Below are 56,794 nucleotides of genomic sequence, written 5' to 3'. Positions count from 1 at the left end.
GGAACTGTGCCGCAAGCTCGACGGCAAGGCGATCAACATCCACCACTCGTTGCTGCCCGGTTTCAAGGGGGCCAAACCCTATCACCAGGCTTACAACAAGGGGGTGAAGCTGGTCGGCGCCACGGCGCACTACATCAACAACGACCTGGACGAAGGCCCGATCATTGCCCAGGGCGTGGAGGCGGTGGATCACAGCCATTACCCCGAAGACCTGATTGCCAAGGGGCGGGATATCGAAGGCCTGACCCTGGCCCGTGCGGTGGGTTATCACATTGAGCGGCGAGTGTTTTTGAACGCCAATCGCACGGTCGTTCTTTAGATCGTCATCGCGGGCTTGCCCGCGATGAGGCCCCTACAAGCAACACAGAAACAGCATCTGTACCCGAGCACTTAACGCGCTGCCTGTCTGGGCAACGCGGTTTCATAAAAACAACAGCGAGGTGAAAGCATGTCTGGCAATCGTGGTGTGGTGTATCTCGGCGCGGGCAAGGTCGAAGTACAGAAAATCGACTATCCGAAAATGCAGGACCCGCGCGGCCGCAAGATCGAGCACGGGGTGATCCTGCGCGTGGTCTCCACCAACATCTGTGGTTCCGACCAGCACATGGTGCGCGGTCGCACCACGGCCCAGACCGGGCTGGTGCTGGGGCACGAGATCACCGGGGAGGTGATCGAGAAGGGCAGCGACGTCGAGAACCTGAAAATCGGCGACCTGGTCTCGGTACCGTTCAACGTGGCTTGCGGGCGCTGCCGTTCCTGCAAGGAAATGCACACCGGCGTGTGCCTGAGCGTGAACCCGGCTCGCCCGGGCGGCGCCTACGGTTATGTCGACATGGGCGACTGGACCGGTGGCCAGGCCGAGTACGCCATGGTGCCGTACGCTGACTTCAACCTGCTGAAACTGCCGGATCGCGACCGGGCGATGGAAAAAATTCGCGACCTGACCTGCCTCTCCGACATCCTACCGACCGGTTATCACGGCGCCGTTACAGCCGGCGTTGGCCCGGGCAGCACTGTGTATGTGGCCGGCGCCGGCCCCGTCGGCCTGGCGGCTGCCGCTTCGGCGCGCTTACTGGGCGCCGCGGTGGTGATCATCGGTGACGTCAACCCGATCCGCCTGGCGCACGCCAAGGCCCAGGGTTTCGAAATCGCCGACCTGTCCCTCGATACCCCGCTGCACGAACAGATCGCTGCCTTGTTGGGCGAGCCGGAAGTGGATTGCGCCGTCGATGCCGTTGGCTTCGAAGCGCGCGGTCACGGCCATGCCGGGGTCAAGCACGAAGCCCCGGCCACCGTGCTCAACTCCTTGATGGGCGTGGTGCGGGTCGCCGGCAAGATCGGTATTCCGGGGCTGTACGTCACTGAAGATCCAGGGGCGGTGGATGCGGCGGCCAAGATGGGCAGCCTGAGCATTCGTTTTGGCCTGGGCTGGGCCAAATCCCACAGCTTCCACACCGGCCAGACCCCGGTGATGAAGTACAACCGCCAGTTGATGCAGGCGATCATGTGGGACCGTATCCACATTGCCGACATCGTCGGTGTGGAAGTGATCAGCCTGGATGACGCACCCCGTGGCTACGGCGAGTTCGATGCGGGCGTGCCGAAGAAGTTTGTGATCGATCCGCACAAGTTGTTCAGTGCGGCTTAAGGCCTGGCGCAGGGCAAAAGGACGACCTCGGGTCGTCCTTTTTTATGGGCGTTAAAGCGTCCTGAGAAGACCCGGCGCGGTCCTTGAGATGAAAGGAAAGGCAGTCACGGAACAATAACCGGTGGTTTTCAGTCAAAATGCCAGCTTTGCGCCCGCTTGAGGGCATTTTTGAAGGTTCAGGAGTTTTTCAATGAAGATTTCACGCGGTTTTGCTTTGGCTTCGCTCATGACATTGGCCGCCAGCCCGGTCTTCGCCGGTTTCAGCCTGAACGACGTGGCCGGTGCTGTGTCTGGCATGCAGGGTGGCGACAAGGCCGCTGCCGCCGCGCCGACTTCGCAGACCGCAGGTCTGTTGAGCGCCCTGAGTGCCCTGGACGTCAAGCCAGAACAAGCCATTGGCGGCACCAGCGCGATGCTGGGCCTGGCCAAGAACACGTTGAGCGCCAGCGACTATTCCGAGCTGGCCAAGAGCGTGCCGGGCATCGACAAGCTCTCCGGTGGCAGCGGTAACCTGGGCGCCCTGGCGGGCATGCTGGGTTCGTCCGGCAAGGCCGCGGGCCTGGAAAATGCCCTGGGTAACGTCAAGGACACCAACGACCTGAACACCGCGTTCAGCGCGCTGGGCATGGACAGCGGCATGGTCGGCCAGTTTGCCCCGATCCTGCTGCAGTACCTGGGCCAGCAAGGCGTTGGCGGCACCCTGCTCAAGAGCCTGGGCAGCATCTGGGGCGTCTGACCGCGTCTCACTCACGCCCGGCGCGCAAGGCGTCGATGCGTGCATCCTTGTCGATCCAGAGCTGGTTGACCCAGTTCTGGACGCTTTGGCGAAACAGCGGATCGTTTTCGTAGTCGCCCTGCCACAACGCCGGATCCAGTTCACGGGTCTGGATGTCGATGATCACCCGCGGCACCGCACCGCTGATCAAATCCCAGAACCCCGGAATCTTCTCCTGTGGATAGACCACGGTGACGTCGAGCATGGCGTCCAGTTGATCGCCCATGGCCGCCAGCACAAACGCCACGCCGCCGGCCTTGGGGTTGAGCAGGTGCCTGAAGGGGGATTGCTGGGCGTTGCGCTTGGCCGGGGTGAAACGGGTGCCTTCCAGGTAGTTGACCACTGTCACCGGCTGACGCTTGAACAGTTCGCACGCGGCCCGGGTAATCGCCAGGTCCTGGCCACGCCGTTCCGGGTGCCTGGCCAGGAAGGCCTTGCTGTAGCGCTTCATGAACGGGTAATCCAGCGCCCACCAGGCCAGACCCAGGAAAGGCACCCAGATCAGTTCCTTTTTCAGGAAGAACTTGAAGAACGGCGTGCGTCGGTTGAGGGTCTGGATCAGGGCCGGGATATCGACCCAGGATTGGTGGTTGCTGACCACCAGGTAAGAGGTGTCGACCCGCAGGCCTTCGCCCCCGCGAATGTCCCAGCGGGTGGGGATGCAGCAGGCGAAAATCAGCTTGTCGATTTGCGCCCAGGTCTCGGCGATCCACATCACCGCCCCGCTCGCGGCGTCACGGTAGCGGCCGGGCAGGACCCGTTTGAGCAGGGCGAACACCAGCAGGGGGCCGATCAGGACCAGGGTGTTGAGTAACAGCAGCAGGGTGACGAAACAGCCGGTGAGCAGGCGGCGCATAAGTAACTCTTGAAAGCATTTGGGCGGGCCATGATAAGCAGCTTCGAGGCGCAGGCCAAATCTGCGGGCTGACGAATGTTTCACCTTTGCGCGGGTATGCTGCGCCAGATGATCGGGTCTTAGGGGTGTTCTCGCTTGCCCGCGATGGTGTTTCGAAGAGCGAACGAATTGCTGACAGACTGTCTAAAATCCCGCGGCTCACTCCTCAAGGGAATCCACGACGTGAAATCTATCCTCGCACTGTTATCCCTCCTGGCCCTGCCGGTCATGGCCGCCGAGCCGACCCTGTATGGCCGTTACGAATACATCCAGCTGCCGGAGATCGGCGGTGAAGTGCTCAAGGCGAAGATGGACACTGGCGCGCTGACAGCCTCGCTGTCGGCCAAGGACATCGAAACCTTCACCCGCGATGGCGAGGAGTGGGTGCGTTTTCGCCTGGCCACCAAGGACGCCAGCAATAAGGTCTACGAGCACAAGGTCGCGCGCATCAGCAAGATCAAGAGCCGCGCTGAAGAAGACGAGGACGACCAGGAAGTGGCCGCGCCCACCAAGCGTCCGGTGGTCGACCTGGAACTGTGCCTGGGCGACGTCAAGCGCACCGTCGAGGTCAACCTCACCGACCGCAGCAGCTTCAACTACCCACTGCTGATCGGCGCCAAGGCGCTGCGCGAGTTTGGCGCGGCGGTGAACCCGGCACGCCGGTTCACGGCTGACAAGCCGGACTGTTGAGGCCACCGCTAGCGGCGACTTTTCAGCGGTTTCTTACAGGTAGGGCCGACAAGGTCCTACGGGTTTGAGCGCTGGGTAACACTTGTCAGATTGACGTCGATGACACCGTGGGGCACCGTTCGCCCACTTAACTGTCGGGCCCGGATGGCATGCCTCATATTCTGATTGTCGAAGACGAAGCGGCGATTGCCGATACCTTGGTGTTTGCCTTGCAAGGCGAGGGTTTCACCACCACTTGGGTGAGCCTGGGGGGCGCCGCCCTTGAGCATCAGCGGGCGACCCCCGCCGACCTGGTCATTCTCGACATCGGTCTGCCGGACATCAGCGGTTTTGAAACCTGCAGGCAGTTGCGCCGGTTCAGCGAAGTGCCGGTGATGTTCCTCAGCGCCCGCGACGGCGAGATCGATCGGGTGGTGGGCCTGGAGATCGGTGCCGACGACTATGTGGTCAAGCCGTTCAGCCCACGGGAAGTGGCGGCGCGGGTGCGGGCGATCCTCAAGCGCATGGCGCCACGGCCGGGGATCGAATCCACCCGTGCGTTGTTCCAGATGGACAGCGAACGCGTGCTGATCACCTATCGCGGCCAACCACTGAGCCTGACCCGGCATGAGTACCGCTTGTTGCAGTGTCTGCTGGAACAGCCGGAGCGGGTCTTCAGTCGCGAACAACTGCTCGACGCGCTGGGCATCGCCAGCGATGCCGGGTACGAGCGCAGCATCGACAGCCACATCAAGAGCGTGCGCGCCAAGCTGCGGCTGGTAGCGGCCAATGCCGAGCCGATCCAGACCCACCGTGGCCTCGGCTACAGCTACAGCCCAGGGACCAGTTGATGCCGTTGGCGATCCGGATCTTCCTGGTCTATGTGCTGTTTGTCGGCCTGACCGGTTACTTTGTGCTCAACACGGTGATGGAAGAAATCCGTCCTGGCGTGCGTCAGTCCACCGAAGAGACCCTGGTGGACACCGCCAACCTGATGGCCGAGATCCTGCGCGACGACTTCAAGGCCGGGACCCTCAATCAGAACCGTTGGCCCGAGCTGCTCAAGGCCTACGGCGAGCGGCAGCCGGGGGCGAGTATCTGGGGCCTGGCGAAGAACCAGGTCAACCATCGCATCTACGTGACCGACGCCAAAGGCGTGGTGGTGCTGGACTCCAGCGCCCGTGCCGTGGGCCAGGATTACTCGCGCTGGAACGATGTGTACCTGACCCTGCGCGGTGAATACGGCGCGCGCTCGACCCGCAGCGATCCCGACGACGCCAGTTCTTCGGTGATGCACGTGGGGGCGCCGATTCGCGACAACGGGCAGATCATTGGCGTGGTCACCGTGGCCAAGCCCAACAGCTCGCTGCAGCCTTACGTCGACCGCACCGAGCGCCGTTTGCTCGGCTACGGCGCGGGCTTGATCGGCCTCGGCCTGCTGTTCGGGGCGGCATTGTCGTGGTGGTTGAGTGTGGCGCTGCGGCGCTTGACTGCGTATGCCCAGGCGGTCAGCGAAGGGCGCCGGGCCGAGCTGCCGCACTACCGTGGCGGTGAGCTTGCGCAACTGGCCACGGCGGTCGAACACATGCGCACGCAACTGGAAGGCAAGGCGTATGTGGAGCGTTATGTGCACACCTTGACCCACGAATTGAAGAGCCCGCTGGCGGCGATTCGTGGCGCGGCCGAACTGTTGCAGGACGAGATGCCGGCCACCCAGCGCCAGCGTTTCGTCAGCAACATCGACACTGAAAGCGCGCGTATGCAGCAGTTGATCGAGCGCCTGTTGAACCTGGCCCAGGTCGAGCAGCGGCAAACCCTTGAGGAGCGGGTGCAGGTACCGTTGGCGGCCTTGGTCGATGAGTTGCTCGAAACCCAACAGGCGCGCATCGAGCGCAAACAGCTGCGCATCGAGACACAGATCGCCGCCGACCTGGCGCTGTCAGGCGAAGCCTTTCTGTTGCGCCAGGCGCTGGCTAACCTGCTGGAGAACGCCCTGGATTTCACCCCGTCCCACGGCGTCCTGCGTTTTAGCGCACAGCGGCGGGGAGAGCAGGTCGAGTTCAGTCTGTTCAACCAGGCCGACCCGATTCCCGATTACGCCCTGGGCCGCCTGAGCGAGCGTTTCTACTCACTGCCACGGCCTGACAGTGGACGTAAAAGCACCGGGCTGGGGCTCAATTTTGTGGAAGAGGTGGTGAAGTTGCATGGGGGAACACTGCGGGTTGGGAATGTACCCGATGGGGTTGAGGTGACGCTGCACCTACCGTAGCCGCTGCCGAACGCAGGCTGCGCCAGCGGCTACAGATACCGGTTCTCCACACACTCTGCATATTCGCTCCATAAAACCCACACACGGGCCTTGCAGACTCTCCCTCATTCGAACAGGGAGAACTTCCATGAACCGCTGTCTGGCCATAAAACTCGGGGCGATTGCCCTATTGATTCTGTTGTTGCTGATTCCCTTGCTGATGATCAGCGGCATGATCTTCGACCGTCAGCAACTGCGTGATGGCGTGCTCGACGACATCGCCCGCAGTTCCAGCTACCGCCAGCAACTGACCGGACCGCTGCTGGTGGTGCCGTACCGCAAGGCGGTGCGCACCTGGAAGCTCAACGAAAAAACCAACAAGCGTTACCAGGAAACCAGCCAGGAGCGCGGTCGTTTGTATTTCCTGCCGGAGCGTTTCGAACTCGATGGCCAGGTGCAAACCGAACGGCGGGCCCGCGGTATCTATGAGGCGCGGCTGTTTCACGCCAACAACCGCATCAGCGGGCAGTTTTCCCTTCCCGAGCGCCTGGGCATCAAGGAAGACTTCATCGACTACCAGTTCGACCAGCCGTACCTGGCAGTGGGCATCAGCGATATTCGCGGCATCGAAAACGCCTTGCAGTTGGAGCTTGACGGCCAGCGCCTGGACTTCGACCCGGGAACCCAGGAGGACTGGCTGGGGGAAGGCGTACACGTGATGCTCGCACCACTGGATACCCGCAAAGCCAATGAGCTGCAGTTCGGTTTTGACCTGCGCCTGCAGGGTACCGGGCAATTGCAGATTACCCCGGTGGGCAGGACCAGCCAGGTCAAGCTGCAAGCCGACTGGCCCCATCCAAGTTTCATCGGCAATTATTTGCCTGCACAGCGTGAGATCGGTGCCGCAGGTTTCAGTGCCCGCTGGCAGACCTCGTTTTTCTCCACCAACCTGGAGGAGGCACTCGGCAATTGTGTGGCCGGTGGCGGTTGTGAAGAGTTCAAGAGCCGTAACTTTGGCGTCAGCTTTATCGACCCGGTGGACCAGTACCTCAAGAGCGAGCGGGCAATCAAATACGCCTTGTTGTTTATCGTGCTGACGTTTGCCGGGTTCTTTCTCTTCGAAGTGCTCAAGGGCCTGGCGGTGCACCCGGTGCAGTACGCTCTGGTGGGGGTGGCGCTGGCGTTTTTCTACTTGTTGCTGTTGTCGCTGTCCGAGCACATCGGGTTCGCCCTGGCCTACCTGTTGTCTGCCAGTGCCTGTGTGTTGCTGATTGGTTTTTATGTGGGCCACGTGCTGCATAGCACGCTGCACGGCCTGGGTTTTTCAGCGGGGCTGGCGGCGTTGTATGGGCTGTTGTACGGACTGCTGAGCGCCGAGGATTACGCGCTGTTGATGGGCTCGTTGCTGCTGTTCGGCTTGCTCGGGGTGTTCATGGTGCTGACGCGCCGGTTGGACTGGTACGGGATTGGCCAGCGCCGCTCGGGCAAGGTCGAGGTGGTGTCGTGAGTCGCTCGTTGGGGTTGCGTGAGGAGCAACGGCAGGCGGACAACCTGGTGCGGCGGATTGCGTTGTTGTTCCCTCTGGAGCGAAGCGCGGCGTGTGGGGTCAGGCCGCGCTCCTGCGGGTCGGCTAAACCTGCGGCACGCTGGCCTGCATCGACGGACGCTGGCTGACGTCGGCGTACCAGGCGGCGAGTTGCGGCTGGGCGTCACGCCACTGCAGGTCGGGGTGACGCAGGTCCAGGTAGCCCAGGGCACAGGCGACGCTGATGGCGGCGACGTCGAAGTGGCAGCTCAGTTCGGCGATGTTGTCGGCTTCGAGCACCGCCAGGGCGCGGCGGATCTTCTCGCGCTGGGCGTCCAGCCATTGCGCCCAGTGTTTTTCCGGGGCGCGCAGGGCGAGTTCGTAGCGGATCATCACGGCGGCCTCCAGGATGCCGTCGGCCAGCGCGGCGAGGGTCAGGCGCCGCCAGCGTGCGCTGCCTTCGCGAGGGATCAGCGGGTTGCCGACGTGCTGCTGGTCGAGGTACTCGAGGATCACCCGGCTGTCGTACAGCACCGTGCCGTCGGCCAGGCGCAGGGCCGGGATCTTGCCCAACGGGTTGTCCTGGTTCAACGCGGCGTCCGGGCTGACCGGGCTCAGTTGGCTAGGTTGCAGCGCCACGCGGTTCAGTTGACCGGTTTCATGCAACAGCACCATTACTTTGCGCACAAAGGGCGAGGCGGGGTTGTGGAACAGGGTCATGCTGGGGGCGGACATGGCGGCGTCTCCGTCGGTGGCAGTGCCGCAGCATAGCGCGTTGGCCCGATAGCTCAAGCGTCACGGCTTGGACCTTTGTGGGAGCAAGCGGAGCGCCGCCCGGTTCGCTCCCACAGGGGTTAATGGCGTTGGAGTAGACCACGCAGGGCAAGAGCGGCGGGGATTCCAAGTCCCAACCAGCTCAGGCCGTCCCAGATCCCGTCACCCAACAGCGCCGAGAACAAGCCTGCGGCACTGAGCAGGGCAATCACGGTGGGTGTGGCGAAGACTTTCCAGAAGTTCGACTGACGCGGTCTCATGGGGTGCCCTCCTGGGCCACGGCCAGCGGTTTCGCAGTCTGGCGCCGGACTGTCCACAGGTACAGGCCGCTGCCGAGGACGATGAGGGTCAGCACATCGAGTACCGCCCAGAGGATTTTCATCGGCATGCCGCCGTAGTCACCGAAGTGCAGCGGCTGCGACATGCCCATGACGTCCATGTACCAGGGGCGTTCGGCGATGGCGGTGACTTCCAGGGTGCTGGCGTCGATCAGTACCGGGGTCAGCAAGTGGGAGGTCAGGTGGGTGCTGCCTTTCATGAACACCGCGTAGTGGTGTTCGCTGGAGAAACGGGTGCCGGGGAAGGCGATGAAGTCGGTTTGCATCTCGGGTGCAGCCCGCTGGGCGATCTCCAGCAACTGGCTGGCAGGCGCCAGTCGGGTCAGGGGCGGTGCCTCGCGGTAGGGTTCGATCATTGCGCCCAGGGCTTCGTTGCGCCAGGCGGCGATGAGCAGGTCGGCGCAGGCGCTGACCACCCCGGTGACGCCCACCACCAGGGCCCAAGTCAGGGTGACCACCCCGATCAGGTTGTGCAGGTCGAGCCAGCGCAGGCGCGTGGATTTATCCTGGCGCACGGTACCGAATGGCAGGCGCCGCATGAACGGCAGGTACAGCACCGTCCCGGACACGATGGCCAGCACGAACAGAAACCCCATGAACGCCAGCAGCAATTTGCCTGGCAGTCCGGCGAACAGGTCGACGTGCAGGCGCAGGATGACCATCATCAGCCCGCCGTTGGCCGACGGCATGGCCACCGGTTCGCCGGTGCGGGCGTCGAGCATGTAGGTGTGGGACAGGTTGGGTTCGGTGCCGGCAGTTTTGGCCATGATCGCGATCACGCCGTTGGGTTCGTCCTCATCCCAGCCCAGGTACTGCATGACCTCGTCGGGGCGATGAGCCTGGGCCTTGGCGACCAGCTGTTGCAGATTCAGGTGCGGGGTGTCGGCCGGCATCTGTTGCAACACGGGTGCATCGCCCAGCAGGTGCTCGATCTCATGATGAAAGATCAGCGGCAGACCGGTCAGGGCGAGCATCAGCAGAAACGCTGTGCAAATCAGGCTGGTCCAGGTGTGGATAAAGGACCAGCGGCGGATGGTTTTGCTTTTCATCGTTCATCCAAATGGACAAGGGCCACCGTATGGGCGGCCCTTCAATCAGGGGGTGCGGCTTAGAACTTGTAGTTGACGCTGGCGACTACGTTGCGTTCATCGCCGTAGTAGCACCAGTAGCCATCGCAGTTGGCCAGGTAGTCCTTGTCGAACAGGTTCTTGGCTTCGACCGCGACCGTGACACCCTTCATGGTTTTGTCCAGGCGACCGAGGTCGTAATGGACGGCGGCGTCATACACGGTGTAGGAGCTGACATGGGCTACATCGGTGTTGGCCGTGTTGCCGTAGGTGTCGCCGACGTAGCGGACCCCGCCACCCATGCCGAAGCCGTCGAGCGCACCCGCGTGCCAGGTGTAATCGGCCCACAGGGTGGCCTGGTTGCGCGGTATCAGCGCCATGCGGTTGCCGACTTCGCTCTCCAGGCCTTTGCGGATTTCCGTGTCGGTGTAGGTGTAGGAACCCATCACCTTGAGGTTGTCGGTGACCTCGGTGGTCGCTTCCAGCTCCAGACCGCGAACCTTCAGCTCACCGACCTGGCGGGTGATGCTGCCTTCGGTGACGCTGACGTTTTCCTGGCGCAGATCGTAGACCGCCGCCGTCAACAGGCTCTTACTGCCCACGGGCTGGTACTTCACGCCGACTTCGTACTGATGGCCTTCGGTCGGCTTGAACGCCTCGGTGGCCGAGACGTTGGCGCCGATGCTCGGTTGGAACGACTCGGTGTAGGAAATGTAAGGCGTCACACCGTTGTCGAACACATAGCTGAGGCCGACGTTGCCGGTGAAGGCCTTGTCGCGCTGGGTGTTGGTGACATCGTTGTTGTTATGGAAGGTGGTGCCGGTGTGGACCCAGTCTTCACGGCCGCCGAGGGTCAGGCGCCAGTTGTCCAGGGCCATCTGGTCTTGAACGTACAGGCCGGTCTGGTGGGTTTTCTGGTTGTAGTCCTGCATGGCGAAGTACGTGACACCGGACATGTCCGCGCCGTAGATCGGGTTGTTGACGTTGATCGGAGGCACGCCCATGCCATACAGCCATTGGTAGTTGGTGTTGGCGCGCTGGTGATCGAGGCCCAACAGCAGGGTATGACGGATAGCACCCGTGTCGAAGTCGGCCTGGAAGTTGTTGTCGACCGCAAACTGGCTGATGTCTTCGTTGACGATGCCCGACTCGCGGTTGACGTTGCCATCTTCGTCGACAGTATTGAAGGTGGCGACGTTGACCGCCTGGAATTCCAGGTCGCTCTTGGTGTAGCGCAGGTTCTGACGGAACTGCCAGACGTCGTTCAAGCGCTGTTCGTAGGCGTAACCCAGGGCGTAGTAGGTGCGGTCGTAGAAGTCCCAGTCCGGCTCGCCCAGGTTCTTGTGATGGGAAATATCTCCGGCTGGCGAGCTGAGCTTGGTGCCCTGCAGCGGCAAAAACTGGCCGGTGATACCGGTGTCGTCGCGGGTGTACTGGGAAATGAAGGTCAGGCTGGCGTCTTCATTGATGTTCCAGGTCAGGCTTGGGGCGATGTTGTAGCGCTTGTCCGGGATGTGGTCGACCGGCGCATTGCTGTCGCGCACCACGCCACTGACACGGTAGAGAAACTGGCCTTCGTCATCGATCTTGCCGGTGCTGTCGAAGTTGATCTGCTTATGTTCGTTGCTGCCGGCCTGGGCTTCGATCTGGTGTGCGCTTTGGAGCTGTGGACGGCGGCTGACCATATCGAGCATGCCGCCCGGTGGCGTCTGTCCATAGACCGAGGACGCCGGGCCGCGCAGTACCGTAATGCGCTCCAGGTTCCAGGGTTCGACTTTCGGGTTGGAGAACGAACCCTTGGGCAGCGGCAGGCCGTCGAGGAACTGGGTCGGGTCGAAGCCACGCACACGCAGCCAGTCGGCCCGGGAGTCGGAGCCGTAGCCGCTGCTCTGTACGCCTGCGGTGTAGCGCAGAGCGTCATTGAGGTTGAGCACCTGGCGCTCATCCAGCTGCTCGCGGGTGATCACGGTCATCGAGCGAGGCACTTCGACGATGGCCGTGTCGGTCTTGGTCCCGGCCGCGGTACGGGTCGCCACAAAACCGGCGGCTGGGCCCCAGGCGCTTTCGCTACTTTCGATACCGATCACGCTGGTTTCCGGCAGCGCCATCACACCCTCGGGAACGGCCACCAGGCTGTAGGTGCCGGCGCTGCTTTGTTCCAGTTGCAGGCCGGTGCCGCGCAGGGCCTGGCTCAGGGCGCTGGCGGCGTCGAACTGGCCGTTGACCGGGGCGGAGGTTTTGCCGGCGGCCAGGGACGGGTTGAGGCTCAAGGCGAGGCCGGCCTGGCTGGCGATCTGGTTCAGGGTGCTGGCCAGGGGCGCGGCCGGCAGGTTGTAGGCGCGAACGCTGGACGTCTGCTCGGCGGCCACCAGCAGGGTGCTGGTCAGCGGGGTGCCGAAGGCAATGGCCAGGGCCAACAGACTGGGGCGCAACAAGGTCTCTAGCGAACGTGACATACGGCGGCTCCTGAATGGAAATATTTCTCAATTGCCTATGTGCCGAACGAGATTGAAAAAGTGATAGGGGCGGATGGAAATAATTTCGATTCAGCCAAAACAGCCCCGGTGACCGGGGCTGTCCTCAACCTTCAGGGTTTGGCGACTACGGTGACCCACCACGAGGTGCGTTGCTCGATCTGCACCGGCAGGGTCGGCAGCAAGGCGCTCAGGGCCAGGTCGGTGTTGTGCAGCGGGAAGCTGCCGGTGATCCGCAGGTCGGCGACGTCCGGATCGACGCCGAGGTGGCCCGGGCGGTAGCGATCGAGTTCGTGGATCAGGTCTTTGAGGCGGACGTTGTCCACCACCAGCATGCCGCGGGTCCAGGCGTCGCTGCCGGGGGTGAGTGCCAGCAGCGGGCCGAGGCCGTCGCGGCGCATCAGCACCTGCTGGCCTTCCTTGAGAATCTGTTCGTCGGCCCGTACCTGGGGGCGTGCGGCTACCGCCGACTGCAACACGCTCAGGCGCGTGCCGTGGTCTTCGCGCTTGACCAGGAACCGTGTGCCGAGGGCGCGCATCTGGCCGTCGCGGGTCTCGACAATGAAGGGGCGCGCATCGTTGTGTCCGGTTTCAATGAGGATTTCCCCTTCCTGCAGGACGATCCGGCGCTGCTTCTCATCAAACCGCACGTCCAGCGCACTGTGGGTGTTGAGGTTGATCAAGGTGCCGTCGGCCAGGCGCAGGGTGCGTTGTTCGCCGGTGGCGGTGCGCTGGTCGGCCAGCCAGTAATCGAGGGGCAGGTAGCGCTCGCCGGCGAACAAGCCCAGGCCGATCACCAGCAGGACGCTGGCGATCCCGCTGCCGAGCTTGCGCACCCGGCGACGGATGCTTTCGCGCGATTGCAGCAGTGCAACCCGGCCCGGCCCATTGGCCACGCTGAAACGCTGATCGAGCATGCCCAATTGCTGCCAGGCGCGGGCGTGTTCTTCATCGGCGGCGTGCCATTTGGCGAACGCCTCGCGCTCCACCGCAGTGCCCGCGCCCGAATCGAGGGACAGTTGCCAGGCGATGGCGGCGTCGAGTACCCGCGCCGAGACCGGCTTGGAACTGACCGGGCTCATGCGGGCTCGCCGTACAGCGCCACATAACACTGGCGGGTACCCTGGGCCAGGTATTGCCGTACCCGTGGCACGGAGACGCCCAGGCGCTCGGCGATTTCGGCATGGCCGAGGCCGTCGAGGCGGTTATAGAGGAAGGCGGTGCGGGCTTTGCTCGAGAGCTTGCCGAGCAGGCGGTCGATGGTCTTCAGGTCTTCGAGGATCAGTTGCTGTTCTTCCACCGAAGGTTGCTCGCCTTCGGGGATCAGCATCAATTCGGTGAGGTAGGCCTGTTCCAGCGCGGCGCGGCGGAAATAGTCGAACAGCAGGCCCTTGGCGATGGCCACCAGGAATGCCCGAGGCTCGCGAGGCTGCTTGAATGCTTCGCGCCCGAGCAAACGCACGAAGGTGTCCTGGCTCAGGTCTTCGGCTTTGGAGGGGCAGGCCACGTTGCGCCGTAGCCAGGCCAATAGCCAACCGCGATGGTCGCGATACAACGCACCAACCCGTTCACTGTGAGGGCTTTGGACTGACGACAAATGGCTTCACCGAATACACGTTTAAACTAACGAGAATTATTCGCGATTGTGTCAGAGCCAATGCCTGCATGCAATTGGCGTTGGTCGGGTCGATGCTGCCGAAACCTGGATTAAAAGGAGTGTTTTTGTTGGCGCCGTTTCCACTGGCTCAGCCGTTGTTGCAGGTCCGAGGGGCTGTGGATATGTTGTGCCCGCGCCCGGCTGAACAGGATCAACGCCAGCTCGGCCGTGGCCATGGCGTCGGCGCTGGCGTTGTGGCGCTCGAAGATCTGCAACTGGAACCAGTTGATCCAGTCATCCAGGCCGGCCTCGCGGATGTGTGCTTGGGGGCAGAGTAGGGGGGCCATGTCGGCAACATCAAGAAACCTATGTTGTAAGCGATAACCCAGGCTTTCCTTCAGGGCGCGGCCCAGCATGTGTTGATCGAAGGGGGCATGGAAGGCCAGGAGCGGGCTGTCGCCGACAAACTCCATGAAGTCCAGCAGGGCGTCCACCGGATCGCTGCCGGCGGCAATCGCGCTTGGCCCCAGCCCGTGCAGCAAGACGCTGGGCCCCAGTTTGTGCGTGTGGCGTTGCAGGGTGCGCTCGAACTGCTGGCTGAAATCGATCGCGCCATCTTCGATGACCACGGCACCGATGGACAGCACCAGGTCCTTGTTCAGGTTCAAGCCAGTGGTTTCCAGGTCGAGCACCACCCAGCGTTGCTCGCGCAGGCTGCAATCATGCAGCGTCGGCGCGCTGGGCAAGCGCGCCAGGCGTTGTTGCTGTTCGAGGGTCAGGGTCGGGCCGGCCGGGCGCAGCCAGGAAAACAGACTCATAGCTGGTACCGCAGGCTGAGGCTGCTTTGCAGGCGTTGGGCCTGGCGCAGGGATTCGCGCAGGATGCGTCGGTCCAGGTGATTGAGGCTGTCCGGGTCGACGCGGTTGGAGTAGGGCAGGTTCTCGCGGCTCTGGCGCTGGTGTTGTTGCATGCGGGTTTGCTGGATGAAGTGGTAGGCCTCTTCGTAGGCAGCACCGTCCAGCGACTCGATGACTTCCTTGGCCACCAGCTCACGGAAGCGTTCCAGGGTGTTGTTGGTTTCAATGCCGTTGGCCAGGGCCAGCAGGCGCGCGCCGTCGACAAAGGGCGTCAGGCCTTGCACCTTGAGGTCGAGGGTGGCTTTTTCGCCATTCTTCTTCGTCAGCACGAACTCGCGTAAACGCCCCACCGGCGGCCGTTGGCGCAAGGCATTCTCGGCCAGCATGCGCTGGAACAGGCGATTGTCGGCAACCTGGTCGAGGATGGCCCGGCGCAGTTGCGCACAGCCCTGCTCGTCGCCCCAGACCACCCGCAGGTCAAAGTAGATACTGGAGCCCAGCAGGTTCTGCGGGGTGGCTTCGCGGATGAAGGCGGCGAAGCGCCTGGCCCACTCGGCTCGGGACAGGCACAGCTCGGGATTGCCGGCCATGATGTTGCCCTTGCACAGGGTGAAGCCGCAGAGCGCCAGGCTGTGGTTGATCTGTTGGGCGATGGGCAATAGCTGATCGCGGATCTCGGCGGCATGGGCGGCGTCGCGCGCCTCGAACAGCAGACCGTTGTCCTGGTCGGTGTGCAGGGTTTGCTCGCGGCGGCCTTCACTGCCGAAACACAACCAACTGAAGGGGATGCCCGGGTCGCCTTTTTCCGCGAGTGTCAGTTCGATCACCCGGCATACGGTGTGGTCGTTGAGCAGGGTGATGATCTGGGTGATCTGGGTCGAGGAGGCGCCGTGGGCAAGCATGCGCTCGACCAGTTGGCCAATCTCGCCGCGGATCGCCACCAGGTTATCGACCCGTGGCGCGTTCCGAATGGTGCGCGCCAGGTGCACCAGGTCGACCCGCTGCAGGGAAAACAGATCGCGCTCGGAGACCACGCCGCACAGGCGCTGGTCCTTGACCAGGCAGACGTGGGCGATATGCCGTTCGGTCATGGCGATGGCCGCGTCGAACGCGCTGTGGTCCGGGCTCAGGTAAAACGGCGCCTGGGTCATGTGCCGGGCAATGGGCTGGTCGAAGTCGCGAGTGCCTTCGGCCACCACGTGGCGCAAGTCGCGCAGGGTGAAAATCCCCAGGGGGGCTTTATGTTCATCGACGATCACAATGCTGCCGACCTGTTGCTCATGCATCAGGGTCACGGCTTCGCGCAGGGGCGTGGCCGGGCCACAGGTCACCGGGTGTCGCATTGCCAGTTCGCCGAGGCGGGTGTTGAGTGAGTACTGGGTGCCGAGGGTTTCCACGGCTTTTTGCTGGACCTGTTGGTTGACCTGGTCCAGCAGGCTGCTGACGCCGCGTAGGGCAAAGTCGCGGAAGGCACTGGAAAGGGCGAACAGCTTGATGAACGCCAGCTTGTTCAACTGCAGGCAAAAGGTGTCTTCGCCCGCCAGGTGCTCGGTGCGGGTCGCCCGTTCGCCGAGCAGCGCGGCGAGGGGAAAACACTCGCCGGTGGTGATTTCGAAGGTGGTTTCGGTACCGCCCTTGGCGGTGTGTGGACGCTCGCCCACCACCCGGCCCTGCTTGACGATGTAGAAGTGTTCTACCGGGCCGTCGGCGGGCTTGATGATGCTGTCGCCAGGCGCGTAGAAACGCAGTTGGCATTGCTCCACCAGGTACGCCAGGTGCGCGTGTTCCATCTGGTTGAACGGTGGGAACCGCTGCAGGAACTGCAAGGTGCCCTGGATGTTTTGCAACACCGCGGTTTTCCCAGCCTGGGTGAAGGCGTCCGTTTTACTCATAACCATGACCGCAGTCTTTTTCGATTTATTGTTGTAGGGGTATCTGCATGGTCGGCCCCTGCGCACGGGGTGCCCATTGGACGTAAGTCTAGGTCGGGGGACATCGATAAAAAAACCCGGAGATGTCCTACGCCATGAGTACCTAAAACCTTTGCCGACCCTCTTGGAAAAATATCCGACGAAGCGCACATTTAAGCTCTACTTAGCGATGTCAGATAATTGTGCTAGGGGAATGATCTGAACCTGTTGAGTGACCTATGTCCGACCACGATATTTTGAGCGATGCCGAGCGTGAAGCGCTGAGTGCAATCATGCTTGAACCGGATTTGCCGCCCCAGCGGGTCTTGATCGTCGAGGATGATCAGGATGCCCGCGAATTGCTCTCGAGGTTCTTGGGCCTTTCCGGCATTCGTTGCATGACCGCGGCCAGCGGCGAAAGCGCGCTGAAGCTGTTGGAGACAACCCCCTCGATTGGCCTGGTGATCACCGACCTGCGCATGGGCCATGTCGACGGCCTGGATTTGATTCGCCAGGTCCGTGAGTCGGTCCGGGCGGCGCTGCCGATCATTATTGTTTCCGGCGATGCCGACGTGAAGGACGCGATTGCGGCCATGCACATGAGCGTGGTGGATTTCCTGCTCAAGCCGATCGATACCGACAAGTTGCTGGAGCTGGTCAGGCATGAGCTGGGCATGCCCCTGTAAGCGGTCGCTGCCGGCGCCATGAAAAAAGGCCCTGATCTGTCGATCAGGGCCTTTTTTTGTCCGGCGTCAGCGCTTACTTACAGGCCATTGGCGGCCTTGAATTCACGCCGGCGACGGTGCAGGACCGGCTCGGTGTAGCCGTTCGGCTGCTGGGTGCCTTCGATCACCAGTTCGACCGCCGCCTGGAAGGCGATGTTGCTGTCGAAGTTCGGTGCCAGCGGGCGGTACAGCGGGTCGTTGGCGTTCTGGCGGTCAACCACCGGCGCCATGCGCTTGAGGCTTTCCATCACTTGATCTTCAGTGACGATGCCATGGCGCAGCCAGTTGGCGATGTGCTGGCTGGAGATACGCAGCGTCGCACGGTCTTCCATCAGGCCGACGTCATTGATGTCCGGGACCTTCGAGCAGCCCACACCCTGGTCGATCCAGCGCACCACATAACCGAGAATGCCCTGGGCGTTGTTGTCCAGTTCGTGCTTGATCTGCTCGTCGCTCCACTGCGGGTTCACCGCCAGCGGGATGGTCAGGATGTCGTCTACCGAAGCGCGGGTGCGCTTGGCCAGCTCGGCCTGGCGGGCGAACACGTCGACCTTGTGGTAGTGCAGGGCGTGCAGGGCGGCAGCCGTCGGCGACGGTACCCAGGCGGTGTTGGCACCGGCCAGTGGGTGGGCGACTTTCTGCTCGAGCATGGCAGCCATCAGATCAGGCATGGCCCACATGCCTTTACCGATTTGCGCCCGGCCTTGCAGGCCGGTGCTCAGACCGATATCGACGTTCCAGTTTTCGTAGGCGCCGATCCATTTCTCGGCCTTCATGTCGGCCTTGCGAACCATCGGGCCGGCTTCCATGGAGGTGTGGATTTCATCGCCGGTGCGGTCGAGGAAGCCGGTGTTGATGAACACCACGCGCTCGCTGGCGGCCTTGATGCACGCCTTGAGGTTGAGGGTGGTGCGCCGCTCTTCGTCCATGATCCCGACTTTGAGGGTGTTGCGTGGCAGCTCGAGGACGTCTTCGATGCGCCCGAACAGCTCGTTGGTGAACGCTGCTTCTTCAGGGCCGTGCATTTTCGGTTTGACGATGTAGACCGAACCGGTGCGGCTGTTTTTGCGGCGGGTGTTGCCGTTGAGGCTGTGGATCGCCGCCAGGTTGGTCACCAGGCCGTCGAGGATACCTTCCGGGACTTCGTTGCCGTCCTTGTCGAGGATCGCATCGATGGTCATCAGGTGGCCGACGTTACGCACGAACAGCAGGGAACGGCCGTGCAGGCTCAGTTCGCTGCCATCAGGCGCGGTGTAGGTGCGGTCGGCGTTCATGGTGCGGGTAAAGTTCTGGCCGCCCTTGCTGACTTCTTCCGACAGGTCGCCCTTCATCAGGCCGAGCCAGTTGCGGTAGATCACGACCTTGTCATCGGCATCGACGGCGGCGACCGAGTCTTCGCAGTCCATGATGGTGGTCAGCGCCGCTTCCATCAGTACGTCTTTGACACCGGCCGCGTCGGTCTGGCCGACCGGGGTGCTGGCGTCGATCTGGATTTCGAAGTGCAGGCCGTTGTGCTTGAGCAACACCGCAGTCGGTGCCGCGGCGTCGCCGTGGAAGCCGATCAGTTGCGCGTCGTTACGCAGGCCGCTGTTGCTGCCGCCCTTGAGGCTGACCACCAGCTTGCCATCAACGATTGCGTAGCGGCTGGAGTCGACATGGGAGCCGGCGGCCAGCGGTGCGGCGTCGTCGAGGAAGGCGCGGGCGAAGGCGATGACCTTGTCGCCGCGGACCTTGTTGTAGCCTTTGCCTTTTTCCGCGCCATCGGCTTCGCTGATGGCGTCAGTGCCATAGAGCGCGTCGTACAACGAACCCCAGCGAGCGTTCGAGGCGTTGAGGGCGAAGCGGGCGTTCATCACCGGCACCACCAGTTGCGGGCCGGCCATGTGGGCGATTTCTTCGTCGACGTTTTGCGTCGTCGCCTGGAAATCGGCCGCTTCTGGCAGCAGATAACCGATGTCTTGTAGGAAGGCTTTGTAGGCCACAGCATCGTGTGCTTGACCGGTACGGGACTGGTGCCAGGCGTCGATACGCGCCTGGAAGTCATCGCGTTTGGCGAGTAGGGCTTTGTTCTTCGGGGCCAGGTCGTGAATGACCTTGTCGGCACCGGCCCAGAACTTATCGGCGGTGAGGCCGGTACCGGGAATGGCTTCGTTGTTCACGAAGTCGAACAGGACTTTGGCGACCTGCAGGCCACCGACTTGAACGTGTTCAGTCATTGCTTGCCTCACTCTGCTCAGCTATTTCGCTTTTCAGCTCTTCAATTATGACAATGAAGCCACTGGCCATTTAAACCACAAACCGCCCTACCAGTACATGCCATGACGGGCGGCTGGGTGGGACCAATCAACGGCTTGGAGGCCTTGCTGACGGGGCTTTCAGGGTTGCGATTGTGCCTGCGGCAGACATCGATCCAACGTTATGTAGTGCGCGCTGCGGCATACTACATGATGAATTGCGGTTGTGAAAATTAGACTAATTACGTCGTTCTGCGACCCCATGACGCATTGCAGTCACGTCGGGGCACGGGATGTTCTCAAAAAACCATGAGATTGTTCCAGCTAAATATAAAAACTTGTACACGATTTGTGGCTTTGCAGGTTTCCGGTGGAACGCCAGTCGCGGGCAAGCCTTGCTCCTACAACTGCCGAGGCTGTAGGAACAAGGCTTGCCCGTGATGGCGTCGATCGACGCACCGACGTACCAGCGCATCGGGACCGATCATCACCAGCCCCTTGCCTATACTTGCCTTTCCAGAACAAAAGTCATGACAAGAGGGCTGCGCCATGGACCACCTCGTACTCACGGTATTCGCCCCGGATAAACCCGGTCAGGTCGAGCGCATTGCCCAATGTATCGCCGAACATGGCGGCAACTGGCTGGAAAGCCGCATGTCGCGGATGGCCGGGCAATTTGCCGGGATCCTGCGGGTGGGGGTGCCGGCCGAAGCCTACGACGAACTGGTGGATGCACTGCAGGCGTTGGCCAGCCACGGGATTCGGGTGTTGATTGCCGAGAGCGGGATCGAGCAGTCCTGCACCTGGAAGCCGATTGCCATGGAGTTGGTGGGTAACGATCGCCCGGGGATTGTGCGCGACATTACCCGCCTGCTCAGTGAGCAGGGGGTCAACCTGGAGCGGTTGGTGACCGAGGTGCGGCCGGCACCCATGAGCAGCGAACCCCTGTTCCATGCCGAAGCCATTCTTGCGGTGCCTTTGACCCTGTCGCTGGACGTGCTGCAGTCGCGCCTGGAAACCCTGGCCGATGACTTGATGGTGGAGTTGGTGTTGCGCAGCGATCCCTAGGCACAGACCGGGTTATCCAAGAAAAACCTGCACCTGCCTGTGGATAACCTGTAGAGACAGGGCTGCAGCCCGGGCGGGCCGTGGGTTTCCAAGGATTGGTCAAAAAACCAACAGTTTCAAGGGCTTGTGCACAAACGGCGGGGATCAGGTTGTGGATAACCTTGGGAAGGATGGCTGCAGGCCACGTACACCGTGGTCTGCAGTTTATTGTGCGTTTTTTGATCAGCTGCGCCGGCGCAAACTGATCCACGCATCGATGCTGTAGACCGCCAGACCAGCCCAGATAAACATGAACGCAACCAGGGTGCTGGAGGACAGGTGTTCGCCGAACAGCAGCACCGCCTGCAACAGCACCAGGGTCGGCGCCAGGTATTGCAGGAAGCCCAGGGTGGTGTAGGGCAAGTGCCGGGCGGCGGCGTTGAAGCAGACCAGCGGCACCAGCGTCACGGGCCCCGCCGCCACCAGCCACCAGGCTTCGGAGGTGGTCCAGAACTCAGCTTGAGCGCTGCTGGCGGTCGGGTTGAAGAGCAGCCAGGCGACGGCAATCGGCACCAGCATCCAGGTTTCCACCACCAGCCCGGGCAGGGCCTTGACCGGCGCCTGCTTGCGGATCAGGCCGTAGAAGCCGAAGGTCAACGCCAGCACCAGCGACACCCAGGGCAGGCTGCCGACTTGCCAGACCTGCTGCGCCACACCCACGGCCGCCAGGCCAACGGCCAGCCACTGCAGGCGACGCAGGCGCTCGCCAAGCAGCAACATACCCAACAGCACGTTCACCAGCGGGTTGATGTAGTAACCGAGGCTGGCTTCGAGCATGCGCCCGTTGTTCACCGACCAGACGTAGGTCAGCCAGTTGGCCGCGATCAGCGTCCCGCTCAGGGCCAGGATCGCCAGGCGGCGCGGGTTCTCCCGCAGTTCGCGCCACCAGCCCGGGTGTTTCCAGACCATCAGCAGCAACGCGCCGAACAGCGCCGACCACAGCACCCGGTGGATGATGATTTCCACGGCGGGTACGCTGGCGATGGCCTTGAAGTAGAGCGGGAACAAGCCCCAGATGATGTAGGCACTCAGGCCCAGGATGTAACCGCGACGCGGGTTGGCGGCTTGCATGCAGAATCCTTGCTTAGGCAACTAACAAAGAGGGGATTGTAAGGAGATTTGTCTGCGAATGTCCTGACTGAATAGGTAGGTTTTTTGTGAGCACGGTGGGAGCGAGCTTGCTCGCGATAGCGAATCAACATTCAACAGATCTGTTGACTGAGCCAGCGCTTTCGCGAGCAGGCTCGCTCCTACATCGGGCCTTTGGTCAGAAGAGTTTCAGTGGCTCTTCGTTCAGCGCCGCCAATTGCTCACGCAGCGCCAGTACCTGGTCGCCCCAGTAACGTTCCGTGCCGAACCAGGGAAAGCTGCGCGGGAACGCCGGGTCGTCCCAGCGACGGGCCAGCCAGGCGCTGTAGTGCATCAGGCGCAGGGCGCGCAGCGGCTCGATCAGCGCCAGTTCGCGCGGGTCGAAGTCGTGGAACTCGCGGTAGCCGTCCATCAGTTCCGACAACTGGCTGAGGCATTCCTGGCGATCGCCGGCGAGCATCATCCACAGGTCCTGCACCGCTGGGCCCATGCGACAGTCGTCGAGGTCGACGATATGGAACATCTCATCGCGACACATCATGTTGCCGGGGTGGCAGTCGCCGTGCATGCGGATGTTCTTGTGCGGCGTGCTGGCGTACACCTCTTCCACGCGCTTGAGCAGATCACGCGCCACTGACTCGTAGGCTGGCAGCAAGCTGCGCGGTACGAAGTTGCCTTCGAGCAGGGTGTTCAGCGAGTCATGACCGAAATTCTTCACCCCCAGTGCTTCGCGGTGTTCGAACGGGCGGGTCGAACCCACCGCGTGCAAACGCCCGAGCAACTGGCCCAGGCGGTAGAGCTGGTCGAGATTGCCCGGCTCCGGGGCACGGCCGCCACGGCGCGGGAACAGGGTGAAACGAAAGCCGGCGTGTTCGAACAGGCTTTCGCCATTGTGGATCAGCGGCGCCACCACCGGCACTTCACACTCGGCCAACTCGAAGGTGAAGTGGTGTTCTTCGAGAATGGCTTCGTTGGTCCAGCGCTGTGGGCGGTAGAACTTGGCGATCAGGGGTTCGCTGTCGTCGATACCGACCTGATACACGCGGTTTTCGTAGCTGTTGAGTGCCAGGACGCGTGCGTCGCTGAGAAAGCCGATGCTTTCAACGGCATCGAGCACCAGATCGGGGGTAAGTGTTTCAAACGGGTGAGACATGCTGACTCCTGCGCGCAGCAGGCTGCCGCGTCCGGCCAAGCATGGTAGCGCAGACGGAGGCAGATAGGTGGGGACCGTGCAGGTGTCATCGCGAGCCGGCTCCCAGTGGGCCGGCTCGCGAAGGGGTGGGGTCAGGCGCCGACGATCCCGCCGTCTTCCCGGCGGATGGCCATGACCGAGGAGCGCGGCTTGCCGTTCGGCAAGTGCTCGGGGAAGGTCGAGCCACCGTTCTCACCGGGGTGCTGAATACCGACAAACAGGGTCTTCTGGTCGGGCGAGAAGCTGATGCCGGTCACTTCACAGCCCACCGGGCCGACCATGAAGCGGCGGATTTCCCCGGTCTCAGGGTCGGCGCAAAGCATCTGGTTGTTGCCCATGCCGGCAAAGTCCCCGGCGTTGCTGGAGTCGCCGTCGGTGAGGATCCACAGGCGTCCGGCCTGGTCGAAGCCCAGGCCATCGGGGCTGTTGAACATGTTTTGTGGGGTGATGTTCGACGAGCCGGCCTTGGCCGTGCCAGCGTGCACCGTCGGGTTGCCGGCGACCACGAACAGGTCCCAGGCGAACGCCGGCGAGGCATGGTCGTCGCCCTCGGTGCGCCAGCGCAGGATCTGTCCATAGACGTTCTTCTCCCGTGGGTTCGGTCCGCCGGCCGGCTGCCCCTCTTCGCCGCGCTTGGCGTTGTTGGTCAGGGTGCAATACACCTGGCCGTCGCTCGGGCTGACGACAATCCACTCCGGGCGGTCCATGCGCGTTGCGCCGACCACACTGGCCGCCAGGCGCGCGTGAATCAACACCTCGGCCTGATCGGCGAAGCCGCTGCTGGCGTCGATGCCGTTTTTGCCGTGGCTCAGTTCAACCCATTGGCCCTGGCCCTTGGGGTGATCGGGGTTGCTGTCGCCGGCATCAAAACGGGCCACGTACAAGGTGCCATGGTCCAGCAGGTCGTGGTTGGCCTTGGGGTTTTTGTGGTCGATCTTGTCGCGGCTGATGAACTTGTAGATGAACTCACCGCGCTCGTCGTCGCCCATGTACACCACCGCGCGCCCGTCATGGGTTTCGGCCAGGGCTGCGTTTTCGTGCTTGAAGCGGCCCAGGGCGGTGCGTTTGACCGGCGTCGATTGTGGATCGAACGGGTCGATTTCCACCACCCAGCCATGGCGATTGAGCTCGTTGGGGTTTTTCGCCAGGTCAAAACGCGGGTCGTGGGGGTGCCAGTTGATCTCCTTGCTGGCCGCCACCACGCCGTAGCGTTTTTGCGCGGCGTCGAACTTCTGCTCGGTGTTGCTGCTGCCAAAACAGTCGGTGAAGTTCTCTTCGCAGGTCAGGTAGGTGCCCCAGGGCGTCTTGCCGTTGGCACAGTTCTGGAACGTGCCGAGGACATTCAGCCCCTTGGGGTCGGCGCTGGTCTGCAGCAAGGCGTGGCCGGCGGCCGGGCCACCGACGCGAATCGGCGCGTTGCCGTGGATGCGGCGGTTATAGCGCGAGCCTTGGACGAAGTGCCATTGGCCGTCCTGGCGCTGCACTTCAATCACCGATACGCCTTCGCTGGCCAGGGCCTTGTGCACCTCTTCGGCCGACTGCGGCATGCCGCCGTGGGGGTAGAGGTAGCGGTAGTTGGTGTATTCGTTGTTGATGGCCATCAGGGCGCGGTTGTCGTCGTCCGGGAACGCGAACAGGCTCATGCCATCGTTGTTGTCGCCGAACTGGGCTTCCTGCTGCAGGGCCGTGCCGTTGCCACTGGGGTCAAAGGCCGGTCCGTCCTTGTGCAGGGGCTGGCCCCAACTGATCAACACCGAGGAGGTGTAGCCCGCCGGCAGGGTGAGGGTGTCGCTGGTGGCGGCGGCGATGCTGGCAAAGCCCAGCAGTTTGCTGTTGGCGGCACCGACACTGGCGGCCAGCACGCTGCGGCTCAACAGGTTGCCGCCCAGGAACATTGCGGCACCGCACAGCGCACCGGCACTGATAAAACCGCGGCGGCTGAGGCCGACGATTTTTTCGAGGTCGGTGGCTTGGTTTTCTTCTAATAGGCTCACATCAGGCTCCCTGCTGGTTTTGGCAGTCACCATAAGGGGCGTTGATGACACAAATATTGCAGTGGTTAGCGCTTCACAGCGGTGTGCCGAGCAGCACGTTGGAGGGCGAGAACTGCACCAGCACCGGTTTGCCAACCTGCAGGCCGTGGGTCCTGAGGTGCAATGGCTCGGCCAGGGCGCACAAGGTCTGACCATTGGGCAGGACGATTCGCACCTCACTGGGGCCATCTTCGGCGTCGAGAATTTGCTCCATCGTACCGCGCAGGGCGTTGTAGCCTGGCGTTGGCGCTTGTTCGATCGCCAGCAGTTCCAACCAGCCGGCCTTGATCAGCGCCACCACTTCGGTACCGGCTCGCAAGTCCAGGTGCTGGGTGCTGTCGCGGGTGATTTGCGCGTGCAGGCTCAGGCCGGCCGTCAGGGTCAGGGCGATCAGGTCATTGCGCCCTTGGGCCTCGATGCCGGCGACCGTGCCATGCAACTGGTTGCGGGCACTGGTGCGCAACATCAGGCGGCCAAGCAGGTCGAGGTCGCTGGCATCTTCGGCGGCCTCCAGCACTTGCGCCTGCAAAGCCTGCAGGCGCAGGTAGAGGCGCAGCACGCGCTGGCCCTCGCTGGACAGTCGCGCGCCACCGCCCCCTTTGCCGCCGACACTGCGCTCCACCAGGGGCTTTTGTGCCAGGTTGTTGAGTTCATCGATGGCATCCCACGCCGCCTTGTAGCTCAGCCCGGCGCTCTTCGCGGCGCGGGTGATCGAGCCCTGTTCGGCAATGTGCTGCAGCAGCGCAATGCGTTGCGGGCGACGCACGATGTGTTGAGACAACAAGGTAGGCAAGGACATGATCTGCGCTGCGAGTGCGGGTGATGGCGTCGGAAGTTGGCGGCTCGGCGCGTCAGAGTCAAGTCGGTGCGCCGGGTTTTGCGGTGCGCGCCAGGCAATAGACATCGACCCGGCTGGCGCCCGCGTCGATCAACAGGCGCGCCAGGCTCTGGGCGGTAGCGCCGGTGGTCAGCACGTCATCGACCAAGGCCAGGTGCCGGCCTTTGATAGCTGCCTGCGGGGTCAGCGCGAAGGCGTTGCGCAGGTTCTGCTGGCGCGCCTTGGCACTGAGGTCCTGCTGCGCGGTGGTGTGGTGGATACGCTGGAGCAGGTGTTCCTCGCTGGGTATCTGCAAGCTGGCGCTGAGCCAGTTGGCCAGCATCGCTGCTTGATTAAAACCTCGGGTGCGCAACCTTTGGCGCGCCAGCGGTACCGGCACCAGTGCGGCGGGACGGGGTAACCCTTCATCGATGCGATGTTGCACGAATTGCGCAAGAAGTTCGCCTAACAGGCGGCCATAGGGCCAGTTGGCCGAGTGTTTGAAACGGGTGATCAAGCTGTCGACCGGGAAGCTGTAGGACCAGGGCGCGATCACCTGTGCGAAAGCTGGAGGGGTGCTCAGGCACTGGCCGCAGACCAGGCCGCTGAGGGCCAGGGGCAGTGCGCAGACGGTGCAATGCTCGACCAGCCAGGGCAGTTCGGTTTCACAGGGCTGGCAAATGGGTTGCGGGGTGTCGGCGGGCTCATTACAGAGCAAGCAATGTTGGGTGTTTTTTAACCAGATGTAAACCGGTCCTTCGTACTGTGGTTGACAGCGCATGGCTCTTCCTTAAATATGCAGAAACATCCGTGTTGTGCCTGTGGGAACTCGACTTTTTCCCGGGGTACGTGTCAAAGCATAAGAAAGGAAATGAGCCGATGAGCGCCAGCATCACCGCCAAATTGCGTCACGATTGGTCTTTGGCCGAAGTTAAAGCGCTGTTCGTTCAGCCTTTCAATGACCTGTTGTTCCAGGCGCAGACGGTGCACCGTGCGCATTTCGACGCCAACCGCGTCCAGGTCTCGACCCTGCTGTCGATCAAGACCGGTGCTTGCCCGGAAGATTGCAAATATTGCCCGCAGTCCGGTCACTACAACACCGGCCTGGAAAAAGAAAAGTTGATGCAAGTGCAGCAGGTCCTGGAAGAGGCCGCCCGCGCCAAGGCCATCGGCTCTACCCGGTTCTGCATGGGCGCGGCGTGGAAACACCCCTCGGCCAAAGACATGCCCTACGTGCTGGAGATGGTCAAGGGCGTCAAGGCCATGGGCCTGGAAACCTGCATGACCCTGGGCCGGCTCGACCAGGACCAAACCGCAGCCTTGGCGCAAGCGGGCCTGGACTACTACAACCACAACCTCGACACCTCGCCGGATTTCTACACCAGCATCATCACCACCCGCACCTACAGCGAGCGCCTGCAGACCCTGGCCTATGTGCGTGACTCGGGGATGAAGATCTGTTCGGGCGGAATCCTGGGCATGGGCGAGTCGCTGGACGACCGCGCCAATCTGCTGATCCAGTTGGCCAACCTGCCGGAGCACCCGGAGTCGGTGCCGATCAACATGCTGGTGAAAGTGGCTGGCACGCCTCTGGAGAACGCCGAAGACATCGACCCGTTCGATTTCATTCGCATGCTGGCCGTCGCCCGCATCCTGATGCCCCAATCCCATGTGCGCCTGTCGGCGGGTCGTGAGGCCATGAACGAGCAGATGCAGGCCCTGGCCTTTTTCGCCGGCGCCAACTCGATTTTCTACGGCGACAAATTGCTGACCACCGCCAACCCGCAAGCGGACAAGGACATGCAGTTGTTCGCGCGCCTGGGCATTCTCCCGGAGGCTCGCGAAGAGCACGCCGACGAGGTCCACCAGGCGGCTATCGAACAGGCGCTGGTGGAGCAAAAGAGCAGCGAGCAGTTCTATAACGCCGTTGTTTGATCGTTGGGAATGTACAACCCATGTAGGAGCGAGCTTGCTCGCGATGAACTCAAAAACAACGCGTTTTTATTCAGGTAACACGCGTCATCGTTAACGTCCATCGCGAGCAAGCTCGTTCCTACAGGGACCGTGTTCATTTGATTCATGTGATCTGACACTCGAGGCCTGCATGTCTTTCGATCTCGCTGCGCGCCTTGCTGCCCGTCGTGCCGAAAACCTTTATCGCCAGCGCCCGCTGCTCGAAAGCCCGCAGGGCCCGGAAGTGGTGGTCGATGGCCAGCCGTTGCTGGCGTTCTGCAACAACGATTACCTGGGCCTGGCCAATCACCCTCAAGTGATCGAAGCCTGGCGTGCTGGGGCGACCCGCTGGGGGGTCGGTGGCGGCGCTTCACATTTGGTGATCGGCCACAGCACGCCCCATCACGCCCTCGAAGAGGCGTTGGCCGATTTGACCGGGCGCCCGCGCGCCTTGCTGTTCACTACCGGCTACATGGCCAACCTCGGGGCGGTGACGGCGCTGGTCGGGCAGGGCGATACGGTGCTGGAAGACCGGCTCAACCATGCGTCGCTGCTGGATGCCGGGCTGTTGTCGGGCGCGCGTTTCAATCGCTACCTGCACAACGACGCTGTGAGCCTGGCCAAGCGCCTGGAGAAAGCCACCGGCAATACCCTGGTAGTCACCGATGGCGTGTTCAGCATGGACGGCGACATCGCCGACCTGCCGGCCCTGGCCCGGGAAGCCAAAGCCAAGGGCGCTTGGCTGATGGTCGACGACGCCCACGGCTTTGGCCCGCTGGGTGCCAATGGCGGCGGGGTGGTCGAGCATTTCGGCCTGAGCCAGGAGGATGTGCCGGTGCTGGTCGGCACCCTCGGCAAGGCCTTCGGTACGGCGGGGGCCTTTGTCGCGGGCAGCGACGAACTGATCGAAAGCCTGATCCAGTTCGCTCGGCCCTACATCTACACCACCAGCCAGCCACCGGCGCTGGCCTGCGCCACCCTCAAGAGCCTTGAGTTGTTGCGCAGCGAGCATTGGCGGCGCGAGCATTTGCAGGTGCTGATCCGCCAGTTCCGCCAGGGTGCCGAACAAATGGGCCTGGAACTGATGGACAGCTTCACGCCGATCCAACCGATCATGATCGGCGATGCCGGGCGAGCGCTGCGGTTCTCGCAGCTGCTGCGTGAGCGCGGGTTGCTGGTCACGGCGATTCGCCCACCCACCGTGCCGGCCGGCAGCGCCCGTTTACGCGTCACCCTGACTGCTGCCCACAGCGAGGCACAGGTGCGGCTATTGTTAGAGGGGCTGGCCGATTGTGTGCAGCAACTGGGAGCGGCGGCGAACCATGCGTGATCGTCTGATTCTGTTGCCGGGCTGGGGCCTGGGTATTTCTCCACTGGAGCCGCTGGCGGCCGCGTTGCAAGGGCTCGACGAACACCTGCGGGTGGAGATCGAACCCTTGCCGGAGCTGGACTCCAGCGACCTGGATGAATGGCTCGACGAACTCGACGCCAGTGTGCCGCAAGACGCCTGGCTGGGCGGCTGGTCACTGGGCGGGATGCTCGCTACGGAACTGGCGGCACGCCGCGGCGAGCGCTGCTGTGGCTTGCTGACACTGGCGAGCAACCCCTCGTTTGTCGCCCATGCCGAGTGGTCCAGTGCCATGCCGGCGCAGACGTTCGACGGGTTCCTGGCCAGTTGCAGCGCCGACCCGCGCACCACTCTCAAACGCTTCAGCCTGCTCTGCGCCCAGGGTGCCGATGACCCGCGCGGCCTGTCGCGGCTGTTGTTGGGCGGCGCTCCTCATACGGCGCCAGCGGTGTTGATGAGTGGTCTGGAGCTGCTCGCCCAACTGGACACCCGCAAGGCCTTGCAGGCTTTTCGCGGACCGCAGTTACACCTGTTCGCGGGCCTCGATGGGTTGGTGCCGGCCGAGGTTGCGGGCGAGCTGCTGAGCTTACTGCCCGATGTGGAAATTGGTCTGATTGAACAGGCCAGCCATGCGTTTCTTCTGGAAGACCCCCACGGAGTGGCGGGGGCGATCCAGGCCTTTTTGCACGAGTGCGGTGATGACTGATTTGTCTCTTCCCAACCTGCCCGGCGGTTTGCCCGACAAGCGTCAGGTGGCAGCGTCCTTTTCCCGTGCGGCGGCCAGTTACGACAGCGTGGCCGAGTTGCAGCGCGACGTGGGTAGCGAGTTGTTACGTCGGTTACCGGAAGATTTTGCCCCGGCTCGTTGGCTGGACATGGGGTGCGGTACCGGGTACTTCAGCCGAGCATTGGGGGAGACGTTTCCCGCGAGCGCCGGAGTGGCGTTGGACATCGCCGAAGGCATGCTCAAGCACGCCCGGCCCTTGGGTGGGGCGCACCATTTTATCGCCGGGGACGCCGAGCGCCTGCCCCTGCAGGACGCCAGTTGCGACCTGGTGTTTTCCAGCCTGGCGGTGCAGTGGTGCGCCGATTTTGCCGCGGTGCTCAGTGAAGCCTATCGGGTGCTCAAGCCGGGAGGGGTGCTGGCCTTTGCCAGCCTGTGCGTCGGCACTTTGTACGAGTTGCGCGACAGTTGGCGGCAGGTCGACGGCCAGGTGCACGTCAATCGGTTCCGTGAGTTCAGTCGCTACCAGCAGTTGTGTGCGGCCAGTGGCTTGAACGTACTGGACCTGCAGCAGTGTGCCCATGTGTTGCATTATCCGGACGTGCGCAGCTTGACCCATGAACTTAAAGCGTTGGGCGCGCATAATCTGAACCCGGGTCGGCCAGGCGGGCTGACAGGTCGGGCGCGTATCAGTGGCTTGATCGCGGCCTATGAGCAGTTTCGTCAGGCGCAAGGGCTACCCGCCACGTATCAGGTGGTCTATGCCGTATTGGAGAAACCTCGATGAGCGCAGCGTATTTCATCACGGGCACCGATACCGATGTCGGCAAGACCACGGTGGCCGCCGGCCTGTTGCACGCCGCACGGTTGGCCGGGTTGAGCACGGCGGCCGGCAAGCCTGTGGCTTCCGGTTGCGACGTGACACCCAAGGGCCTGCGTAATGCCGACGCATTGGCGTTGCTGGCGCAGTGTTCGTTGCCGCTGACCTACGCCGAGGTCAATCCGCTGGCGTTCGAGCCGGCCATCGCCCCCCATCTGGCGGCGCGCGAGGCCGGTGTTGCCCTGACGGTCCAGTCGTTGCTGGCGCCGATGCGCCATATCCTCGACAAGCAGGCGGACTTCACCTTGATCGAAGGCGCTGGGGGCTGGCGCGTGCCGCTGGCCGACCAGGACAATCTGTCGGACCTGGCCATGGCCCTGGACCTGCCGGTAATCCTAGTGGTCGGGGTGCGCCTGGGGTGTATCAACCACGCCTTGCTGACCGCCGAAGCGATTGCCCGCGACGGTCTGCAACTGGCCGGGTGGGTGGCCAACATCATTGAACCCAAGACCTCGCGCCTGGAAGAAAACCTCGCGACCCTGGCCGAACGACTGCCCGCGCCTTGCCTGGGCCGGGTGCCGAAACTCAAGGTGGTCACGGCCGAAGCGGTGGCCGAACACCTGCAGCTGGATCTGCTCGACTAACACCCACTCAATCCCGGACCTGCACCCTCCTGGATACGGTGTTTGGACCGGGCTATTGCTGCTCCTTCAACTAATCTTTGAGACACACGGTGATGCTTGCTGCATCGGCCGTGCGCCTTGACGTGGGTGTTTTCCAGAAGGGCGATGACGAACGGCAAAGGATCGACGCTTGACAAGATTTCAGCGTAAACGTATGTTTCAAACAACTGTTTGACCGTCACAACAAATCATCACGGTCGTTCATTCCCGGTTACATCAGCAGAGGTTTATCGCTATGCCTGACTACAAGGCCCCCTTGCGTGATATTCGCTTCGTTCGTGACGAACTGCTCGGCTACGAAGCGCACTATCAGAGCCTTCCGGCTTGCCAGGACGCTACCCCGGACATGGTTAACGCCATTCTCGAGGAAGGCGCCAAGTTTTGTGAGCAGGTGCTGGCTCCGCTGAACCGCGTGGGTGACACCGAGGGCTGTACCTGGAGCGAGTCCGGCGTCAAGACGCCGACTGGCTTCAAGGAAGCCTACAAACAATTCGTTGAAGGCGGCTGGCCAAGCCTGGCGCACGACATTGAGCACGGCGGCCAAGGCCTTCCGGAGTCCCTGGGTCTGGCAGTCAGCGAAATGGTGGGCGAGTCCAACTGGTCGTGGGGCATGTACCCAGGCCTGTCGCACGGCGCGATGAACACCATCTCCGAGCACGGAACGCCAGAGCAGCAAGAGGCTTACCTGACCAAGCTGGTTTCCGGCGAATGGACCGGCACCATGTGCCTGACCGAACCGCATTGCGGCACCGACCTGGGCATGCTGCGCACCAAGGCCGAGCCTCAGGCCGATGGTTCCTACAAGGTTTCCGGGACCAAGATCTTCATCTCGGCCGGTGAACACGACATGGCCGATAACATCGTCCACATCGTGCTGGCCCGCCTGCCGGATGCACCGGCTGGCACCAAAGGCATTTCCCTGTTCATCGTTCCCAAGTTCATGCCCAACGTCGATGGCAGCATCGGTGCGCGCAACGCCGTGACCTGTGGTTCCCTGGAACACAAGATGGGTATCCACGGCAACGCTACCTGCGTGATGAACTTCGACGAGGCCACCGGTTTCCTGATCGGCCCGGCGAACAAAGGCCTGAACTGCATGTTCACCTTCATGAACACCGCACGTCTGGGGACTGCCCTGCAAGGCCTGGCCCACGCCGAAATCGGTTTCCAGGGCGGCCTGAAATACGCTCGTGATCGCCTGCAAATGCGCTCCCTGACCGGGCCGAAAGCACCGGAGAAAGCCGCTGACCCGATCATCGTGCACCCGGATGTACGTCGCATGCTGTTGACCATGAAGGCATTCGCCGAAGGCAACCGTGCGATGGTCTACTTCACCGCCAAGCAGGTCGACATCGTCAAGTACGGCGTGGATGAAGAAGAGAAGAAGAAAGCCGACGCACTGCTGGCCTTCATGACTCCAATCGCCAAAGCCTTCATGACCGAAGTCGGTTTTGAATCGGCCAACCACGGCGTGCAGATCTATGGCGGCCACGGCTTCATCGCCGAGTGGGGCATGGAGCAGAACGTTCGCGACAGCCGTATTTCCATGCTGTACGAAGGCACCACCGGCATCCAGGCTCTCGACCTGCTGGGTCGTAAAGTGCTGATGACCCAAGGCGAGGCCCTGAAAGGCTTCACCAAGATCGTGCACAAGTTCTGCCAGACCAACGAAGGCAACGAAGCGGTCCAGGAATTCGTGGCACCGCTGGCAGCACTGAACAAAGAGTGGGGCGAATTGACCATGAAGGTCGGCATGGCCGCGATGAAAGACCGCGAAGAAGTGGGCGCGGCTTCCGTGGATTACCTGATGTACTCCGGTTACGCCTGCCTGGCCTACTTCTGGGCTGACATGGCGCGCCTGGCAGCGGAAAAACTGGCTGCCGGCACTACCGAAGAGGCGTTCTACACCGCCAAGCTGCAGACTGCGCGTTTCTACTTCCAGCGCATCCTGCCGCGTACCCGGACCCACGTTGCAACCATGCTGTCGGGTGCCAACAACCTGATGGACATGAAAGAAGAAGACTTCGCACTGGGCTACTAAGCCTCGGGTAGGTCCTTCAACAAACCGCTGCACCTTCGGGTGCAGCGGTTTTTTTATACCCGAAATAAAGCGATACAAACCCCCGGCCGAAACACTCAACAGCGCGCTGCGGCGGCCGTTAAACAACGGCAGGCAGCACATTTCATGCTCTGCCGTGCCAGCGTGAAGGCATAATGCCATCAATTAATTTGCCGGGCCGGAGCTTTACCCTTGTTGCGTTCCTCTGCTGTACGTTTGAGTCACTTCCTGCCTTCGTTGCTGCTATTGCTCGCAGGCCTCGCATTGGCCTACGTCAGGGAACTCAACGTGTTTTTCACCTCGTTATTCAATGTGCTGCCAACCCTGGTGCTGCTGCTCGGCGGTGCGTACTGCGCGGTTTACCGACGCCAGCGCGAACTGTTCCTGATGGTCACGGTGTACATCGCCTACTTTCTGCTCGACACCCAAACCGATCACTACCGTGACGTTGGCGGCGTGCGCGAAGACGCCGCGGTGATCTTCCATCTCTGCTGCCTGCTGCTACCCCTGTTGTATGGGACATTCGCGGCGTGGCAGGAGCGGACCCATCTGTTTCAGGACCTGGTTGCGCGGTTCGCCGTGCTGCTGGCCGTGGGCAGTGTGGCCCTGGCCCTGGAGCAAAGTTATCCCCAGGCCGTGCAGGCCTGGCTGGCGGAAATCCGTTGGCCGGCGCTGCAGGGTGCCTGGATGAGCCTGATCCAGCTGGCGTACCCGCTGTTCCTCGCGGCCTTTGGGTTACTGGCCTACCAGTACTGGCGCCACCCCCGGCCTTTGCACGCGGCCCAACTGTTGGGCCTGCTCGGCCTGTTCTGGATGTTGCCCAAGACCTTCATCCTGCCGTTTACCCTGAACATCATGTGCAGCCAGGTGATGTTGATGATCGCCGCCGCGGTGGCACACGAGGCGTACCAGATGGCGTTTCGCGATGAGTTGACCGGCTTGCCCGGGCGGCGGGCGCTGAACGAACGCTTGCAACGGCTGGGACGCAATTACGTGCTGGCCATGAGTGACGTCGATCACTTCAAGAAATTCAACGATACCCACGGTCATGATGTCGGCGACCAAGTGCTGCGCCTGGTGGCCAGCAAGCTGTCGAAGATCGGTGGCGGTGGCCGCGCCTACCGCTATGGCGGCGAAGAGTTTGCCTTGGTGTTCGCGGCCAGGAGCCTTGAAGAATGTTTGCCGCACCTGGAGGACATTCGCGAGGCGATTGCCAGCTACAACATTCAATTACGCAATCAGGACAGCCGGCCCCTGGACGATCAGCAAGGTCGACAGCGCCGCTCCGGGGCCAGTGCTTGCAGCGTGGCGGTCACGGTGAGCATTGGGGTCGCCGAGCGCCTGGAGCAGCGCACGCCGGAAGAGGTGTTGAAAAGCGCCGACCAGGCACTCTACAGCGCCAAGGGAGCGGGGCGAAATTGTGTGATGGCGTTTGGGCAGAGCCGCCGTGGCGCGGTGCGGATGGAGGGTGCAACGGATTGAGTGATGATGGCGCATTCAGCGCCTGCACTGTGATTGTCCGGGGTGGCGCGCGGCAGTAGGTTGCGAGGATCTGCTGACGGAGCAATGACCATGCCTGAGTACAAAGCCCCCCTGCGCGACATGCGTTTTCTGATCGACCACGTGTTTGACTTCCCTGCCAACTACGCCGCGCTCGGGGCCACCGATGCCAGCCCGGACATGGTCAAAGCGATCCTCGAAGAGGGCGCCCGCTTCTGCGAAAACGTCCTGGCCCCATTGAACCGCTCCGGTGACGAAGAAGGCTGCCATTTCGACAATGGCGTGGTCACCACCCCCAAGGGTTTCAAGCAGGCGTTCGCTCAGTACGTCGAGGGTGGCTGGCATGGGCTGGCGGCGGACCCGGCCTATGGCGGGCAAGGGTTGCCGAGTTCCTTGGGGCTGGTGATCAGTGAGATGGTTGGCTCCAGCAATACCTCCTGGGGCATGTACCCGGGCCTGACCCACGGTGCGATGTCGGCGATTCACGCCCACGGTACCGAGCAGCAAAAAAAGACCTACCTGAGCAAACTCACGGCCGGCCAGTGGACCGGCACCATGTGCCTGACCGAGGCCCATTGCGGCACTGACCTGGGGATCATCAAGACCCGTGCGGTGCCCCAAGCCGACGGCAGTTACATGGTCACCGGCAGCAAGATCTTCATCTCCGCCGGCGAGCACGACCTGAGTGACAACATCATTCATCTGGTACTGGCCAAGCTTCCGGACGCGCCGGCCGGGACCAAGGGTATCTCGCTGTTCATCGTCCCCAAGTTCCTGCCCGACAGCCAAGGCGAGGCGGGCGAGCGCAATGGGGTTTCCTGTGGTTCGATCGAGCACAAGATGGGCATCAAGGCCTCGGCCACGTGCGTGCTGAACTTCGACGGCGCCACGGGCTACCTGATCGGCGAGGCGAACAAAGGCTTGAACTGCATGTTCACCATGATGAACCACGCACGGCTCGGCACTGGGATGCAGGGCCTGTGCCTGGGCGAGGCGAGTTTCCAGGGGGCGATCAAATACGCCAACGATCGCCTGCAGATGCGCGCGCTGACTGGGCCCAAAGCCCCGGAAAAAGCCGCGGATCCGATCATCGTCCACCCCGATGTGCGGCGGATGCTGCTGACCATGAAAGCCTTCAACGAAGGCAACCGGGCGCTGACTTACTTCACCGCCCAATTGCTCGATGCCGCGCACCTGTCCAATGACCCCGACCAACGCCAGGACGCCGAGAACCTGTTGGCGTTCCTCACGCCGATCTGCAAGGCGTTCATGACCGAAACCGGTTTGGAGGTGACCAACCACGGTATGCAGGTGTTGGGTGGCCACGGCTATATCCGCGAGTGGGGCATGGAGCAGTTGGTACGTGACTGTCGCATTGCGCCGATCTACGAGGGCACCAACGGCATCCAGGCGCTGGACCTGCTGGGGCGCAAGGTCCTGGGCAGCCAGGGCAAGCTGCTGCGCGGCTTTACCAAAATCGTCCACCAGTTCTGTGGGGCCAACGCACAGCATCCACAGCTTGGAGGGTATGTGGCGCAGCTCGACGAGCTCAATCAGCAATGGGGCGAACTGACCACCCAGGTTGGCAGGGCCGCGCTGAAAAACCCTGACGAAGTGGGGGCCGCGGCGCTGGATTACCTGATGTACAGCGGTTACATCATCCACGCCTACCTGTGGCTACGCATGGCGCTGGTGGCCCAGGCGCAGCTGGAGGCGGGCAATGGTGATGCCGACTACTGTGCGGGCAAATTGGCCACCTGCGCGTTCTACTTCAAGCGTCTGTTGCCGCGCACGGCGGCCCATCGGGCGGCGGTGCAGGCAGGCAGCGATTGCCTGATGAAGCTACCAGCAGGGCTGTTTGCGCTTTGACGGTGGTGGTTTAAGCCCATCGCGGACAAGCCCTGCATCGGTGGGGAGGTGGGGCGATAATTGTCAGTGATGGTTTTTAGTGACTAAAAATTACAAATAAGTCACGAGTCGACCCTATGTGTCGCAAAAGTTGTTCGGGTACACTCCCGACACGTGCTGTATCCCGATCCCCACGAATCACCTTTTCACGTATTACGAGGTTTGCCATGGCTGACTACAAAGCGCCCTTGCGCGATATGCGCTTCGTCCTCAATGAAGTTTTCGAGGTGGCCAAGCTCTGGGCTGAACTTCCCGCGTTGGCCGGCACCGTGGATGCCGAGACCGTCGAGGCGATCCTTGAGGAAGCCGGCAAAGTCACCAGCAAAAGCATCGCACCGCTGAGCCGGGCCGCCGACGAAGAAGGTTGCCACTGGAGTGACGGCGCCGTGACCACCCCGGCAGGTTTCCCACAGGCCTATCAGACTTACGCTGAAGGGGGCTGGGTCGGGGTCGGTGGTGATCCGGCGTTCGGCGGCATGGGCATGCCCAAGACCGTTTCGGCCCAGGTCGAGGAAATGGTCAACTCCGCCAGCCTGTCGTTCGGCCTGTACCCGATGCTTACCGCCGGTGCCTGCCTGTCGATCAATGCCCATGCCAGCGAAGAACTCAAGGCCACGTACCTGCCGAACATGTACGCCGGGGTCTGGGCCGGTTCCATGTGCCTGACCGAACCCCATGCCGGGACTGACCTGGGGATCATCCGCACCAAGGCCGAACCTCAGGCCGATGGTTCCTACAGGGTGAGCGGGACCAAGATCTTCATCACCGGCGGCGAACACGACCTGACCGAGAACATCATCCACCTGGTGTTGGCCAAGCTGCCGGACGCCCCGGCAGGTCCCAAAGGCATTTCGCTGTTCCTGGTGCCGAAGTTCATGGTCAACGCCGACGGCAGCCTGGGCGCGCGCAACCCGGCCAACTGTGGTTCGATCGAACACAAGATGGGCATCCAGGCTTCCTCCACCTGCGTGATGAACTTCGACGAAGCCGTGGGTTACCTGGTCGGTGAGCCGAACAAGGGGCTGGCGGCGATGTTCACCATGATGAACTACGAGCGTCTGGGCGTCGGTATCCAGGGCCTCGCCACCGGTGAGCGCTCCTACCAGAACGCGGTCGAATACGCCCGTGACCGCCTGCAAAGCCGTGCGCCAAGCGGCGCGCAGAACAAGGACAAGGTTGCCGACCCGATCATCGTTCACCCGGACGTGCGGCGCATGCTGCTGACCATGAAGGCGTCGAACGAGGGCGGTCGCGCCTTCTCCACTTATGTGGCCATGCAACTGGACACCGCCAAGTTCAGCGAAGACCCCACCACCCGCAAACGCGCCGAAGACCTGGTGGCGTTGCTGACTCCGGTTGCCAAGGCGTTCCTCACCGACCTGGGCCTGGAAACCACGATTCACGGCCAACAGGTGTTCGGCGGGCATGGCTACATTCGCGAATGGGGCCAGGAGCAACTGGTGCGTGACGTGCGCATCACCCAGATCTACGAAGGCACCAACGGTATTCAGGCGCTGGACCTGGTCGGGCGCAAAATCGTTGGCAGCGGTGGGGCGCTCTATAACCTGTTCGCTGATGAGATTCGTCATTTCACCGCGACCGCCGGCGCTGAGCTGGGTGAATTCACCCGGCCGCTGAACCGTGCGGTGGAGACGCTGGACGAGTTGACCGCCTGGCTGCTGGACCGAGTGCAAGGTAATCCGAACGAAATCGGCGCGGCTTCGGTCGAATATCTGCAGGTGTTTGGCTATGTGTCCTACGCCTACATGTGGGCCCTGATGGCCAAGGCGGCCATCGGCAAGGAAACACAGGATGAGTTCTACGCCAGCAAGCTGGGTACTGCGCGCTTCTACTTCGCCCGTTTGCTGCCGCGGATCCACTCGCTCAGTGCTTCGGTCAAAGCCGGCAGCGAGTCGCTGTTCCTGCTGGATGCCGCGCAGTTCTGAGGAATGTAACCTCATGTAAGCATTTGCTTACATGACGTGCTGCTGTTCTCCCCTGTTCGCAGATTGGATCCACAGCTAATCTACTCACATGGACGTCGCGCAGGAAGCGCAAAGTAACAACACGGACACGTAGGATTCTGCCAGGACGGCGGAGTGAAATGGATGTCAGGGAAACAGTCTGCAAAGCCCCGCTTCGGCGGGGTTTTCTTTTGCCTGCGATTTATGTTTTGCCCTTCAACCCTGGACATCCAGGACCGTCGGGCTCCCCAGGCGCCCGTCCGGGCCATTGATCACATCCTCCAGCAGGTTGCGCAACAACGCCAGGGTGGCCTGTTGACGCTGTACATCCCGACAGACCAATCCTACCTTCAGCGGCACCCGCGGTTCACTCAACGGTTTCCACAGCAGCGCCTTGCTGCCATGTTCGCGCTGTGAGCGCCCGGGCAGGACAGTCGCCAGCCGGGTGTGGGGCAAACTGTCGAGGATCCCCGCCATGTTGTTCAGTTCGGCCTGCACTTGTGGGCGGCGGCCGAGGCTGGCCAGTTGTCCCTGCCAGATCTGGCGGATCTGAAACTCCTCGCCCAGCAGCAGCATCGGCAGTTCGGCGGCCTGGCTCATGGAGACTTTCTTGAACTCACGCAGCGGGTGGTCGACGGGGATCACCAGGGTCAGTTCGTCTTCATACAGCAGCACGCCATGCAGCCCCGGCTGGCGCGGCGGCAAGTAGCTGATGCCAATGTCCAGCGAACCGTTGAGCAGGCGGCGCTCGATTTCCAGGCCCGTGAGCTCGTAGATCTGCACCACCAGGTGGGGCTGGGCCGTGCGTACCCGCTCGAGCATTTTGGGCACCAGGCTGGTGTGCACCGTTTGCAGGACCCCGATGGCCAGGGTGCGCGAGGCCTGGCCCTTGAAGTTGCCCAAGGCTTCGCGCGCCCGTTGCATGCCGTCGAGCAAGGGCAGGGCGTGGTTGTACAGGGTATGTGCGGCGAGCGTGGGCAGCAGCCGTTTGCTGCTGCGCTCGAACAGGCTCACATCGAGGTTCTGTTCCAGTTGCCGGATCTGTTGCGAGAGCGCCGGCTGGGAGATCGACAGGCGTTCGGCGGCCCGGCCGACATGGCCTTCTTCGTACACCGCGACGAAATAACGCAGTTGCTTAAAATCCATAAGTATTTCTTATCGAAAAAGCTGGGAAATCGAAATGGCTCAGCGCCCAACAGAAGCCTAGTCTAACCGCATTCATAAGGCTTATAGGGCCAGAGAGCGAGATGAATACCGTTTACGTTGATGGTGTTTACATAGGCAAGGCAAAAAACCTGGGGCAGGGTTTGATCAGCGATACCGACAAAGAGCGGATTGCCAATCGACTCTGGTTGTGGCCGCAGGGCCTGGGCAGTGACGAGCACGGTGATCCGCGCTTTCACACCGGCCCCGAGCGGGCTCTGCATCATTACCCGGCCGAGCACTACGCGTATTGGCGAAAACGTTATCCCCAGATCGACTGGCGGGCGCCGGCCTTCGGCGAGAACCTCTCGACCCACGGTCTTAGTGAAGAGCAGGTGTGTCTGGGCGATCTGTTTCGCTGGGGTGGCGCGCTGTTGCAGGTCAGCCAGCCGCGTTCGCCGTGCTACCGCCTGAGCCATCGCTGGGGTGTGCCGATCCTGCCCCAGCTCGCCCAGGACACCGGGCGCTGTGGCTGGTTCTACCGCGTGCTCAAGCCGGGCTTTGTCAGCGCCGAGCAACCGTTCGAGCTGATCCAGCGCAGCTACCCCGGCCTGACCGTGGCCTCGGCGTTGCGCAGTTTTTACCGCGAACCGCTGGAACATGCCGGTTTGAAAAAGCTGATTGATTGCCCGGCGCTGTCCTCGCGCTGGCGCGATATTGCCATCAAGCGCCTGCGCAGTGGGCGGGTCGAGGATTGGACGGCGCGTCTGCTGGGCTTGCCGCTGGAGGGCTTGCGCGAATGAACCTGTTCAACTTGCGTCGCCCGCAGCCGAGCCTGGATGACCTGGCGGCCGAGCGTTTGTTACCTGCAAGCAGCGACAACCTGTCCAGTGAGTGCCTGATGCCAAGTGTTGAGCGAGCCCCGCAGATTTTCGTCCGTGGCCAGGGTTCCTGGCTGTGGGACAGCGCCGACCGCGCCTACCTGGACTTTACCCAGGGCGCCGGTGCCAACAGCCTCGGGCATAGCCCCACGGCATTGGTCAAGGCGATGACGGCCCAGGCGCAGGCGCTGATCAACCCAGGCTCGGGGTTGCTCAATCGCGGCCAACTGAACCTGGCCGAGCGGCTGTGCAGCAGCACCGGCAGCGACCAGGTGTACCTGCTCAACACCGGCAGTGAGGCGTGCGAAGCCGCGATCAAGCTGGCGCGCAAATGGGGCCAGCGGCATCGCGGCGGTGCTTCACGAATCATTACCGCCAGCGGTAGCTGCCATGGTCATGGCTTTGCCGCCCTGTCGGCTTCGGACTGTCAGGACAATCGCTTCGAGCCCCGACTCCCTGGCTTCGACCGTGTGCCCTTCAACGACCTGCCGGCCCTGCACGCGGCGGTGGACGCGCAAACCGTGGCCATCATGCTGGAGCCGATCCAGGCTGCGGCGGGCGTACTGCCTGCGACCGAGCATTACCTCAAGGGCGTCGAGCGCTTGTGCCGTGAGCTGGGGATTCTGCTGATCCTCGACGAGGTGCAAACCGGCATGGGCCGTTGCGGTCGGCTGCTGGCCGAACAGCTGTATGGCGTGCGCGCCGACATTGTCGTCATGGGCAAGGGCCTCGGTGGCGGAGTACCGGTGGCAGCCTTGCTGGCGCGAGGCAGCGCCTGCTGTTTTGAGCCGGGTGAGCTGGACGGCACTCATCACGGCAATGCCTTGATGGCATCGGCCGGCCTGGCAGTGCTCGATAGCGTGCTCGATCACGGCTTTCTCGAACAGGTACGCGACAGCGCTCAACACCTGCACGAAGGCCTGGCACGCCTGGCCAATCGCTACGGGCACGGCGAGTTGCGCGGTCACGGCTTGCTCTGGGGGCTCAGGCTCGGTGATGACTCGGCCGACGCCGTGGTCAAGGCCGCGATGTACGAAGGCCTGCTGATCAGCGCCCCACAAGCCGATTGCCTGCGATTCACCCCGGCGCTGACCGTCAGCCAGGCCAACATCGATGAAATGCTCCTGCGCCTGGCACGCGCCTTTGCCCGGGTGCGCACCGCTCAATTGCAATGCCGCAAAGGCATCGCGGTCTGACGTGATCGCGGCCCCCTGAATTCCCGAACCGTCTCGCGGTATATCGCATCGCCCCATGCCTGATTCTTTTGGCATGGGGCGTTTTTTTGCCTAAACACTATTCGGGGCGGGACTTGAGAGCCTCTTCGCTGACGAGAGGTTCAATAGTGGCACCTGGCCGGGAGGTTACGGAACCCTTCCCCACGCAGCGGGTCGATTAGGTGTGTGGCTGATGACAGCCCACCTTACTCAGGAGCTGCCCTATGGATTTCATTCGCATCATCATCGCCATTCTGTTGCCGCCACTGGGCGTATTCCTGCAAGTGGGGTTCGGCGGCGCGTTCTGGCTGAATATCCTGCTGACCTTGTGTGGCTACATTCCGGGCATCGTTCACGCGGTGTACATCATCGCCAAGCGGTAAACCTGTGGATCGCAGCGTTGAACTCCGCTGCGATCAGCCCTTTGCGGGCTTCATCACCTCGCGATAAAACAACCATTCCTGCTCCAGCGCATGGGCCTGATTGCTGGCCTTGCGAAAGCCGTGGCGTTCGTCCGGGTAGTAATGGGCCTGCGCCGCGATGCCGTTGTCTTGCAGGGCCTTGAGCATGTCGCGGGTCTGTTGCGGGACAACCACGGCGTCGAGTTCGCCTTGAAAAAAGATCACCGGCACCTGGATGTTCTGTGCGTGTTGAAGTGGGGTGCGGGCGGCGTAGCGCTCGGCGTCGGCGATAGGGTCGCCGATCAACCAATCCAGATAATCGCCCTCGAACTTGTGGGTCGCACGGCCCAGGGCGACAGGGTCGCTGACCCCGTACAGACTGGCGCCCGCGCGGAACACCTGATGAAACGCCAGGGCACACAGGGTGGTGTAGCCGCCGGCACTGCCGCCGCGAATGAACGCGTGCTCGCCATCGATCAAGCCTTGTGCGGCGAGGTAGGTCACCACCGCGCAGGCATCTTCGACATCCACCTCGCCCCAGCGCAAATGCAGCGCCTGCCGATACGCTCGGCCGTAGCCACTGCTGCCACGGTAGTTGAGGTCGGCCACGGCAAAACCACGCTGGGCCCAATACTGGATGCGCGGATCGAGCATTGGATAGCAGGCCGAGGTCGGCCCGCCATGGATAAACACCACCAGCGGCGGTTTTTCCACGTTGCCCATGGCCGGGTAGAAGAACCCATGGGCCTCGCCCTGGCCGCTGGGGTAACGCAAGGTCTGTGGTTGGCTGATCTGCTCGGCGGGTAACAGCGCGACGCCGCCGGCCAGGACCTGCACCTGGTGGCTGTGGCGGTCGATGGCGAGCACGGCAGAGGGGCTGACCGGTGAGGCGGCAATGCAGTAGATGAACTGCTGATCCAGCGCCAGGTTGCGAAAGCGGCTGTAGTCGCCGGTGTAGTCCTCGACCTGCTCGCCTGAGCACAGACCCAGGCGGCCAAACCCGGCCACGGTCCAACTGGCCAGGTAGCGTTGGCCGTCCAGTGGCAGCCAGGTGCAACCCCCCAGTTGCCAAGGCGCCGGACCGTGGTCGGCCGCGGCACTGGGCAGCGGCTGCCAGCCAGATTCGCTGTCGACCCACGGCTGCCAGAATCCATTCCGGTCACTGAGGCAATACAAGCGCCCGCTTTCATCGAAGCGCGGTTGTTGCAGCGACTCTTCGACGTCTGCGCCGGCCACGCAACGGGGCGAGGCCAGGCTGCCATCGGGATTCAATTCGGCGAGCATCAGGCGCGTGGCGGTCCAGGGCTGATGGGGGCGGCTCCACTCGATCCACGCCAGTTGCCGGGCGTCGGGGCTCAAGGTCGGCGCGGCGTAAAAGTCCGCGCCTTCTACCCATAGCTGGCGTTGACCGTCGGCAGTGATGGCCACCAGGCGGTGTTGATTGGCGTGTTCTTCGACGGCCAACACCTGGCCGTTGGCCCACTGCAGGTCACCGTATCGGCATTCGCCCCAGGTCACTGCCTGGGGCGCTGCGCCCGTCAGGGTTTGGCGGTAAAGCTGCTGATCGGCCTCGTTGACGAAGAACAGCGCCTCATCGCCCAGGCAAAACGCTCCCCCGCCGTATTCGTAGACCCGGCTGCGCACGCTGAAGCCGGGCGGGGTCAGGCAGTGGGCGCGCTGCTCGCGCCAATGCCAGATCCGGCAGGCGCCATCCTGGGGGCGATATTCATTCCAGAACAGGCCTTGGGCGCCGACTTGCAAGTCGGCGAAGTCGACCCCCGCGGACACGGCGTGGAGGGCGCTCAAGGCGTCAGCCTTTAACGATGAGGCGTGAGTTTCGTTCATTGCGAAAGGCCAACTGTTCGATGGTCTGGGTGGCGTGCTCGGCTTCTTCGCGCGCCTTGAGGATCATGCCGTGATGCTCGGATTTACTGCACACCGGATCCGCATTGCTGGCGTCGCCGGTGAGCATGAAGGCCTGGCAGCGGCAGCCGCCGAAGTCCTTTTCTTTCTCGTCGCACGAGCGGCACGGTTCGGGCATCCAGTCGTAGCCGCGAAAGCGGTTGAAGCCGAACGAGTCGTACCAGATGTGTTGCATGCTGTGCTCGCGCACGTTGGGAAACTGTACCGGCATCTGTCGGGCACCGTGACAGGGCAGCGCGGTGCCGTCTGGTGTGACGGTCAGGAAAATACTGCCCCAGCCATTCATGCAGGCTTTCGGGCGTTCTTCGTAGTAGTCCGGGGTGACGAAGATCAGCTTGCACGGATGCCCTTGCGCCTCCAGTTTGGCGCGATATTCGTTGGTGATGCGTTCGGCGCGCACCAGTTGCTCCTGGGTCGGCAGCAGGCCGACTCGATTGAGCTGGGCCCAGCCGTAGAACTGGCAGGTGGCGAGCTCGACGAAGTCGGCTTCCAGGGCGATGCACAGCTCGATGATGCGGTCGATCTTGTCGATGTTGTGCCGATGGGTGACGAAGTTCAGCACCATCGGGTAGCCATGGGCTTTCACCGCCCGGGCCATCTCCAGTTTTTGCGCGAAGGCTTTTTTCGAGCCGGCCAGCAGGTTGTTCACCTGCTCGTCGCTGGCCTGGAAGCTGATCTGGATATGGTCCAGGCCGGCCTTTTTGAAGTCGCTGATTTTCTGTTCGGTGAGGCCGATGCCCGAGGTGATCAGGTTGGTGTAGAAGCCCAGCTTGCGCGCCTCGCCGATCAACTCGGCGAGGTCCTGGCGCACCAGCGGTTCGCCGCCCGAGAAGCCCAGTTGCGCGGCGCCCATTTCCCGGGCCTCGCGGAACACTTTCAGCCACTGTTCGGTGCTCAGTTCCTGGCCTTGGGTGGCAAAGTCCAGCGGGTTCGAACAGTAGGGGCACTGCAGCGGGCAGCGATAGGTCAGCTCGGCGAGCAGCCACAGCGGCAGGCCGATTTCAGGCTTGGCCGGCAGGGCCGCAGGATCAGCCGAGTTCGATCCAGTGCTGTGCACGGGCGACCTCCATGAATTGCTCGATGTCCTCGCCAAGCTCGGGCACGCCGGGGAAGCGGCTGTCCAGTTCGGCAATGATCGCGGCGACGTCACGCTGGCCGTCGATCAGGCCGCCAATCAGCGCGGCGCTTTCGTTGAGCTTGATCATGCCTTCGGGGTACAGCAGCACATGGCCTTTTTGCGCCGGCTCGTACTGGAAGCGGTAACCGGGGCGCCAGGTGGGGGTCTTGCTGCGGTCGAAACTCATAAGGCGATTCCTCGGTGCCAGACCCGTTGCCCGGTCACGCTGTGGTAAGGCGGGCGGTTCAGTTCATAGGCCATGCTCATGGCATCGAGCATGCTCCAAAGTATGTCCAGTTTGAACTGGAGAATTTCCAGCATGCGCTGCTGGCCTGCATAGGTGGTGTAGTGCTGCAGGGTGATCGCCAGTCCGTGCTCGACATCACGCCGGGCCTGACCCAGGCGCGTGCGAAAGTATTGGTAGCCGGCCGGGTCGATCCAGGGGTAGTGCTGTGGCCAGCTGTCCAGGCGCGACTGGTGAATCTGCGGGGCGAAGAGTTCGGTCAGGGAACTGCTGGCGGCCTCCTGCCAACTGGCGCGGCGGGCGAAGTTGACGTAGGCGTCGACGGCAAACCGCACGCCGGGCAGCACCAGCTCCTGGGAGCGCAGTTGCTCGGGGTCCAGGCCCACGGCCTGGCCGAGGCGCAACCAGGCTTCGATGCCGCCGTCTTCACCGGGGGCGCCGTCGTGGTCGAGCAGGCGCTGAATCCATTCGCGGCGGATCTCGCGGTCCGGGCAATTGGCCAGGATCGCCGCGTCCTTCAGTGGGATGTTCACCTGATAGTAGAAGCGGTTGGCGACCCAGCCCTGGATCTGTTCGCGGCTGGCCCGGCCTTCGTACATCGCCACGTGGTAGGGGTGATGGATGTGATAGAAGGCGCCCTTGGCCCGCAGCGCGGCTTCGAACTCGGCGGGGGACAGCGGTGTGTCGGTCATTGCGGTTCTCCGGGGGGATCCGTGAGACGGTTGGTGTCTGGTCGGGCGATAGGTTTCCTACAGTTCGATGCTCATGCCATCGTAGGCCACTTCAACATTGCGCCGCACCAGTTCGGCACGCTCGACCGAGTCTTCATCGAGGATCGGATTGGTGTTGTTGATGTGGATCAGCACCTTGCGTTGCTTGGGCAGTTGCTCCAGCACTTCGAGCATGCCGCCGGGGCCGTTCTGGGCCAGGTGGCCCATTTCCCGGCCGGTGCGGGTGCCGACGCCACGGCGCTGCATTTCGTCGTCGTCCCACAGGGTGCCGTCCACCAGCAGGCAGTCGCAGCCGGCCATGATCTCCAGCAGCGGCCCATCGACCTTGCCCAGCCCCGGGGCGTAGAACAGCTTGCCGCCGGTGCGCAGGTCTTCGACGATCAGGCCGATGTTGTCACCCGGGTGCGGGTCGAAGCGGTGGGGCGAGTAGGGCGGTGCGGCGCTGCGCAGCGGCAAGGGGCTGAAGCGCAGGTTAGGGCAGGCCGGGATGCAGAAGCTCTGGTCGAGCTCGATGCGGTTCCAGTGCAGGCCGCCATTCCAGTGGCTGAGCATGGTGAACAGCGGGAAGCCACTGCTCAGGTCTTCGTGGACCATGTCGGTGCACCAGACCTGGTGCGGGCAGCCTTCACGCAGGCTCAACAGGCCGGTGGTGTGGTCGATCTGGCTGTCCATCAGGATGATCGCCTGCACGCCCGTATCGCGCAGGGCGCGGCCAGGCTGCATGGGCGCAAAGCCCTGGAGTTGCGCGCGGATGTCCGGCGATGCGTTGCACAGCACCCAGTTCACGCCGTCATCGGAGATCGCAATCGACGATTGGGTGCGCGCGTGGGCCCGCAGACTGCCGTCACGCAACCCGGCGCAGTTCACGCAGTTGCAGTTCCACTGCGGAAAACCACCGCCGGCGGCGGAACCTAGAATCTGGACAAACATGGCTGCTCCATCACATCAACGCTAAAAAAGAAAACGCCCCGGGCTGGCCGAGGCGTTGTACCGCGTGTTTCACCCGCAGGTGGAATCAACGGCTGGCGAAGTACATGGTGACTTCAAAGCCGATACGCAGGTCGGTGTAGGCAGGTTTGGACCAGGTCATAAAGATGCTCCTTCAGGTGGATGGATGATTGAACCCTATACATATAGTCCACCTCCAGCCGGAGATGTTCAGATGCTTAGGTGGCTATCTTACTGAAACGTTTCTGCTAATTGGAGACTTCTCTCGAAGAAAACCCATTACAGCCCTGGTAATGATCCCCCGGTCGTTTGCCAGGCACCCGGTGGGCAGGCATCGCTGGATACACCTCGCCAACCACCCGCGGCCTGCTCCAGGCGTTGGGCCGCGTCCAGCAAGGCTGAACGCTGCAGCTGCAGTACAGCCTGTTGCAATTGCCCCAGGTAATCCGACGGGTGGTTGGCCAGCTTGCCCTGCCACAACCACTCGAAGGCCTGGGGCATGGGCAGGGTAGGCTGGTCGAGTTGTCCGGCCAGCGTCTGCAACTGCTCGGCCAGCGCGGCATCGTCCAGGCTGGCGAGGTGCGCGGGCAGTTGCTGGATAAAGGTCTCGATGTGGCCGAGCAGTTGCGCTGCCGGGGTGCCCGGCGACTGTACGCCGAACAACAGACCGGTTTGCCCGTTGATCTGCCGAACCCCGCTGAACACGGCATAGCCCAACTGCAGTTCGACCCGCAGGCGCTGGTAATAAGGCGTTTGGCTGAGCTGGGCCAGCAGGCGCCATGCCGCTTCGTCGGCCAGATCCCGCGAAGGTGTGGGGCAAAACAACAAGAGCGCGTGCTCGCCACTCGGGCAGGGCACCGTGCTCCAGAGCCGTTGGCCGGCGATGGCGATGGGCGACGTCGGCTCACTGTCGGCGATGCCTGGCGCTCGGCTCAGGGCGCGGGTCATTGCGGTGTGTACGCTGGCGGGCAGGCCGGCAGCCAGACCCTCCCAGCGCGCATTGGCCCAGATCGTGGGCAGGTCCGCAGGGCCGGCAGCGTCTGCGAGCGCACCCGGCATCTGGCCCAGGCACAGCTCAGGCAGGGCCTTGAGCAATTGCCGGATGGCGATCAACGCGGGCGGCGATTGGGTGGCGTGCCAGTGTGCGTCGGCGGGCTGGCTCAGGCACAACAGGGCCTGTTCGAGAATCGCCGGCATCGGCTCATGTCGACCCAGCAGCTTCAGCAGCCATTGGTTGCCGGTTTCGCTGAACGACAGTTCGACGCCCGCCTGGCCGGCGTCGTCGATCAGGCCTTGCAGGCTGCGGGCCAGCACCGGCTGCAGGTTGGCCGGCGGCGTCGAGGCCAGGCGCCAGCGCAAGCACACGGCCCCTTCACCGCTGGAGTCTGGCAGCGCCTGGCTGAACTGCAGGGCCGAACGCTCGCGACGACCACGAGTGCGGTCCTGGGCGAAGGTGCGCAAGCCCCGGTGCGCGCTGGTTTGTCCGCGAATCAGACCGGCGGCTGGCGGCTCTTCGGCGCTGCGCAGGAACGGATTGGGCGGCGGCAGTTGCCAGGTGCTGGCCGGGTTATCCACAGGTCGCGGATTGAGCTGCTGCAGAATCGTCGCGAGAGCGCTGAGCGCAGATTCCGGCAGCCGCGGTGGGTGGGGCTCGATGTCGAGGCGAGCGAGGTTCAAGGCGTTGCTCGACTGGCGCTTGAGCTGCTGCAGCAGGGCATATTCTTCGCCCAGGGCGGGCGCGGTGTACTGCTGGCTGAAGAAGCTCAGCCAGTCGTTGAGCAGGCTGTGGATGGATGCACGGTGGTCGGTACCGCTGGCGCCGAGCTGGAACTGCAGATGCAGCAGGGCTTGCCCGGCAAAGTGGTACAGCACGGTCGCCTTGAGGCTGTCGACCCACTGGCGCTGGCGCAACTCAGCCAGCAGGCCGCCGGGCTTGGCGGCGTTGAGCCAGGTGCAGAGAAAGTCCAGGGCCTGGGCAGATGACTCGGGCAGGCCTTCGCAGGCGAACAGCAGGTTGAGTTGGCGTTCGCTGGCCTGTTGATAACGGCTGCCCGCCTCGGACAGCAAGGGGCGCGGCGGGCTTTGTGGTTGCCGTGCGCCGACCCGCAACGGGCTGATCAGTTGCTGCGCCAGGCGTCGCAATTCATCCACAGGCTGCGGGCCCACCAGGCTCAAGGTCATCTGCCCGGTCTGATAAAACCGCTGATAGTAATCCTTGAGCGCCTGCTGGAACTCAGGGTGTTGCACCGCCAGGCTGTCACGATTGCCGGCATGGAAGCCGCGCAAGGGGTGATCGGCCGCCAGGCCGTCGAACAGCTCTTGGTGCTGCTGGGCCGCGACATCCTGGGACCAGGCGAGGTACTCCGCGTGCAGCACTTCGCGTTCGCGCAGTTGCTCGTCCGGATGCAGCCGCGGGTGGGCGAGCATGTCGCCCAGGCGCTCAAGCCCCGAGGCAAAAGCCTCGGGTGGCAGCTCGAAGAAAAAGTCTGTGCGGCGCTCGCCGGTTTGCGCGTTCAACTGGCCGCCCTGACGTTGCACATAGGCCATCAGCCCATCGCTGACAGGAAACCGCTCGGTGCCCAGAAACAGCAAGTGCTCAAGGAAATGCGCAAGCCCAGGCCAGGCCAAGGGCGCGTCGTGGCTGCCGGCGGCGACCCGCAACACGGCGGCACAGCGTTTTAAACCGGGGGCATGACGAAGCGAAAGCCGCAGGCCGTTGGCCAGGGTTTCGTGGTGGGCAAGGGGGTGGATCGGCGCAGGCATGAGCACTTCCGCTACTGGGTAAGTGCTCATGCTAGCGAAAACCTTGGGTCAGCGCTTGTTCAGCGCGTCGTAGAGGGCGGGCCGACGATCGAGGAAGTAGCGATTGGCGGCGCGCGAGTCGAGCATCAATTGGCGATCCAGGGTGCCGACGATCAGTGCTTCATCGAGGCCGGCCTGGGCGATACGGCTGCCATCCGGCGCGGCGATGCTGCTTTGCCCACAGTAGTGGATCTGCTCTTCACTGCCGCAGTAGTTGGCGTAGGCCACGTAGCACTGGTTCTCGTAGGCACGGGCGCGCACGGTGACGTCGGCGATGAAGTCGAAGGGGATCATGTTGGCCGTTGGCACCAGGATCAGCTCGGCCCCGGCCAAGGCCAGGCGTCGGGCGTTTTCCGGGAACTCCAGATCGTAGCAGATCAGGAAACCGAGCTTCCAGCCGTTGAGCTCGACCAGGGGAAAGTCGTCCTCGCCGGCGCTGAACATCGAGTGGTCGAGGTCGCCGAACAGGTGGGTCTTGCGGTAGTTGCACAGGCGCTCGCCCTGGGCGTCGATCAACTGCACGGCGTTGTAGATCTGCCCGTCCTCGGCACGCTCGGGGTAGCCATACAGGATGGCGACCCCCGAGGCTTTGGCGATCTGGGCGATCTGCTGCGCGGCCTCACCGTTGTACACCTGGGCCAGGACGTTCACCGCGTCGACGCCGATGTTGTAGCCGGTCAGGAACATCTCCGGAACCACCAGCAGGTCGGCGCCCTTGGCTTCTGTCGCGAGCTGCTGCAGGCGTTGCAGATTGGCGGCAACGTCGAGCGGCAGCGGTGGGCATTGGTAAAGGGCTACGCGCATTTCGGATTCCTCTTACTCGGGCAAAGCGATTGGCCCAATTTCATTGAACACATCACCCGGGCCCGGGTTCTCGGCATGGGTGGTGCCGCCGAAGTGATTCATGATGCCCCAGACCGCATTGAGCGAGGTCTGTACCGCACCTTCGACCCAGGCCGGCGTCCAGGATACGTCATCGCCGGCGATAAAAATCCCGCGCTGCTCGGCCGGCATTTCCTGCTGCATGAAGTGCGCGTACATCCGCTGGTTATAGCGGTAATGACCGGGCAGGGCGCCTTTGAATGCGCCGAGGAAGTGCGGGTCGGCTTCCCAGGACACGGTAATCGGGTCACCGATGATGCGCGCGGCGATGTCGACTTTCGGGTAGATCTTCTTCAGTGCATCGAGGGCCAGTTTCACCCGTTTTTCGATCGGCTGCGGGAGCATTTTCAGCGCGTCGCTCATCCAGGAGTACGACAGGCAAATGACTCCGGGCTTGTCGTCACCGTTGTCGAAGAGGTAGGTGCCACGGGTCAGGCGATCGGTGAGGGTCATGCTCATCAGGTCGCGGCCGGTTTCCGGGTCTTTGTCTTTCCAGAACGGCCGGTCGACCATGACGAAGGTCTTCGACGACTGCATGTAGCGGGTGCGGTCCAGGGCCATCCACATCTTTTGCGAGAACAGCGATTCTTCGCACTCGATCTGGGTGGTCAGCAACCAGCTTTGGCAGGTGGTCAGCACGGCCGCGTATTCGCGGGTATCACCCCAGTTGTCCGTGACGCTGAAGCGCCCATCGGCGGCGCGGGCGATGCGCTTGACCCCGGTGCGTGGCGCGCCGTTGTGCAGCGAGCTGAGGCTGGTGCCTGCTGGCCAGTGCGCACAACGTTCCGGCACATGGCGCCAGATACCCAGTGGCACCTGCTCCACACCGCCGACCACCAGGTGTTGGTGATCGTCGCAGTTGGTCATCACGACGCGGAAGATTTCCAGCATCGAGTTGGGGAAGTCCGAGTCCCAGCCACCGGTGCCGAAACCGACCTGGCCAAACACTTCGCGGTGGTGGAACGACAGCTTGGCGAAGGCTTTGGAGGTGGCCACGAAATCGTAGAAGGTGCGGTCGTCCCACAGTGGTACCAGGGTGTTCCACAGCTCTTTGAGGCGTGGCACGTCGCGGTCACGGATCGCTTGCTGGATCTCGCCAAAGCGCGAACCATCCTCCAGGGCGTCGGCCCAGGCGTCGGCGACTTCCTGGAACAGCGCGGGCAGGTCGGCGAGTTTCTGCGCGTAGTGGGTCTGGCCTTCCAGGTCGATGACCGTGCTGCCGGAGGCGGGGGTCAGCGGGTTGGGAAAGGGCTTGGTCTCAAGACCCAGCTTGTCGACGTAGTGATAGAAGGCGGTGGACGACACCGGGAAGCGCATGCCGCCCAGCTCCGCGATAATCCCCTCGGCACCCTCGAAGGCTTGGGAGCGCAGGCGCCCCCCCATTTTCGAGGCTTCGTAGACGACCGGTTTCAAGCCCAGCTTCATCAGCTCATACGCCGCCACCAGCCCGGCAATGCCGGCACCGACAATCGCCACTTCCGCACCGTGGTTGTGCGCCGGGATGCTGCCCAGGCCGGCCGGGTGTTCGATCCAGTCGTCAAAGGCGAAGGGGAAGTCAGGACCGAAGATGGTGACCGGTTTTTTACCGTCTGCAGGATGGCGATTGTTGTTGTTCATGGCTGACCTTGCTGGCGACTCGCACGAGGTGCTGAGTATAGGAAAAGACTGTCGCCATTCTAGGGAGCGTAGTGCACGTTAATAAGACGCAAAGTGTCGTCGTTTTGCAGGGCGGTGCTGCGATATGACGAATTCAATGGTCAAACTGGCTGGCCGCGGTCGATCTTGCTGCTGAGGATGATCGAGGTGGTGGTTTTCTCGACGCCATCGACGCTGCCGATCTGGTCGAGCAATTGGTCCAGTTGCTCCGGCGACTCGGTGCGCAGCCAGGCGACATAATCGAACTCACCGCTGACCGCACAGAGTTGCTGGACCTGGGCCATGCTGCTCAGGCGGCGCAGCACTTCCTTGCCGGAGCGCGGCTGCACGGTGATACCGACGTAGGCCTGCAAGCCACCGTCGACTACCCGCTGGCCCAGGCGCACGCCGTAACCGGTGATGACCTTGGCCTTTTCCAGGCGCGTCAGCCGCGACGTCACCGTGGTGCGCGCAATGCCCAACTGTCGGGCGAGCATCGCCACGCTTTCGCGTGCATTGAGCTGCAGGGCGGCGATCAATTGGCGGTCGATTTCATCGAGCATGAGGGCGCGAGTGTCAGGCAAAGGGCATCTCCAGCAGCACGGATCGGTGGGTGTGCATGTTACAGCACATCGATACCGGCGCTGGGGGACTGCGCCCTTTAACGTCTCACTTGAGGAGTGTTCTGAGGGCCGGGATATCGATCCTCGGAATGAGGTTGTCGGGAATCCGTGGGCTGCTGGAGAGGTTATACACGGCAAAGTCGTCGCCCATGACTTTGCTCGACATCAACTTCAGCGACGGAAGAATCCGCGTGTGGTAGTGCTTGTCGAGTCCGCAAGGGGAGAGCACCGAGCCGTCCGTTTCATAAAAACGCCCCGTGGACTGATTCAGATCGACGCCCACCAGGAACACCTTGGTGAAACCCAGGTGGTGGGCCAGTTGCAGTGCCAGATAGGCCACCGTTCGAGCGTCAAAAAAGCCGTCGCTGAGGTTTTTGCTGAAGCCGATGCTTTTGGCCCGCTGGCCGAGGAACGCACGGCTTTGCACCAGGTTCTTGTTGCGCCGGAAGAAATACTCGAGCCAGGTCTGTTTCGGCGCGCGCTTGAGGGTGAAGAGTTTTCCGGTCGGGCGCACATTGGTCCGGCGCGCATACTCCGCCCACAAGGCCACCCGTTGGCTGATTTTCATCGCGTGGGCAAAAAAATCGGGCTGCTGGCTGGGAAAGCTCATGTCGGTGCAAATGTAGAAGTGCGGCCGGATGTCCGTGGCGCTGAACAGCGAGATCGCGCCATTCATGGTGATCATCGGGACGTGGGCGAACTCCTGGATCGGAAAGTCCTTGGCCGAACTGCCCGAGGCAATAATGAACACGGCACCGCTCTCGGTGTTACGACACTCGTCGAAATCACGCGCATGACTCAATTTGGTGTCTACTGCTGGATGAGCCTGAACTACTTCCATGTCCGATGTCCGCTAGGTATGCCATTGACTGTATTGGTATTTTTTTTATTGGCCCTGACTGTGGATCATCCACCCGCTGGTTCGAGCAAAGAATGACACGCACAGTTCTTCAGGCTCGCCAGGCAGGCAAGGGTCGAATCTAGCAAATGCGATGTGATGTGACCAACCCCTAAATGTGTGAATGGGTAAGCGGTCGCAAATAGGCTGGAAAGATTGCTGCGGGGGAGCGGGGGGGCAAGGTATCCCAAGAGATATTGATCTCCGAGCGCTCATCGGCCAGTCTTTGATTTTTTTAAGGGTTAGGTATACGTTACATTTATTCTAATTTGTCGCGTATACAGAACATGGATTATTCCCTTATCACGGCCCGCCTAGGCGAGCAGCTTCGGCAGCGCCGCCTGAATCGCGGACTAACCCAAGCCCGCCTCGCGGTCCTGGCAGGCATCACTCGACAGAAGGTCATCGCCATAGAAAAGGGTGACCTGTCGGTGGGCATGGTCGCTTATGCACGAGTCCTGGGGGCTCTGGATGGTGAGTTCGCCATCGTACCGGCCGCCATGCCGACGCTTGATGAAATCCAGGGAGTGTTCGACTGATGAGCAGCGTACTGCGGGTTGCGACACCTGAAGGCAATAGCGGGAAGATCCTGGGCAGTGGTGGGGACTATTTGTTTCGGTACCACGAAGATGCCAAGGCGCAGGCAGCGATCAGTTTGCTGATGCCTGTGCGCCTGGATGAATACCGCCACCGTGAACTACACCCGATCTTCCAGATGAACCTGCCGGAAGGTTACGTCCTGGAGCAGTTGCGCAATCGCTTGGCCAAAGTGGCAAATGTTGATCCCATGTTGTTACTGGCGCTGTCTGGCAGCAGTTCGCCTATCGGGCGGATAGCGGTGAGTTCGCCGCAAGTCGATGCGCTCTTGCTGCGTCAGCAGTTCCCTGGCGAAAAGCTGGAAGAGATCCTTGCTTGGGATGGTGCAGAGGACATTTTTGCCAGCTTGGTCGATCGCTATATTCTGCGTGCAGGAATTTCGGGTGTGCAGCCCAAAGTACGGGTACCAGAACATCAGGAATGCACACCGCAACGATTCACTTCGAAAACTTCCGATCTCATTATCAAGAGCGGGCGAAACGAGTTTCCGGGACTGGCGATCAACGAGTTCCTCTGCATGTCGGTCGCCAGGGATACCGGGATTGCGGTGCCTGAGTTCTATCTTTCCGATAACGCCAAGCTGTTTGTAATGCGGCGTTTTGATCGAGATGAGCAGCTCAACCCGATCGGCTTCGAGGACATGGCTGCATTGATGGGGCTCGCTGCAGAGCAGAAGTACAGTAAGAGTTATTCGGCTATCGCCAAGGCTATCCGGCTGTACTGCCCGCCCGAGCAAGTACAGGGCTCATTGGCCCAGCTGTTTTCTATTGTGACGTTGAGCTGCATAGTGGGTAACGGCGACGCACACCTAAAGAACTTCGGATTGCTCTATTCTGACCCTACCCAGCGCGATGCGCGGCTGGCGCCGGCCTACGATATCGTCAACACCACGGCCTACCTTCCAAACGATGTATTGGCACTTGATCTTGTCGGCAACAAATCGCTGTTCGCCTCACGGCAGGGATTGCTGGACTTCGCACGGGTGTGTGATGTCGTCGAGCCTGAAGAGATTGTTCGCAAACAGCTGCACGCACTGGAGCGGGTGCTGGCACGTTTCCCCGAACTCTGTGAGCAGGTACCGGATGTGGTTGCAGCAATCAGGCAGTGTGCTGCGCCGTTTATGAGTTCTTTTGGTTAGCGTGGTTAGAGGGCGTCAGCGCATGTCGACCAGAAACACAAAAGCCGCGCAATGCGCGGCTTTCTTGTTTGGTGGGCCCACACGGACTTGAACCGTGGACCAAAGGATTATGAGTCCTCTGCTCTAACCAACTGAGCTATAGGCCCTCAGTAGGTCGCGGATTATAGCGATGGTTTCTCGGCTGTGCTATCCGAAAAGTCCGAAACTGCGATACGAAGGAAGGTGGCGGCGAACTCGTCGGCGGGCAGTGGCAGGCTGACGATGTAGCCCTGGATCTGTTCACAGCCTTCGCCGGCGAGGAACCGCTGTTGTGCCTGGGTCTCCACGCCTTCGGCGATGATGGTGAACTGCATGCTGCGGCCAAGGGCGATGATTGCGCGGACGATGGCCACGTCGTGGGGGTCGTCGGGCAGGCCGCGGACGAAGGACTGGTCGATTTTCAGGTAATCCAGGGGCAGGCGCTTGAGGTAGCTGAGGGAGGAATAACCGGTGCCGAAGTCGTCGATGGCCAGTTGCACCCCCAGGCGTTTGAGCTGGTGCAGGACTTCCAGGGCTTCTTCGGCCTGGCTCATGATGAAGTTCTCGGTGATCTCCAGTTGCAGCAGGTCGGGATTGAGGCGGTTGTCCTTGAGCAGTTGTTCGATGCGCCCCAAGAGATTGGGCTGGCGCAGTTGCGCGCCGGCG

General features: G+C 62.4%; 51 protein-coding genes and 1 tRNA gene (2 of these 52 only partly in view). 23 read left to right on the top strand and 29 right to left on the bottom strand.

What is annotated here, in order from left to right; genetic code table 11:
* The 3 genes from purU to AACY45_RS02570 all read left to right on the top strand — a co-directional run.
* A protein-coding gene (purU, locus tag AACY45_RS02580; protein ID WP_339544012.1) for a formyltetrahydrofolate deformylase crosses the window boundary here: on the top strand, nt 1–319 show its 3' end. It extends 539 nt beyond the left edge of the window; the window shows 319 of its 858 coding nt (coding positions 540–858); the start codon falls outside the window, past its left edge; it ends in the stop codon at nt 317–319.
* A gap of 129 nt (nt 320–448) precedes the next feature.
* The gene (fdhA, locus tag AACY45_RS02575) at nt 449–1,648 is read left to right on the top strand and encodes a formaldehyde dehydrogenase, glutathione-independent (protein ID WP_095164333.1); all 1,200 of its coding nucleotides are present in this window, start codon (nt 449–451) and stop codon (nt 1,646–1,648) included.
* 190 nt (nt 1,649–1,838) lie between these two features.
* Nucleotides 1,839–2,384 (top strand): DUF2780 domain-containing protein, encoded by a 546-nt coding sequence (locus AACY45_RS02570; protein ID WP_339544011.1) that lies wholly within the window; start codon nt 1,839–1,841, stop codon nt 2,382–2,384.
* A 7-nt stretch (nt 2,385–2,391) separates the two neighbouring features.
* On the opposite strand, the gene AACY45_RS02565 is transcribed toward AACY45_RS02570, so the two are convergent.
* Nucleotides 2,392–3,279, bottom strand: coding sequence for an acyltransferase (locus tag AACY45_RS02565; RefSeq protein ID WP_339544010.1), 888 nt, complete (start codon nt 3,277–3,279; stop codon nt 2,392–2,394).
* 222 nt (nt 3,280–3,501) lie between these two features.
* Here AACY45_RS02565 and rloA2 point away from each other — a divergent pair, with 222 nt between their 5' ends.
* From rloA2 to creD, 4 genes are all read left to right on the top strand, one after another.
* The gene (gene rloA2 / locus AACY45_RS02560) at nt 3,502–4,008 is read left to right on the top strand and encodes a retropepsin-like aspartic peptidase RloA2 (protein WP_339544009.1); all 507 of its coding nucleotides are present in this window, start codon (nt 3,502–3,504) and stop codon (nt 4,006–4,008) included.
* Nucleotides 4,009–4,157: 149 nt separating this feature from the next.
* On the top strand, nt 4,158–4,838 hold the full coding sequence (gene creB / locus AACY45_RS02555; RefSeq protein ID WP_339544008.1) for a two-component system response regulator CreB: 681 nt from the start codon (nt 4,158–4,160) through the stop codon (nt 4,836–4,838).
* A complete protein-coding gene (creC, locus tag AACY45_RS02550) occupies nt 4,838–6,256 on the top strand; it encodes a two-component system sensor histidine kinase CreC (protein WP_339544007.1) in 1,419 nt (472 codons plus the stop codon). The genes creB and creC overlap by 1 nt, the downstream gene beginning before the upstream one ends.
* A gap of 127 nt (nt 6,257–6,383) precedes the next feature.
* Nucleotides 6,384–7,742 carry a cell envelope integrity protein CreD gene (gene creD, locus AACY45_RS02545; protein WP_339544006.1) on the top strand — a complete coding sequence of 453 codons (1,359 nt, stop codon included), beginning with the start codon at nt 6,384–6,386 and terminating at the stop codon, nt 7,740–7,742.
* A 123-nt stretch (nt 7,743–7,865) separates the two neighbouring features.
* Here creD and AACY45_RS02540 read toward each other — a convergent pair whose 3' ends face one another.
* The 8 genes from AACY45_RS02540 to AACY45_RS02505 all read right to left on the bottom strand — a co-directional run bounded on the left by AACY45_RS02540 (nt 7,866) and on the right by AACY45_RS02505 (nt 16,765).
* Nucleotides 7,866–8,495 (bottom strand): glutathione S-transferase, encoded by a 630-nt coding sequence (locus AACY45_RS02540; protein ID WP_339544005.1) that lies wholly within the window; start codon nt 8,493–8,495, stop codon nt 7,866–7,868.
* Between the two features lie 119 nt (nt 8,496–8,614).
* Complete coding sequence (locus AACY45_RS02535) at nt 8,615–8,794, bottom strand: hypothetical protein (RefSeq protein WP_339544004.1); 180 nt, start codon at nt 8,792–8,794, stop codon at nt 8,615–8,617.
* Nucleotides 8,791–9,921, bottom strand: coding sequence for a PepSY-associated TM helix domain-containing protein (locus AACY45_RS02530; protein WP_339544003.1), 1,131 nt, complete (start codon nt 9,919–9,921; stop codon nt 8,791–8,793). The genes AACY45_RS02535 and AACY45_RS02530 overlap by 4 nt, the downstream gene beginning before the upstream one ends.
* A gap of 59 nt (nt 9,922–9,980) precedes the next feature.
* A complete protein-coding gene (locus AACY45_RS02525; RefSeq protein WP_339544002.1) occupies nt 9,981–12,395 on the bottom strand; it encodes a TonB-dependent siderophore receptor in 2,415 nt (804 codons plus the stop codon).
* A 131-nt stretch (nt 12,396–12,526) separates the two neighbouring features.
* Nucleotides 12,527–13,495 (bottom strand): FecR family protein, encoded by a 969-nt coding sequence (locus AACY45_RS02520; protein ID WP_339544001.1) that lies wholly within the window; start codon nt 13,493–13,495, stop codon nt 12,527–12,529.
* Nucleotides 13,492–14,010 (bottom strand): RNA polymerase sigma factor, encoded by a 519-nt coding sequence (locus AACY45_RS02515; protein ID WP_339544000.1) that lies wholly within the window; start codon nt 14,008–14,010, stop codon nt 13,492–13,494. The genes AACY45_RS02520 and AACY45_RS02515 overlap by 4 nt, the downstream gene beginning before the upstream one ends.
* Before the next feature lie 110 nt (nt 14,011–14,120).
* A complete protein-coding gene (locus AACY45_RS02510; RefSeq protein WP_339543999.1) occupies nt 14,121–14,828 on the bottom strand; it encodes a 3'-5' exonuclease in 708 nt (235 codons plus the stop codon).
* Nucleotides 14,825–16,765 carry a DUF294 nucleotidyltransferase-like domain-containing protein gene (locus tag AACY45_RS02505; protein ID WP_339543998.1) on the bottom strand — a complete coding sequence of 647 codons (1,941 nt, stop codon included), beginning with the start codon at nt 16,763–16,765 and terminating at the stop codon, nt 14,825–14,827. Before AACY45_RS02505 ends, AACY45_RS02510 begins: the two co-directional genes overlap by 4 nt.
* 251 nt (nt 16,766–17,016) lie before the next feature.
* Between AACY45_RS02505 and AACY45_RS02500 the strand changes: the two genes are divergently transcribed.
* Entirely contained in the window at nt 17,017–17,463 is a 447-nt protein-coding gene (locus AACY45_RS02500; RefSeq protein WP_339543997.1) for a response regulator, read from the top strand.
* 77 nt (nt 17,464–17,540) lie between these two features.
* Here the strand turns inward: AACY45_RS02500 and AACY45_RS02495 are convergent, their stop codons facing one another.
* Nucleotides 17,541–19,718: a malate synthase G gene (locus AACY45_RS02495; protein ID WP_339543996.1), complete on the bottom strand. Its 2,178-nt coding sequence runs from the start codon at nt 19,716–19,718 to the stop codon at nt 17,541–17,543.
* 567 nt (nt 19,719–20,285) lie between these two features.
* Between AACY45_RS02495 and AACY45_RS02490 the strand changes: the two genes are divergently transcribed.
* Nucleotides 20,286–20,804, top strand: a complete 519-nt coding sequence (locus AACY45_RS02490) for a glycine cleavage system protein R (protein ID WP_095164307.1) — start codon at nt 20,286–20,288, stop codon at nt 20,802–20,804.
* 222 nt (nt 20,805–21,026) lie between these two features.
* On the opposite strand, the gene rarD is transcribed toward AACY45_RS02490, so the two are convergent.
* From rarD to AACY45_RS02465, 5 genes are all read right to left on the bottom strand, one after another.
* Nucleotides 21,027–21,914, bottom strand: coding sequence for an EamA family transporter RarD (gene rarD / locus AACY45_RS02485; protein WP_339543995.1), 888 nt, complete (start codon nt 21,912–21,914; stop codon nt 21,027–21,029).
* Between the two features lie 196 nt (nt 21,915–22,110).
* A complete protein-coding gene (locus tag AACY45_RS02480) occupies nt 22,111–23,085 on the bottom strand; it encodes a serine/threonine protein kinase (protein ID WP_339543994.1) in 975 nt (324 codons plus the stop codon).
* A gap of 131 nt (nt 23,086–23,216) precedes the next feature.
* The gene (locus AACY45_RS02475) at nt 23,217–25,118 is read right to left on the bottom strand and encodes a PhoX family protein (protein ID WP_339543993.1); all 1,902 of its coding nucleotides are present in this window, start codon (nt 25,116–25,118) and stop codon (nt 23,217–23,219) included.
* A 73-nt stretch (nt 25,119–25,191) separates the two neighbouring features.
* Nucleotides 25,192–25,956 (bottom strand): TOBE domain-containing protein, encoded by a 765-nt coding sequence (locus tag AACY45_RS02470; RefSeq protein WP_339543992.1) that lies wholly within the window; start codon nt 25,954–25,956, stop codon nt 25,192–25,194.
* Between the two features lie 58 nt (nt 25,957–26,014).
* Entirely contained in the window at nt 26,015–26,755 is a 741-nt protein-coding gene (locus AACY45_RS02465; RefSeq protein WP_339543991.1) for a ComF family protein, read from the bottom strand.
* A 98-nt stretch (nt 26,756–26,853) separates the two neighbouring features.
* On the opposite strand from AACY45_RS02465, the gene bioB reads away from it, so the two are divergent.
* The 9 genes from bioB (at nt 26,854) to AACY45_RS02420 (ending at nt 38,915) form a co-directional block, all read left to right on the top strand.
* On the top strand, nt 26,854–27,909 hold the full coding sequence (bioB, locus tag AACY45_RS02460) for a biotin synthase BioB (protein ID WP_339543990.1): 1,056 nt from the start codon (nt 26,854–26,856) through the stop codon (nt 27,907–27,909).
* A 169-nt stretch (nt 27,910–28,078) separates the two neighbouring features.
* The gene (gene bioF / locus AACY45_RS02455; RefSeq protein WP_339543989.1) at nt 28,079–29,257 is read left to right on the top strand and encodes an 8-amino-7-oxononanoate synthase; all 1,179 of its coding nucleotides are present in this window, start codon (nt 28,079–28,081) and stop codon (nt 29,255–29,257) included.
* Entirely contained in the window at nt 29,250–29,981 is a 732-nt protein-coding gene (locus AACY45_RS02450; RefSeq protein WP_339543988.1) for an alpha/beta fold hydrolase, read from the top strand. The genes bioF and AACY45_RS02450 overlap by 8 nt, the downstream gene beginning before the upstream one ends.
* Nucleotides 29,974–30,786, top strand: coding sequence for a malonyl-ACP O-methyltransferase BioC (gene bioC / locus AACY45_RS02445; RefSeq protein ID WP_339543987.1), 813 nt, complete (start codon nt 29,974–29,976; stop codon nt 30,784–30,786). The genes AACY45_RS02450 and bioC overlap by 8 nt, the downstream gene beginning before the upstream one ends.
* A complete protein-coding gene (gene bioD, locus AACY45_RS02440) occupies nt 30,783–31,463 on the top strand; it encodes a dethiobiotin synthase (protein WP_339543985.1) in 681 nt (226 codons plus the stop codon). Before bioC ends, bioD begins: the two co-directional genes overlap by 4 nt.
* A 274-nt stretch (nt 31,464–31,737) precedes the next feature.
* A complete protein-coding gene (locus AACY45_RS02435; RefSeq protein ID WP_339543984.1) occupies nt 31,738–33,543 on the top strand; it encodes a phenylacyl-CoA dehydrogenase in 1,806 nt (601 codons plus the stop codon).
* A 210-nt stretch (nt 33,544–33,753) separates the two neighbouring features.
* The gene (locus tag AACY45_RS02430; protein WP_339543982.1) at nt 33,754–35,043 is read left to right on the top strand and encodes a GGDEF domain-containing protein; all 1,290 of its coding nucleotides are present in this window, start codon (nt 33,754–33,756) and stop codon (nt 35,041–35,043) included.
* A gap of 90 nt (nt 35,044–35,133) precedes the next feature.
* A complete protein-coding gene (locus AACY45_RS02425; protein WP_339543981.1) occupies nt 35,134–36,930 on the top strand; it encodes an acyl-CoA dehydrogenase C-terminal domain-containing protein in 1,797 nt (598 codons plus the stop codon).
* 206 nt (nt 36,931–37,136) lie between these two features.
* Nucleotides 37,137–38,915, top strand: a complete 1,779-nt coding sequence (locus AACY45_RS02420; protein WP_339543980.1) for an acyl-CoA dehydrogenase C-terminal domain-containing protein — start codon at nt 37,137–37,139, stop codon at nt 38,913–38,915.
* Nucleotides 38,916–39,149: 234 nt separating this feature from the next.
* Here AACY45_RS02420 and AACY45_RS02415 read toward each other — a convergent pair whose 3' ends face one another.
* Nucleotides 39,150–40,079: a LysR family transcriptional regulator gene (locus AACY45_RS02415; RefSeq protein ID WP_339543979.1), complete on the bottom strand. Its 930-nt coding sequence runs from the start codon at nt 40,077–40,079 to the stop codon at nt 39,150–39,152.
* 101 nt (nt 40,080–40,180) lie between these two features.
* On the opposite strand from AACY45_RS02415, the gene AACY45_RS02410 reads away from it, so the two are divergent.
* The 3 genes from AACY45_RS02410 to AACY45_RS02400 all read left to right on the top strand — a co-directional run bounded on the left by AACY45_RS02410 (nt 40,181) and on the right by AACY45_RS02400 (nt 42,554).
* Nucleotides 40,181–40,879 carry an MOSC domain-containing protein gene (locus AACY45_RS02410; protein ID WP_339543977.1) on the top strand — a complete coding sequence of 233 codons (699 nt, stop codon included), beginning with the start codon at nt 40,181–40,183 and terminating at the stop codon, nt 40,877–40,879.
* Complete coding sequence (locus AACY45_RS02405; protein WP_339543976.1) at nt 40,876–42,153, top strand: aspartate aminotransferase family protein; 1,278 nt, start codon at nt 40,876–40,878, stop codon at nt 42,151–42,153. Before AACY45_RS02410 ends, AACY45_RS02405 begins: the two co-directional genes overlap by 4 nt.
* Nucleotides 42,154–42,395: 242 nt before the next feature.
* On the top strand, nt 42,396–42,554 hold the full coding sequence (locus AACY45_RS02400) for a YqaE/Pmp3 family membrane protein (protein ID WP_003228885.1): 159 nt from the start codon (nt 42,396–42,398) through the stop codon (nt 42,552–42,554).
* Between the two features lie 33 nt (nt 42,555–42,587).
* On the opposite strand, the gene AACY45_RS02395 is transcribed toward AACY45_RS02400, so the two are convergent.
* From AACY45_RS02395 to AACY45_RS02345, 11 genes are all read right to left on the bottom strand, one after another.
* On the bottom strand, nt 42,588–44,417 hold the full coding sequence (locus AACY45_RS02395; RefSeq protein WP_339543975.1) for a S9 family peptidase: 1,830 nt from the start codon (nt 44,415–44,417) through the stop codon (nt 42,588–42,590).
* The gene (pqqE, locus tag AACY45_RS02390; protein ID WP_339543974.1) at nt 44,383–45,552 is read right to left on the bottom strand and encodes a pyrroloquinoline quinone biosynthesis protein PqqE; all 1,170 of its coding nucleotides are present in this window, start codon (nt 45,550–45,552) and stop codon (nt 44,383–44,385) included. Before pqqE ends, AACY45_RS02395 begins: the two co-directional genes overlap by 35 nt.
* Nucleotides 45,524–45,799 (bottom strand): pyrroloquinoline quinone biosynthesis peptide chaperone PqqD, encoded by a 276-nt coding sequence (pqqD, locus tag AACY45_RS02385; RefSeq protein WP_339543973.1) that lies wholly within the window; start codon nt 45,797–45,799, stop codon nt 45,524–45,526. Before pqqD ends, pqqE begins: the two co-directional genes overlap by 29 nt.
* On the bottom strand, nt 45,796–46,548 hold the full coding sequence (gene pqqC / locus AACY45_RS02380) for a pyrroloquinoline-quinone synthase PqqC (RefSeq protein WP_339543972.1): 753 nt from the start codon (nt 46,546–46,548) through the stop codon (nt 45,796–45,798). The genes pqqD and pqqC overlap by 4 nt, the downstream gene beginning before the upstream one ends.
* Before the next feature lie 57 nt (nt 46,549–46,605).
* On the bottom strand, nt 46,606–47,517 hold the full coding sequence (pqqB, locus tag AACY45_RS02375) for a pyrroloquinoline quinone biosynthesis protein PqqB (protein WP_339543971.1): 912 nt from the start codon (nt 47,515–47,517) through the stop codon (nt 46,606–46,608).
* A gap of 85 nt (nt 47,518–47,602) precedes the next feature.
* On the bottom strand, nt 47,603–47,677 hold the full coding sequence (gene pqqA / locus AACY45_RS02370) for a pyrroloquinoline quinone precursor peptide PqqA (protein WP_003194766.1): 75 nt from the start codon (nt 47,675–47,677) through the stop codon (nt 47,603–47,605).
* Between the two features lie 137 nt (nt 47,678–47,814).
* Nucleotides 47,815–50,298 carry a pyrroloquinoline quinone biosynthesis protein PqqF gene (pqqF, locus tag AACY45_RS02365; protein ID WP_339544182.1) on the bottom strand — a complete coding sequence of 828 codons (2,484 nt, stop codon included), beginning with the start codon at nt 50,296–50,298 and terminating at the stop codon, nt 47,815–47,817.
* Between the two features lie 48 nt (nt 50,299–50,346).
* The gene (locus tag AACY45_RS02360) at nt 50,347–51,141 is read right to left on the bottom strand and encodes a carbon-nitrogen hydrolase family protein (protein ID WP_339543970.1); all 795 of its coding nucleotides are present in this window, start codon (nt 51,139–51,141) and stop codon (nt 50,347–50,349) included.
* 12 nt (nt 51,142–51,153) lie between these two features.
* Nucleotides 51,154–52,836, bottom strand: a complete 1,683-nt coding sequence (locus AACY45_RS02355; RefSeq protein ID WP_339543969.1) for a flavin monoamine oxidase family protein — start codon at nt 52,834–52,836, stop codon at nt 51,154–51,156.
* A gap of 140 nt (nt 52,837–52,976) precedes the next feature.
* A complete protein-coding gene (locus tag AACY45_RS02350) occupies nt 52,977–53,438 on the bottom strand; it encodes an Lrp/AsnC family transcriptional regulator (protein ID WP_339543968.1) in 462 nt (153 codons plus the stop codon).
* A gap of 85 nt (nt 53,439–53,523) precedes the next feature.
* Nucleotides 53,524–54,318, bottom strand: coding sequence for a lipopolysaccharide biosynthesis protein (locus AACY45_RS02345; RefSeq protein ID WP_339543967.1), 795 nt, complete (start codon nt 54,316–54,318; stop codon nt 53,524–53,526).
* A 344-nt stretch (nt 54,319–54,662) separates the two neighbouring features.
* On the opposite strand from AACY45_RS02345, the gene AACY45_RS02340 reads away from it, so the two are divergent.
* Nucleotides 54,663–54,914: a helix-turn-helix transcriptional regulator gene (locus AACY45_RS02340; RefSeq protein ID WP_339543966.1), complete on the top strand. Its 252-nt coding sequence runs from the start codon at nt 54,663–54,665 to the stop codon at nt 54,912–54,914.
* On the top strand, nt 54,914–56,110 hold the full coding sequence (locus tag AACY45_RS02335; RefSeq protein WP_339543965.1) for a type II toxin-antitoxin system HipA family toxin: 1,197 nt from the start codon (nt 54,914–54,916) through the stop codon (nt 56,108–56,110). The genes AACY45_RS02340 and AACY45_RS02335 overlap by 1 nt, the downstream gene beginning before the upstream one ends.
* Before the next feature lie 69 nt (nt 56,111–56,179).
* On the opposite strand, the gene AACY45_RS02330 is transcribed toward AACY45_RS02335, so the two are convergent.
* Nucleotides 56,180–56,256: transfer RNA gene (locus AACY45_RS02330), tRNA-Ile, on the bottom strand.
* 15 nt (nt 56,257–56,271) lie between these two features.
* Nucleotides 56,272–56,794, bottom strand: the 3' portion of a protein-coding gene (locus AACY45_RS02325) for an EAL domain-containing protein (protein WP_339543964.1). Its footprint extends 3,221 nt past the window's final position; only the last 523 of its 3,744 coding nucleotides appear in the window; the start codon falls outside the window, past its right edge; the stop codon is at nt 56,272–56,274.

It is taken from the genome of Pseudomonas sp. RA_35y_Pfl2_P32 (assembly GCF_963970735.1).
Classification (GTDB): domain Bacteria; phylum Pseudomonadota; class Gammaproteobacteria; order Pseudomonadales; family Pseudomonadaceae; genus Aquipseudomonas.
This window is presented reverse-complemented; position numbering and strand designations above follow the sequence as displayed.

Bases quoted from the DNA above. Each gene is read 5' to 3' on its own strand.
- fdhA (WP_095164333.1), top strand. From the start codon at position 449: ATGTCTGGCAATCGTGGTGTGGTGTATCTCGGCGCGGGCAAGGTCGAA.
- AACY45_RS02570 (WP_339544011.1), top strand. From the start codon at position 1,839: ATGAAGATTTCACGCGGTTTTGCTTTGGCTTCGCTCATGACATTGGCC.
- AACY45_RS02565 (WP_339544010.1), bottom strand. From the start codon at position 3,279: ATGCGCCGCCTGCTCACCGGCTGTTTCGTCACCCTGCTGCTGTTACTC.
- creB (WP_339544008.1), top strand. From the start codon at position 4,158: ATGCCTCATATTCTGATTGTCGAAGACGAAGCGGCGATTGCCGATACC.
- creC (WP_339544007.1), top strand. From the start codon at position 4,838: ATGCCGTTGGCGATCCGGATCTTCCTGGTCTATGTGCTGTTTGTCGGC.
- creD (WP_339544006.1), top strand. From the start codon at position 6,384: ATGAACCGCTGTCTGGCCATAAAACTCGGGGCGATTGCCCTATTGATT.
- AACY45_RS02540 (WP_339544005.1), bottom strand. From the start codon at position 8,495: ATGTCCGCCCCCAGCATGACCCTGTTCCACAACCCCGCCTCGCCCTTT.
- AACY45_RS02535 (WP_339544004.1), bottom strand. From the start codon at position 8,794: ATGAGACCGCGTCAGTCGAACTTCTGGAAAGTCTTCGCCACACCCACC.
- AACY45_RS02530 (WP_339544003.1), bottom strand. From the start codon at position 9,921: ATGAAAAGCAAAACCATCCGCCGCTGGTCCTTTATCCACACCTGGACC.
- AACY45_RS02525 (WP_339544002.1), bottom strand. From the start codon at position 12,395: ATGTCACGTTCGCTAGAGACCTTGTTGCGCCCCAGTCTGTTGGCCCTG.
- AACY45_RS02520 (WP_339544001.1), bottom strand. From the start codon at position 13,495: ATGAGCCCGGTCAGTTCCAAGCCGGTCTCGGCGCGGGTACTCGACGCC.
- AACY45_RS02510 (WP_339543999.1), bottom strand. From the start codon at position 14,828: ATGAGTCTGTTTTCCTGGCTGCGCCCGGCCGGCCCGACCCTGACCCTC.
- AACY45_RS02505 (WP_339543998.1), bottom strand. From the start codon at position 16,765: ATGGTTATGAGTAAAACGGACGCCTTCACCCAGGCTGGGAAAACCGCG.
- AACY45_RS02500 (WP_339543997.1), top strand. From the start codon at position 17,017: ATGTCCGACCACGATATTTTGAGCGATGCCGAGCGTGAAGCGCTGAGT.
- AACY45_RS02495 (WP_339543996.1), bottom strand. From the start codon at position 19,718: ATGACTGAACACGTTCAAGTCGGTGGCCTGCAGGTCGCCAAAGTCCTG.
- AACY45_RS02490 (WP_095164307.1), top strand. From the start codon at position 20,286: ATGGACCACCTCGTACTCACGGTATTCGCCCCGGATAAACCCGGTCAG.
- rarD (WP_339543995.1), bottom strand. From the start codon at position 21,914: ATGCAAGCCGCCAACCCGCGTCGCGGTTACATCCTGGGCCTGAGTGCC.
- AACY45_RS02480 (WP_339543994.1), bottom strand. From the start codon at position 23,085: ATGTCTCACCCGTTTGAAACACTTACCCCCGATCTGGTGCTCGATGCC.
- AACY45_RS02470 (WP_339543992.1), bottom strand. From the start codon at position 25,956: ATGTCCTTGCCTACCTTGTTGTCTCAACACATCGTGCGTCGCCCGCAA.
- AACY45_RS02465 (WP_339543991.1), bottom strand. From the start codon at position 26,755: ATGCGCTGTCAACCACAGTACGAAGGACCGGTTTACATCTGGTTAAAA.
- bioB (WP_339543990.1), top strand. From the start codon at position 26,854: ATGAGCGCCAGCATCACCGCCAAATTGCGTCACGATTGGTCTTTGGCC.
- bioF (WP_339543989.1), top strand. From the start codon at position 28,079: ATGTCTTTCGATCTCGCTGCGCGCCTTGCTGCCCGTCGTGCCGAAAAC.
- AACY45_RS02450 (WP_339543988.1), top strand. From the start codon at position 29,250: ATGCGTGATCGTCTGATTCTGTTGCCGGGCTGGGGCCTGGGTATTTCT.
- bioC (WP_339543987.1), top strand. From the start codon at position 29,974: ATGACTGATTTGTCTCTTCCCAACCTGCCCGGCGGTTTGCCCGACAAG.
- bioD (WP_339543985.1), top strand. From the start codon at position 30,783: ATGAGCGCAGCGTATTTCATCACGGGCACCGATACCGATGTCGGCAAG.
- AACY45_RS02435 (WP_339543984.1), top strand. From the start codon at position 31,738: ATGCCTGACTACAAGGCCCCCTTGCGTGATATTCGCTTCGTTCGTGAC.
- AACY45_RS02425 (WP_339543981.1), top strand. From the start codon at position 35,134: ATGCCTGAGTACAAAGCCCCCCTGCGCGACATGCGTTTTCTGATCGAC.
- AACY45_RS02420 (WP_339543980.1), top strand. From the start codon at position 37,137: ATGGCTGACTACAAAGCGCCCTTGCGCGATATGCGCTTCGTCCTCAAT.
- AACY45_RS02415 (WP_339543979.1), bottom strand. From the start codon at position 40,079: ATGGATTTTAAGCAACTGCGTTATTTCGTCGCGGTGTACGAAGAAGGC.
- AACY45_RS02410 (WP_339543977.1), top strand. From the start codon at position 40,181: ATGAATACCGTTTACGTTGATGGTGTTTACATAGGCAAGGCAAAAAAC.
- AACY45_RS02405 (WP_339543976.1), top strand. From the start codon at position 40,876: ATGAACCTGTTCAACTTGCGTCGCCCGCAGCCGAGCCTGGATGACCTG.
- AACY45_RS02400 (WP_003228885.1), top strand. From the start codon at position 42,396: ATGGATTTCATTCGCATCATCATCGCCATTCTGTTGCCGCCACTGGGC.
- AACY45_RS02395 (WP_339543975.1), bottom strand. From the start codon at position 44,417: ATGAACGAAACTCACGCCTCATCGTTAAAGGCTGACGCCTTGAGCGCC.
- pqqD (WP_339543973.1), bottom strand. From the start codon at position 45,799: ATGAGTTTCGACCGCAGCAAGACCCCCACCTGGCGCCCCGGTTACCGC.
- pqqC (WP_339543972.1), bottom strand. From the start codon at position 46,548: ATGACCGACACACCGCTGTCCCCCGCCGAGTTCGAAGCCGCGCTGCGG.
- pqqB (WP_339543971.1), bottom strand. From the start codon at position 47,517: ATGTTTGTCCAGATTCTAGGTTCCGCCGCCGGCGGTGGTTTTCCGCAG.
- pqqF (WP_339544182.1), bottom strand. From the start codon at position 50,298: ATGCCTGCGCCGATCCACCCCCTTGCCCACCACGAAACCCTGGCCAAC.
- AACY45_RS02360 (WP_339543970.1), bottom strand. From the start codon at position 51,141: ATGCGCGTAGCCCTTTACCAATGCCCACCGCTGCCGCTCGACGTTGCC.
- AACY45_RS02355 (WP_339543969.1), bottom strand. From the start codon at position 52,836: ATGAACAACAACAATCGCCATCCTGCAGACGGTAAAAAACCGGTCACC.
- AACY45_RS02345 (WP_339543967.1), bottom strand. From the start codon at position 54,318: ATGGAAGTAGTTCAGGCTCATCCAGCAGTAGACACCAAATTGAGTCAT.
- AACY45_RS02340 (WP_339543966.1), top strand. From the start codon at position 54,663: ATGGATTATTCCCTTATCACGGCCCGCCTAGGCGAGCAGCTTCGGCAG.
- AACY45_RS02335 (WP_339543965.1), top strand. From the start codon at position 54,914: ATGAGCAGCGTACTGCGGGTTGCGACACCTGAAGGCAATAGCGGGAAG.